The organism is Bacillus sp. MZGC1, assembly GCF_002998605.1.
Lineage (GTDB): Bacteria > Bacillota > Bacilli > Bacillales > Bacillaceae > Bacillus.
Genome location: NZ_PVRE01000002.1, coordinates 1 through 57,671, shown reverse-complemented (window position 1 = coordinate 57,671; position 57,671 = coordinate 1). Strand labels below are relative to the sequence as shown.

Below are 57,671 nucleotides of genomic sequence, written 5' to 3'. Positions count from 1 at the left end.
CGTATCCATAATATGCTGCATTAACTTTGTCGCTAATCCTTTATGGCGGTAGGCTTGATCCGTCATCACCGTGCCAATTTGAACAGCTCGATACGTTTGGCCATCAATGATCAGTGACATGAGGTAGACGGAAGCGTTTGAGATCACTTTCCCGTGATGGACAAAGGAATAAGGAATATATTTTTCATCCCAGTACCCTCTTTTATACCAGTCACTAAAATCCAAATCAAATGTATTGATCGCTAACGCATTAAAGCTTTCTTTCAATTTGTCATCATGGCGATAACCATTCACTAATTCATATGTCTCCACTTTGTTCCCTCCTTTTTTAAATTCACCTTTAGTCAGCCGGTTCATCACCTCCCTCAAAATAAAAAAAGACTTGATGAGCATATACTCATCAAGCCTTTTATCGTTTCATTATTAGAAATTAGACTGGACATGCTTCTCTTTTTACACAAAAGGGCACGTCAAATAAACCAACATCTGTGCTCTTTTTTATTCAATTCATTGAATTGAATGTGCGCTTAAAAGTTTTAGCATAACGACTAAATTCCCTTCTGTCATAGCAGCTCTTTCGGCTGATTTTTTTGATAATCCACTGCATACAGAGCCGCTTGTGTACGATCTGCCAGCTCTAGTTTTGATAATACATGGGATACGTGTGTTTTGACAGTCTTTTCAGAAATAAACAGTGATGAGGCAATTTCTTTATTGCTTTTCCCCTTTGCAATTTCGAATAAGACATCTCGCTCTCTATTGGTCAGCTCTTTCATTAACTTCCATTTTTGCTCTTTTGGCTCAGTCAAATGCTGCACAAGAAAGTTGGTGATATGAGCATCTAATTGATAGGTGCCCTTTTGTACGTCAATCATTGTCGTAAGGAGCTTTTCTGGCGCTACATCCTTGAGCTGATAGGCTTTTGCCCCTGCTTGAATAGCGGGAATAACATAATCTTTATCCGCATAGCTTGTCAGAATCACAATGCGGGTATCGGGCATTTCCAGCATCATTTGTTTCGTAGCTTCAATACCATTCATCACAGGCATCGATAGATCCATTAGAACGATGTCAGGCCGCGTTTGTCTGACAACTTCTAATGCTTCTTCTCCATTATAAGCCTCACCAACGATTTCGACGTCAGGCTGTGTCTGCAAGAAAAACACAAGCCCTTTTCTCACAATATGATGATCATCTGCAATCACGACTCTCATGACGACCCCTTCCTTTCTTGAGAAAATGGCACCTTCACTTGAATGGTGGTTCCTTTACCGAGCTCAGACTCTATACAAAATGTTCCACCAGCTCTTTTGATACGGTCAGACATGCCTTTCAGACCAAGTGAAGGGAGGCTCATTTGCTCGTCATACTGAAACCCTTTTCCGCGGTCGATAATTTTCATCTCAAACGTGTCTTTTGATTGTTCAAGCTGGACCTTGACTTCCTCTACTCCCGCATGTTTTTGACAATTATTCAGCGCTTCTTGGCATACCCGAAACAACGTTTCATGCTGCGAATGATCCATCTCCATACAGCCTGATAACGATAATGTACAGCGTAATCCTAAAAGCTTTGCATACTCTTGAATTCCTGTAGTGAATCCTTTTTCAAGTCCTCTTGGCCTTAGCTGCCAAATGAGTGACCGCATTTCAACCAGTGCATCTTGTGACAAATGCTGAATAAAATCAATCATTTCCCCTAGATTCTGATCATTAGTCATTTGACGGGCAGCTTTAGCAGTCAGACTGACTGAAAATAGCATCTGGTTGACGGAATCATGTAAGTCCTGTGCAAGCCGGTTTCTTTCTTCCAAAAGAGCATGTTGATGTTCGTTTTGCACAAGCTTCATCCGTTGAATGGCGGTACCAATTTGAAGCGCAATGCTTTCAAGCAAGTTCAATTCTTCTTGCGTAAATGTGACTTTTCCTTTTGCCGCCACATTCAATAATCCGAACGTACGCTTACATGCTTTGAGGGGAACCGTCGCATGATGCGTAATTCCTTCAGTATCCCCAAGCTGCTTTTTCATCGCCGTTTCGATGCGTTTACAATTCATAATGTTTGTGGCAGATTGAAGTGAACCTTTTGTGTATCGATTGATGCAATAGCAATCGTTTTGGCACATGAGCTGTTTTTGATGCTTTGCCAGCGCTTCGGGTAAGGAGACCTCTGCCATCAATTCGTACGAACCGTCTTTTTCTATAAAATAAATCCATGCTGAATGAAAGCCTGTGACATCCATCAGCATATGGAGCACTTCATGAAGCGTATCTTTCATTTCCGTGCCTTCATTTAGCTTTTCAGCAATTTCTTTTAACGTTTTTAATGTTTCAACCTTCTCTTGATATTCTCCCATACTGTTTACCCCCGGCATTTGCTGCCTTCTCTTTTCATTACGCTCATTATATCATGAGCATTCTGCCGGTTCTTTCGCTAAAAGGATGATTTTTTCTCATCCTTTTGACTGAGAAAAAGCCATCATGCATTCACACGATGGCCTTGTTTGTTTATTTAGCTGTTTCTTCCACAATCTCATAAACGACTTTCATCACTTCTTCTGACAGATGCTTCAGCTTTTCTTCGCTATCTGTTAAAGATGTACCTTTGACTGCAATATAAAATTTCACTTTAGGCTCAGTGCCGGAAGGTCTTAAGCAGAACCACGAGCCATCCTCAAGGAAATATTTCAGCACGTTTGAAGCTGGCAGGTGAATGGTTTCTTCTTTCTTTTCGGCAACGAGGTGTCTTTGACTTGATTGGTAATCCTCGATGACAGTGATGCGCTGACCCGCGATAGCAGCTGGTGGATTTGTTCTAAAGGTATGAAGGATCGCTGAAATTTGCTCTGCTCCTTCTTTTCCTTTTAAGGTTAACGACTTTAACCCTTCCCGGTAAAATCCAAACTCCTTGAACATATCGACAAGCGCGTCGTACAAGGACTTGCCTTGTTTTTTATAGAAAGCAGCGACTTCGACAGCTAACAGCGCCGCTTGCACCGCATCTTTATCTCGGGCAAAGTCACCGATCAAATAGCCATAGCTTTCTTCGTACCCGAATTGAAACGTGTATTCTCCGCTCTCTTCGAATTGCTTGATTTTTTCTCCAATAAATTTAAAACCAGTAAGCGTGTCAATCGTATGGGCACCAAATGCTGAAGCAACAGCACGCCCAAGCTCACTTGTGACAATCGTTTTCATCACAACGGGACGAGGCGGCAGCTGACCAAGCTTTTGTTTTTCAGACAATAAATAATGGAGCAGCAGGGCTCCTGTTTGGTTGCCTGTTAAGACGGTAAACTCTCCATCATGATCTCTGACCGCAATGCCTAACCTATCCGCATCTGGGTCTGTTGCAATGAGGATATCAGCATTCTGCTTTTCGCCAAGCTTGATGGCATACTCAAATGCTGCATGCTCCTCTGGATTTGGCGATGTCACTGTTGAAAATTGCGGATCTGGTTTTTCCTGTTCAGGCACAACGGTCACATGCTGATAGCCTAAAGCCTGAAGCCCTTTTCGGACAGGCTGGTTGGCCGTACCATGAAGCGGGGTAAAAACGACTTTGACATCGACCTCACCTGCCAGCTCAGGGTGGACACTGATGGTTTTTAATTTTTCAATATACGCATGATCGATTTCTTCTCCGATCATCTTGATCAGCCCTTGTTGTTTTAACGTTTCTTCTGAATCAACTGAAATCGACAGTTCATTTTCTATTGCATCTACTTCTTGAATGACTTGATCTGCTTGAAGTGGAGGCAGCTGTCCGCCGTCTTCTCCATATACTTTATAGCCATTATATTCTGGTGGATTATGACTTGCTGTTACGACAATCCCAGCAAATGCATTCAGCTCTCGAACAGCAAAGGAGAGCTCCGGTGTTGGACGCAGTTCGTCAAATACGTATGTTTGAATGCCCTGTGAAGCAAGAGTTTTGGCTGCTTCCATCGCAAATTCAGGCGATTTATGGCGTGAATCATATGCAATGGCGACGCCTCTTCTTTTTGCATCCTCTCCATGTTTCGCAATATACGCAGCAAGGCCTGCAGATGCTTTACGAACCGTGTACACATTCATTCGGTTCGTGCCGGCACCAATCTCTCCGCGCATTCCTCCAGTGCCGAACTCAAGGTTTTTGTAGAAACAGTCTTCAAGTGCTAATTGATCATCTTGATGTGCCTCCAGCCTTTCCCTTAGCTCAGTATCCAGGTGCTTCTCATTGATCCATCGCTCATAATTCGTCTTCCAACTCATGGTCGTCCTCCCAGCTCTTATCATCAATAAAATACATCTACTGTTATTTTATATGGAATCATCCTTTATGTCATGCTATATCATTGAGAGATGAAGAAAATGCTGAACAAATAAAAAAGCCGATACATGATCGGCTTTTCTTTTATTCAGCATCAAGTGGTACAACTGCTTCATGGAATAGTTGATCTAATTCTGTTTGATGTTTCTGTTTTGCTGCTTCATCCCAGCCAAAACGCTCTGCCATATAGTCAACGACAGGCTGTGCATATTTTTTCGCCCAGTTGATATTAAATAATAGGCTTCCTGTTCTTCTTAAGAAGAAATCAACAGGGGTAACAGCTAATTCTTCTTCGATTGCATAGACAAGCTCTGCCAGTACATACGCTGGAATGTTTCGTTTGTCTGCTTCACCTTGAAGCTGCTCTACACGCTTGAAGAGACTGCTGACGTTTGAGCCATATTTTTCAGCGAGTTTTTGAGCAATCGGTTCTGTTAAACCAACAGATACTCCTTCTGCTGTTTTCGCTTGGACAAAGGATGCCATATTTTTAGACCCGCCTACATGACCGCCTGAAATTGGCATATGCTTTGTTTTACATGGCCCGAAGTCTTTGCCCGTTTCTTCTTTCAGTCCATCACGTACGAGATTCACAATGTGCTCAGCCATTTTGCGGTAGCCTGTTAATTTACCGCCAGCAATGGTAATTAAGCCTGAAGATGATGTCCATACTTCATCCTTACGAGAAATTTCTGAAGGGTCTTTGCCCTCTTCATGAATGAGTGGACGAAGACCAGCCCAGTTAGATTCAACATCTTTTTCTGTAATATTGAGATCAGGGAACATGTATTGAATCGCTTTGATGACATAATCACGATCTGCTTTTGTCATACGCGGATGTTCCAGCTGCTTTTTGTACACTGTATCTGTTGTTCCTACGTACGTTTTGCCTTCTCTTGGAATCGCAAAAACCATACGTTTATCAGGTGTGTCAAAGTAGATCGCTTGTTTTAATGGGAAGACTGATTGGTCGAATACTAAGTGAATACCTTTTGTATGCTGTAAGTGCTTCCCTTCTTTTGAGTGATCTTTGTCTCTTAGCTGATCGACCCATGGACCTGTCGCATTGACGATTTTCTTCGCATACACATCGTAGGTTTTCTGCGTCATGACATCTTCAATGACAACACCGACAACTTTGCCTTTATCATAAATAAATTCTTTTACTTTCGCATAGTTGACTGCTTCTGCCCCGAATTTCACAGCCTCTTTCATGACTTCGATTGTCAGGCGTGCATCATCTGTACGGTATTCAACATAGTAGCCGCCGCCTTTTAAGCCGTCCTTTTTAACAAGCGGTTCTTTTGCAAGTGTTTCCTTCGCACTTAGCATGCTTCTGCGTTCGCTATGCTTTACACCAGCTAAAAAGTCATACACTCTAAGCCCAATGGATGTTGAAAACTTACCGAATGTCCCGCCTTTATGCATCGGAAGAAGCATCCATTCTGGTGTTGTCACATGCGGACCGTTTTCGTATACAATGGCACGCTCTTTACCGACCTCTGCGACCATCTTCACTTCGAATTGTTTTAAATAACGAAGTCCACCGTGCACTAGTTTCGTTGAGCGGCTAGACGTACCTGCTGCGAAATCCTGCATTTCTGCAAGACCAACGCGCATCCCGCGTGAAGACGCATCAAGTGCTGTACCAGCGCCTGTAATACCCCCGCCAATGATAAACACATCATATGGTTTTTTTGTCATTTCCTGCAGCATTTGTTCCCTTTCTAAGCTAGAAAAAGTCATCTCTTGTTCCTCCCATGTTGTACGGTAAAGAAAAAGAGACCGCAAACACCCAAAGCGTATTTCTACACTTCGGTGCCTGCGGTCTCTCCAGTTCTCCAACCGTTCTATTAACTTACTTGAAGTATACCATACTTTTGGTTTATTTGAAAGCTTGAGCTGCTTTTACAGCCTTTTTCCACCCGCTGTATAACGAGTCACGGCTGTCCTCTTCCATCTTAGGGTCAAAGCGCTTGTCAAGGTTCCATTGTTTTGCAATGTCTGAACGGTCGTTCCAGAAGCCAACTGCTATTCCCGCAAGATAGGCCGCACCGAGTGCCGTCGTTTCATTAATTTCTGGACGCTCTACAGGCACATCCAACAGATCACTTTGGAAGCCCATTAAGAAATCATTCTTCACAGCTCCGCCATCAACGCGCAATGTTTTTAATGAAATGTTTGAATCCTTTTCCATCGCATCTAACACATCTTTCGTTTGATAAGCAAGTGATTCTAACGTTGCTCGGACAAAGTGCTCTTTAGAAGTACCGCGTGTTAACCCGAAAACAGCGCCTCTGACATCACTATCCCAGTATGGTGTGCCTAGACCAACGAATGCCGGAACGACATATACGCCCTCTGTTGACTCAACGCGCTCTGCATATGTTTCGCTGTCTTTCGAGTCTTTAAACATTCTCAGTCCGTCACGCAGCCACTGAATCGCTGAGCCAGCAACGAAAATACTTCCTTCTAAAGCATATTCAACTTTGCCGTCAATGCCCCATGCAATCGTCGTTAATAAACCATGATCCGACTTAATGGCTTTTTCCCCTGTATTCATCAACATGAAACATCCTGTACCATATGTGTTCTTCGCCATTCCTTCTTCAAAGCAAGCCTGACCGAATAAAGCAGCCTGCTGATCTCCCGCCGCTCCTGCAATCGGAATATTTCTGCCGAAGAAGTGATAGTCTGTTGTTTCACCATAAATGTGTGAAGATGGTTTCACCTCCGGAAGCATAGATGCAGGTACGCCAAGGATATCAAGTAATTCTTCATCCCATTTCAGATCGTAAATGTTGAACATTAACGTTCTTGACGCATTGGAATAATCTGTGACGTGTGATTTACCGCCTGTCATCTTCCAAATAAGCCAAGTATCGATTGTGCCAAACAGTAAGTCGCCATTTTCTGCTTTCTCACGGGCACCTTCTACATTGTCTAAAATCCATTTGACCTTTGTACCTGAGAAATAAGCATCGATGAGAAGACCTGTTTTATTTCTAAACGTTTCATTGTGTCCTTGCGCTTTTAAATCTTCACAAATGCCAGACGTTTGTCTTGACTGCCAAACAATTGCATTGTAAATAGGTGCGCCTGTATGTTTATCCCAAACAACAGCTGTCTCACGCTGGTTCGTAATTCCGATACCAGCGATTTGGTCTGCTTCAATTCCTGATTCAATTAAAGCTGTTGAAATGACCGATAGAACAGAGCTCCAAATTTCATTTGCATTGTGTTCTACCCAGCCTGGGTTCGGAAAATATTGATTAAATTCCTTCTGAGCTGTATGTGCAATTTTGCCTTCTTGATCAAATAAGATTGCTCTTGAGCTTGTGGTCCCTTGATCTAATGCAAGAATATATTTTTCTTTTGTCATGATGTTTTCCTCCCCTTACATACTTTCATTTACAGCATTTGTTTGGTTTTTCGTAGAGACATAGAGTCCTAACAATACCACAACTAAAATAACGCTTACAATCCAAAAGGCTGGAGTGACGTTCGCTTTAAAAGCTGCATTGTAGAAAACACCGCCAAATGCGCCGCCTAAAATTGGACCAATAACTGGCACCCAAGCATACTTCCAATTCGATGGGCCTTTCCCTGGAATCGGCAGGATCGCATGTGCAATTCTCGGACCTAAATCACGTGCAGGGTTAATTGCATAACCAGTTGTTCCACCTAAAGAAAGACCAATTGCAACAATTAAGAAACCAACAATCAGCGGATTGACTCCGTCTGCAAATTTATTTGCACCAATCGCTAAGATTCCTAGAACCAATACAAATGTACCGATGACTTCACTAAGTACGTTTGCAAAAGTATGCGGAATCGCAGGACCAGTTGAGAATACACCTAGCTTTGCACCTGGATCATCAGTTGCTTTCCAGTGCGGTAAGTAATGTAAAAAGACGATAATAGCCCCTATTAATGCGCCAAGCATTTGACCAATAATATACATTGGAACATCAGCCCAAGGAAAACTTCCTTCTAGCGCAAGCCCAATTGTTAGTGCGGGATTTAAATGCGCTCCGCTGATTCCACCCGTTGCATAAGCTGCAATGGCCACTGCAAATCCCCATCCGAAAGCGATTACAATCCATCCGGATTGATATGCGAGCGATTTCTTTAAATTAACTGCCGCACACACACCGCCTCCAAAAATGATGAGCAGCATTGTACCTACGACTTCTCCCCAAAATGGTGTCATGAAAAATTCCTCCTCTGGTTCAGTTGCCATCCCCTATGAATGTGTAGAAAAGATAAAGAAAAAGATCCACAACAAACATACTTTACATCAGGGTCATTTGTCACCTAGTAAAGCGCTGTTGTGGATCTCCGTTTCTCCATCACATGATATTAACTTAGTGCAATAGTATCAGAGGTTGAAAACGTTGTCAATAAATATTCACATTTTCTCTTTTTCACTTTTGGAACGCTTTCCAAAGGGTGGTATTCGAGGTCGTCACAGCTGTAGCCCCTGCTTCAAGCGCTCTTTCTACATCTTCTTTTGTACGGATAAATCCGCCTGCAAATATTGGGATCCCAGCTCGCTCGCGCACTTCTGTAATTAAATCTGGTACGACTCCCGGCAACACTTCAATAAAATCTGGACGATGTTTCCCGACGAACTCCATGCTTTTTTCCATGGCACTCGTATCAAGTAAAAACATTCGCTGAATGGCATATACCTTTTTTTGCTTAGCTTTTACTATGACAGAAGACCTAGTAGAAATAATTCCTGCTGGCTTCATTTCCTGACAAATAAATTCCGTTCCATACTCATCATGTTTAATCCCGTGAATGAGATCGACATGGACAAACATTTTTTTGTGATGAGCATTTGCCTCATTCATGATGCCCTTTAGCCGGCCTAAGTGAACATCAAGTAAGACACCATATGTAAATGGACTTTTTAAAAATTCCTCAAATTGCTTCATATTGCGAACAGCAGGTAGAATAGGTTGATCATGAAAACTCATATGCCGTCTCCTTCAAAAGTGTATTGGATCAGTCTTCTCCTAACAGTAATAGAAACTCTTCTATTTTTCAATACACCTAGTGTGTCCAATACCGATTTCACCTCACATCATCTTCATAGACCTAGCTCAAAATGCTGAAAAGCATGCTTTTATTCCATAGAAAAAAGCAGAGAAGTCTCTCTGCTATAGCTGTGCCATGCTTTCTTTTAAGGTATTGATGATAAATGAAGCGTCATCATCTGTGATATTAAGCGGCGGTGCAAGCTGGGCAACGTTATTATAGCCGGCAACTGTATCACCATTTTTCCCGATGATCAGCCCGCGTTTTTTACATTCTGCGATCAATTGACCGACAACATGTAGCTCAGCTGGTTTTTTGGACTGCTGATCCTGAACAAGCTCAATGCCAAACAGCAAGCCTTTTCCTCTGACATCTCCGACAAATGGGTGCTCTTTTAACTCTTGCAAACGTTCAAGCATATCTCGCCCGAGCGCATCTGACCGTTCCACTAATTGCTCGTTTTCCATAATCTCTAGGTTGGCAAGTGCCACCGCACAGGAAGCAGGGTGACCGCCAAATGTATTCACATGGCGCAGCCGGTCATACGTATCTTCCCCTGCATAAGCTTCATAGATTTCTCGTTTCACGCACGTTGCAGAAAGCGGTAAATAGCCGCTTGTAATCCCTTTTGCCATGGTGATAATATCCGGTTTTACTTCCTCATGCATAAAACCAAACCGCTTCCCTGTCCGGCCAAAGCCGCAGATGACTTCATCTACGATAAGAAGCGCCCCATGAGCTTCACAGATGTCTTTGACCTTCTTCAAATACCCTTTTGGCGGCATTAAGATACCTCCGCCCGTAATGATCGGCTCCATAATGACCCCAGCAATGGTCTCGCTTAGTTCCCACGTCATAGCCTGATCAATCGCCGCAGCACTCGCCAAATTCTCTTGGTCTTCAGGATGACGATACACATCAGGAGGTGCAACGTGGATAAAGCCCTGGCCTAATGGTTCATATTTATATTTACGCTGCGCTTGACCGGTTGCGGCAAGAGCAGCTGCTGTATTGCCGTGATACGACCGGTACCGGGAGATGAACTTTGTCCTTGTACTCTCTCCTTTTTGCGCATGATATTGTTTGACAATTTTAAATGCGGCTTCATTGGCTTCAGAACCGCTGTTAGAAAAGAAGATGACATAGTCCCCGCCAAGCCACTCATTTAGCTTTTCAGCCAGCTGAATCGCCGGCACGTGGCTTTGTGTAAGTGGATAGTAAGGCATTGTCTTTAATTGCTTATACGCCGCTTCTGCAAGCTCTTTGCGGCCATATCCGGCATTTACACACCAAAGACCTGACATCCCGTCTAAATAGCGATTTCCATGAATATCTGTCACCCATGCGCCTTCTGCCTCGTGAATAACCATACTTTCATTTTCCTTGTTTGTCCCTTTCATATGATGCCAGATCAACTGATCATCTTTCGCCTGAAGATTTTGCGCCTGCTCATGTATTTTCATCTTCCCGCCCCCATGTATCCGTTTTCATCATTAAAGAAGCTTAGACCAGTTCAAGCAGCACATTGCCTCTCCATTCATTATATGGATGAAACGTGAGGCATATGAAACTGGAACTTGACAGTTTCTTTCATTATAAAAAAGGGGGCAGGCCGATTACATTAGACAGATCGTCAACTGATTGAACACCATCATAAGACACTTTTCTTGATGCCTTGGCAAATTGAACACACTCCGCTAACGTCGATTTCCTTGCAGGAATTCATAAGCAAGAATCGCAAATTCAAGTGCCTGGCGTTTCGGCGCTTGCATCATATCCTCACCAAGTAAGGCATGCAGTTTATCCAGTCTATGATAAAGGGTTTGCCTAACAATATAGAGCTGGCTTGCGGTTTCTTTTTTAGAACCGTTTGTCTGTAAAAAGATATTCAGCGTTTGATAGAGTCTCCCGCTATTTTGATTATCGTATACAATCACGGGCTCTAAATACTCTTTCACCATGCATTCAAGCAGACCGCTTTCCTTCATCATAGGCATGAGACGAAGCATATGTAGATCTTGGTAAAATGGACTTTCCACCCGCTGAGGCATCACTTTTTTTAAATGCAGCACTTCTTTGGCTGCTTGAAAGCTTTTTCTCATGTGCTGAAACTGTTCACAATATTGACCGATACCAAAATTGATCTCGGCCCCTCGGGGCTGCTCCCGGTCATACAATTGTTTGATGTCGTTTGCAGCCTTTTCTGCACGCTCTTTCCAGTCCTCTTTCTTTCTCGTGTTTAATAAAATAAACAAGGTTTGTCCTTGATGCTCATATGCAATCAGATAGAAACCCGCACGCTGAAAAATGGAGCGGCAAGATACAAGAAAGTAAAGATTCCCTGCGATTTCTTCGATTTGATGATGTTTTTGAAAGAGCAAGACTACGCAGCCAGTTGGCTTTTTCAACCCTTCTGTTTCTTCAAGGTGCTCTATGATCTCTCGTTCTGTATGCTCTTCTTGGAACCATTTTTGCAGCCATTCATTCTCTTTTGTTTTCTTCAGCTCTTCTGTATAAAGCTCTCTTAATGTTTGCTGGGCAAGAGCATTCGCTCCTTTATCCATCACGAGCAGTTCAAATTCAGAGAGTGTGTCCGCTTGATGAATGAGCACAAGATCTGCAAATGTTTGTTTGAGTGCAAGCACTTGTTTTTGCGTCACTTCGTATCCTTTTGGCACGGAAGCAAACTGTAAATAATTCATGACCAGTTCTTCGGTTGGTTTGGAAGAATCACATAAAATAATCGGCTCGCCCTGAACAGGGAGGAGTAAAAGAATCCCCCTTACGTGCTGATACACTTGATCCAAAATATCCATCTGCGGATGCGGGGTCAGTAAAAGCTCATTCAGCTTTGATGATAGTGCTTCTAAATCTGCCATCATTTGATACTGACGCTCGATCATCATCGTATGAAGATGCTGCGTGATGTTGACGAACTTCACTTCTTTTGTAAACAGAATAAGCGGAAAATCTCTTTCTTCTGCATAGATCAGCAATTCTTCCGGCACATCGAATCTTAACGGCACAAATTCAATACACAAGCCGGCTGCCCCTGAATCAATCAGCTGCCGTAAAAACGCTTGAAACACATCCAGTTGATCATGGAAGCCTGCGGCTGTCGTTAATATAAGCTCGCCTCCATTTAACAAATCCTCTACATCAGGCACTTCTAACACATGGATCCATTTGACCTGCCGAAACAATCCTTTTTCCCCTGCTAACACTTTTGCATGCGCAAAATGCTTCGTTTTCAACACGTCACTCACTTGGAAATGAACATCTACATTCATTCATATGTCCCCCTTTGTTTGCCGCCTATCCCCTATCCCAGAGGGTGCATGGATAAAATCCATAATAAAACTGGTAATGTCACGATACTTAAGATTGTACTGAGAAATGTCGTGCTTGAGACAAACTCAGGCTTCGTTCGAAATTGTACAGCCATCAGCGTGGTATTTGCTGCTGTCGGCATGGCTGCCACTAAGATCATAATTTGTTTCACCATATCATCTACCGGTAAAATAACCGTAAAGCCAAATGCGATGAGTGGGGAGATAAACAGCTTCAGCAATACAGCATAAGAAATATTTCGATAATCCACTTGCTTAAAAGAGATCACGGCAAGCTGCATACCTAAAATAAGCATAATCGTCGGTATGGCAGCATTCCCTACAAGCTGAATACCCGTCATCAGCTCTTTAGGTAATGAAAGGTCAATCAGCTGAAATAATAGACCGATGAGCGCCCCGTAAGCAACCGGCATACGAAGCACTTTTTTCAGCACGACCTTTCCATCTCCCGCATCCTCTCCGCCCTTTGCTGCATAATACATGCCGATTGTACTCATGACAAGCTGCTGCAGCACCATCAACACGATCGCAATATCCAAACCTGCTGCTCCGAAGACAAGCAGCACAACGGGCGTGCCGTAGTTTCCATTGTTCATAAAGGATGACGACAGAATCATGGCACAATACGTTTCATTCGAATAACCATAAATACGAGATAATATAAAGACACATAAAATAAGTGCAAGACAAAGCCCGACAACAAAAATGGATAAATACACATAGTCCATCGACACTTTGTTTTGATAAAAGGTTTCAAACGCAAGAAATGGTGACATTAAATATAAAGACATTGATGAGAGCGTATGTATGTCAAAACCAATCGCCTTCTGTCCGATATACCCAATCAGAAATATGCCGAACACTGGCAGTAAGACAAGTAAAAACTCCATGCTGCACCTACTTTTCTCTAGTTGAATTCCAGATTCCTTCTGCTTCCTCATTATCATACCACTGATAAACAATAAAAAAGAAGCACCCTTATGAAAGGCCGCTTCTTTCCTCATCCATATAAAACACTTCCCACAAATGACCATCAAGATCCTGAAAGCTCCATCCATACATGAACTCATGATCCTGCTTCTCCTTAAACGGTGAACCGCCTGCTGCCATTGCCTGCTCGACAAGCTCATCGACCTCTTCTCGTGAATTGACACGAATAGAGATAATCACCTCTGATGCCTCTTTTGCGTCCACTAATTGTTTCTCTGAGATGGATTGAAAATGCCTAAGAGATAACAGCATGACGGTGATCGTGTCATCAATGACCAAACAGGCCGCCTGATCATTCGTGAACTGCTGCTCAAAGTCAAAACCCAGCTGCTCAAAAAAAGCGATAGATTCCTTCACGTGCTTTACCGGCAAATTGATATACAGATGTTTAGATTGTCGCCCCATATTCCTCTCCTTTTTGAACACATGATCTCCTTTCAGTATATTCTGCTTTTGCTCCAGCATCCCTTTGTCAATCGAAAAAATCTTATCCAATCAGATGTCCCTTTTTTAGCAGTGAAAGCGATCGCTCATTGCGCCACATTGTCTCTTTAAAAAATGTCATCAAAAAGAAGCGCCTCAACAATAGGCGCTTCCTTTCATTATTTCTTATATTCAATATGGTACACGTCTCTTCTTCGGTCTTTCAGCTGACGTACGGTCCCGTCTTGCCTTTGTCTTCTTAAAATTTCTAAATCGACATCACCAACGACAACCATCTCAATGTTTGGATTACACTCTCCTACAATCCCATCTCTTGCAAATTCAAAGTCTGATGGGGCAAATATAGCCGATTGTGCATATTGAACATCCATATTTTCGGTTTGCGGAAGGTTGCCAACTGTTCCCGAGATGACGGTATAAATCTGATTTTCAACCGCTCTCGCCTGTGCACAGTAACGTACTCTTAAATAGCCTTGGCGGTCTTCTGTACAGAACGGAGTGAAAATAATTTTCGCTCCTTTGTCAGCCGCGATCCGTGCAAGCTCAGGAAATTCAATATCGTAGCAAATTTGGATCGCAATTTTGCCGCAGTCTGTATCAAATACCCGGACCTGGTCACCAGCTGAAATCCCCCACCATTTTCTTTCATTCGGCGTGATGTGAAGTTTATATTGCTTTTCAATCGTTCCATCACGTCTAAATAAATAGGCGATATTGTAGATTTTCCCTTCCTCTTCTACAAAGTGGGACCCGCCGATGATATTAATGTTATATTTCACAGAAAGGTCTGTGAACAAATTAATGTAGTCCTCGGTATATTCCGTAATCCGCTGTACGGCAAGACTTGGTGAACGCTCTTCTAAATAAGACATGAGCTGCGTCGTAAAAATTTCTGGGAATACGGCAAAGTCAGCTGATGCATCTGATGCGACATCCACATAATACTCCACCTGATTCATAAATTCCTCAAAGGAATGAATTTGTTTCATCGCATATTGAATCACACAAATTCGAACGGGGAACGCCGATTTATAATATCTTTTCGATTGCGGGCGATAGTCGACATTGTTCCATTCCATTAACGTCGCATATGTGCTGGATGCTTTATCATCCGGCAGGTAATTCGGATTGATCCGCATGAGACTAAATTCATTTAACAGCTGAAAAGATAAAACGGGATCATAGATTTGGTGAAGCATCACCTGCTCCACATACTGGCGAGGCGTCATTTCCTCTTGGTATTTATGATAATTCGGAATGCGTCCGCCAATGATGATGCTTTTTAAATTTAATCTTCTCGCTAAGTCTTTTCTTGCTTCATACAAACGATGCCCAATTTTCATGCGGCGGTACTCAGGACCCACCATGACTTCGATTCCGTACATATTCATCCCATCAGGATTATGGTTTGTGATGTACCCATCATCTGTAATGTCCTGCCACGTGTGGCGATCATCGTATTCATCAAAGTTAATTAATAAACTTGAACAAGAGCCAATGATTTCTCCCTCGAATTCAGCACAAAACTGTCCTTCTGGGAAATGCTCAAGGTGGCTTTCAAGATGCTCTCGTTTCCAAGGGTCCATGCCTGGAAAGCATACCTCTTGCAAGGCAATGATTCGGTCAATATCCTCTTCACGGATATTACGGATCACCATTCTTTTTTCAAACCGCGTTAAGTCTAGTTTTTCTGCCATGATGTTTTTGCCCCCTTACTGATCCTCTTTTTCAAGCTGATGGAATAGCTGGAGCAATTCGATTTCAGCCATGGATTCTAATCTGACATCATATTCTTCAAATTGCAGCGTGCTCGTCACTTTGTTTGGGACGATGACACATTTCATACCTGCCCGTTTGGCAGCTACTGATCCATTCACAGAATCCTCAAATGCCACGCAATCTTTTGGCTCTACCCCTAAGCAGCGTGCGGTTTGCAAATAGAGCTCTGGATTTGGTTTGACTTCTTCCACATCATCTGACGTGCGGATACATTCAAAGTAGTCGAAAAGACCAATCTGCTTTAGGTGATCTGACACCCATTTATAGTCTGAGCTGGAAGCAAGTCCAATCTTGATCCCGAGCTCCTTTGCTGCTTCTAAATAAGCTTCTACGCCAGGTCTTGCTGATTCGTCCTTCATTCTTTTTTGAAAACGAGAACGCCGATCTGCTGTGAGTGTCTCATGATCCAGCGTCTTCCCTAGCTGCTTTTCCAAATATTCAAATGGCTTAAAGCCTGCCTGCGTCCCAATGACATTGCCCCATACGGAAAGAGGCAGCTCTGACTCATGCTCCGCAAACATTTCTTGTAAAACCTCATATTCATGTGTTTCTGTATCTAAAATTAATCCGTCAAAATCAAATATAATCGCCTTTACCAACGAGGCCACTCCTTTTTTTACGAAAGTCTTAAACATTTACTCAATGCTATCATATCGTGAATAAAATTGACTTTCAAAGATGAATGTCTGCTAAAATGATTATGTATAAAAGGAGCCTGCACCGTTTTGTCAGGCTCCTACCCGTGTTCTGTTCATTCTGTAAGAGATCCAAGCGCTCCGATTCGTGGAGAAATAGGCAATGTTGAAAAAGAGCGGGTTTGGTATTACAGATCTTAAAGGTTTCTCCGTTCCCTTAAAAATAGTATGTGCGAGGGCCTTGTAAGTTAACAAGGAAGTTCACACCATCTTTTACGCATTTTGAAGGTGACGGCTGACAAAATCATCTAGATCAAACGGAAAAGAAAAGCCGCAGGCATTGACCTGCTCACGGTTCCGCTCGAATAGCTCACGATCACGTTTGGTGATATGACGTTTCGGTTTTACAATTATGGTAAGTAATAGCTGAAGTCCCGATAAAATACGAAAAGCATCATCCATCGTCCCGTTATATACTCCATCAATAAAGGTAAGGGAGCGGTCTTTTTGACGCATATCCCGCTGCTGTCCATTGACAGCATGAGAAAGAAGATCTTCAACTTCCTTTGATATTTCTTCAATTGCCTGCTCTTGCAGGTCTGTAGCAGCTTTCATTAATCTCACGTGACATCTACCTCTCTGTCGTTATTTCTCCATTCAGAATAGCACAGAAAAAAAGGCGTTCGCCAAGGTAAGTGTTTCCTATATATACCCATAGAGAGGAACGGATATCATGATCATAAAAGGGCACACGCTCTCACTCAAAGTAGACGAGCAGTATCATCACACATCACTCAGTCATTTTTTAAAGACAGCCGTATCTGCATCAAAACCGATTATTCATTTTTGGATGGAGCATCAAAAAGTCCGTTTAAATCAAAAGCCTGCCCATCACGCGGCTAAAGTCAGTAAAGGCGATCAGATCATCATTGATTTATTTGAAACAGAAGAAAGTGATGTGGCACCAGAATACGGTGAATTAGAGGTGCTCTTCGAGGACGAGCATTTATTAATTGTGCAAAAACCTGCCGGACGGCCAACTCATCCGAATGAACAAGGACAAACGGGCACACTGGCTAACCTTGTGGCCTTCCATTTTCAAGCAAATGGAGAAGAAAAGAGGGTGAGACATATCCACAGGCTGGATCAAGACACAAGCGGCACCGTCATTTTTGCAAAGCATAGATTAGCCCATGCGGCTCTTGATCAAATGCTTTCTAAAAAAACAATCAGCCGAACATACATCGCCATCGCAGAGGGGCTTTTCAAAAAAAAGAAAGGCACCATTGATGCAGCGATCGGCCGTGACAAACACCATGCAGTCAGACGAAGAATCTCCCCTACTGGACAAAAAGCTGTGACTCATTTTCAGGTCATGGACATGAATAAACGTCTGCAAATGACAGCCGTTAAACTGCAATTAGAGACGGGTAGAACGCATCAAATTCGTGTCCACCTTAGCAATCTCGGGCATCCACTAGCTGGGGACACTTTATATGAGGGAGTTCGTGATTACATCAACAGGTGTGCTCTTCACGCCAAGCAAGTTGACATGAAACACCCCTTTACAGGTGAGCATCTGATCATCGAAGCACCTCTACCACCTGATATGGACCAGCTCATGAATAAAATCATCCATTAAAATAAAGAGCCTGCATTTGATTAGCAGGATCTCAGATTGTTGACAAAGGGCTAAAATAATCTTATTTTAGCCCTTTCTTCTTTTCAGCGTGATAGAAAACCTTTGCAGTTCTAGGAAGGACGAGCACCGGAACGTAGATCTGACAACGAATGCAAGGGTTTGTCTACACGCTGGGAGCCTGCATATGATCAGCAGGCTCTTTTTCTTTAGACAGACGCTCTTTTTGCATAAATAATGTACCGCTCTGGTGCATTGCCGACAAAATGAAAAGGATAGCATGTGGTTAACACCAGCTCTTCCTTTTCATTCTGCAACGTAATAATGGATGTATCATGCTGATCGACAATTTTCGTATGCGTGATTTCATACACAAACTCACCATACGGCACAGTGATTTTCAGCTGATCTCCAATATCCAGTTCACCTGTCCGGCGAAACACCGTGTCACGGTGGCCAGATAGGACGATTTGTCCATTCTGATCAGGATAATAACTGCCTTTGTAGTGTCCTACTCCCTTTGCAAGGTCATCCGCATCCGTCCCTTCGACAATGGGAAGGTCTGCTTTTAATTTTGGAATCGTCAGGATGCCAGAAGCTTTCCCCACTTCTGGAGCAAACTGCTTTTTGGACATCCCTTGATCGTCCGCCACAGCCTTCTTCGCTTCGTCTAATGATTGGGCTGTTTGAAGATGAGTAGAGGCGATTTGCCAAATCCCCCAGCCGAGCAGAACAATCCCGGCTGTCATTACAGTCAGTGCAAGCCACTTTTTCATGCTTAAACTCCTTTGCCTGTTACATTTCTCTTAGATGATACGCTCTTTAGCTTGCTGCTTTTTCTTCTTGTTTTGCTTTTTGAATTCGCCCCTCTTTTTGATACACAATGGAAGCTCCCTCAAAGCTTTTGACAAAAGCGACAGTGGCTTCTAAGTCTTCTGGGCCTGTTTCAGGGTTTTTCCCAAGTCTGCCTATTGGTGCATATTTACTGCCAGTTGCAGTTGCCATGAAGTTATTCACAGTGAGTGTATACGTTTGATCGAAAGCTACGGCTGAACCATCTGGCAGCTTCAAGTCGACTACTTTATATGTTACCGGATCATAGGAATATGAAAAGCCTGAAATGCTATAATCTGGTCCAAATTGTGGAGAAATTTGAGCTTCTATGATCTCAACTAAGTCTTTTCCCTTGATCTCCAGTTTGACTAAAACGTTGCCGAATGGCTGAATATTAAAGAGATCTCCCCACGTTATCGGCCCTTTTTCAAGGTTTTGCCTAATGCCCCCTCCATTCATCATGGCAAAGTCACTTTTCATTGAATATCTCATACCATCTGCAATCAAATTACCGAGCGGCGTGTCCCCATCATTTGAATAGCCGCCTTCCATTTTAACCCCAGCTTCTCCAACAACCTCACTAATAATCGGCTCCACTTCTTTCCCGTAATGAACCAAGATGTCTGCTGCTTCCTTGTCCTTTTCTATACCAGCTTGATCTACATACTGGATATTTGCACTCTTTTTGACGATATCCTTCGTTTTGCGGTCAAGTGTCACATTGACTTCGCCAATCGCCTTCCCATATTCAAAGGCTTGCACAATTAATTTCCCATTGACCTCTCCATTGACCACTTCGTGATTATGCCCTGCAAAGATGACGTCAATTTCATCATCACCTTCTTTGGCAAGCTTTGCACTCTCTCCAGTGATCGTATCGCCATTTTGAGAGGCTGTCATATGAGCTAAAACTGCAATGGCTTTAACCCCTTTTTGTTTTAGTTCCTTCGTGGCTTCATTCACGGCTTTGACTTCATCTGTAAACTGAATGTCTTTAATCCCTTCTGGCATGACCATTCCTGCGGCTGACTTGGTCACAACACCGATAAATGCGACTGGGATTCCTTCGACATCGATGATTTCATAAGCCGGTAAAAGTGGCTTACCTGTATCCTTGTATTCACAGTTCGCACAAACGAGCGGGAAGTTCTGTCCGTCATACCCCTTTGTGCCTTTAGGATGTTCTCCGCCATTTAAGATACGCAATAGCTCGTCTACCCCTTCATCAAATTCATGGTTGCCGACCGTGCCCACATCAAAGCCAATGTTCTCCATGAGTTCAACGGTTGGTTCATCTTGCAGTAGAGAAGATATTGGAGAGCTCCCGCCAATCATATCTCCAGCATGGACCGTGATCGTATTTTTGTGCGCTGCTTGTTTTTGTTTCATATAGGCGGCGACATAATCCATTCGTCCGTACATGCCTTTACTGCCATCACCTTTGAGATCCAGCTCGTATTCTTGATCAATTTTACCGTGTAAATCATTCATACTTAAAATCGTTAATGGTACTTCGCTTGCATCCTTTGCCGGCTGATAGCCAGCCTGCTCTGCTTCTTCTTTGGAAGCAAAAAAGATCCGTTTTTCCACATCGATTTCTTTCCATTTGTCAGGGGAGACGTAGGTTTTCACAGATGAGTCGCCGACATAGCGTGCCAGTCCTTTTTTCTGCTCACGTGCTCTAAATTCAAATGGCTGTTCCAGCAGAGGGTCCGCTTCGTTCCATATGCCCTGTCCTTTTTCTTTTGCTTCTTTTACTGCTTTTTGAAACGTATGATAGTCCTTTTCATCTCCAACTGGCCAGATGAAGTAAGTAGGGGCATATCCTTTTTTTACAAGCTCTAGATTTGTATTTAGCCCTTTTTTGGTCTTCACTTGAGCTAAAAGACGTCCATAGCTGTCCTTCGCTTCAGGACCAATCTTTAATGTGACTTGGTCACCGCTTGAAAGAAGTGTTTTTAAATAGTCAGTCGCCTGCTGTCCAAAACGCAATTGGTTTTGGTCTAATTCATTTTTTGGCTTATGATACGTTTCCGGCGTGTCCATATTCACAAAACGCACCTTTGTTGTACCAAGAACAGGCTTCTTTAGATGAATCGTATCTCCATCCACCACACGGTCAACTGTTGCTTTGTATTCCTTCTTCATCTTTGGCGGCTTTGGCTGGCGTTTCAGCAGTTTGATATCATCCTTATGTCTTGGAAGCACCTGCAGCGTATCATACCTGCTTAACACCCCTGTAAACTCGTACCATTTCCCTGTCTTTACTTTATCAATAGCATTTGTATCGACCATCACTCTCAGGATGGTGCTGTGGTATTTTTTATCAATGATCACCACATTGTATCCACCGCCAGCCGGCTGCGCTGGTTTTGCCTCAACATAGCCTTTAATCTTCACTAGTCTTCCTTCATGTTTACCGGCTTGATCCGTTTCTAGTTGTTTAACGGACACTCGCTTCGCCTTTGGCAAAGTTTGATTCACAGCATCTATCTTCAGGCGGCCTTGATCTGGCACAATTTCAATCATTCCTTTATAAGACGTGATCTTACCAGTCACTGTCACCTTCATGCCTGCTTTTAGTTCCGGGAAGTGATTGGGCTGCGCTGAATAAATATTGATTCCAGCTGATTTGTCTTGAATGTATGTGGACAATTTCCCATTGCCTACAGCGGATTGATCTGCTGTCACAATTCCGCTCACCGTCACGGTCTCTCCTATTAGCTGACGGGCTTTTTTGATCTGCACGATCTTTTTTTGCTTCCACACCATTTCCTTCTTTTCAGATGCACTGACCTCGCCTCCTGTGATCATGCCAGGCAGTAAGGATTGCAAACTAAAGATCATCAAAACCAAACAACAAATCATTCGAATAGATAGCATTCGTTTCATTAGACCTCTCCCCTTTGCGCTTCATCTCTCATAGTGTACAAAGTAAATATTGATGTTGAATGGATTTCATGTAAAACTTGTCTTTTTAACTCATCGGAAAGGTAATAATCACACGTGTTCCCTCAAAGCTTTTACTTTCAAAACGAATGGTGCCGCCATGGCTTTCAATGATTTTAATGGTCATCATTAAACCAAGGCCTGTCCCCTTTTCTTTTGTAGTATAAAAAGGTTCACCGAGCTTCCCTATTTCGTCCTCTGGTATTCCCTTTCCTTGGTCTTCAAATATCAACATCATTTGATGATCTTTCATGAGAGAGGTCACCTTGATGACACCTGTCACACCATCCATCGCTTCAATTCCGTTTTTAAGGATATTCAGGAAGACTTGTTTTAATTCATTCGGAATGCCTTGAATGTTAGGGAGCGACGGAGACAGATTTTTCTGAATGGACACGCCTTTTAAGACCGCCTGGGATTCAACAACCATGATCACTTCTTCGAGCAGAAGATTGACATGTACCGGTTCAAATTTCACCGATTTGCTTCTAGAAAGAACGAGGAATTCATTAATAATTGACTCGAGCCGATTAAACTCTGACATCATCACATCTGCATAATCTTTCTGATACTTCTTACTTTGAATCATCAGCTGTAAAAATCCTTTTAACGATGTAAGCGGGTTCCGTATCTCATGAGCGATACCTGCTGCAAGCTGCCCTACTGCCGACAGCATCTCTGATTTCATCAGCATCTTCTCTGACTGCTTTTGATTGGTGATATCCTCTGAAATCCGCATCACGGTTGACTGCATTTTGTCAGGATCATCGATTCGATGTAAAGAGACTCTCTCCCATCGTTCGCGCCCAGATAAATCTTGAAAGTACAGCTCACCTGTCCAGCTGCCCTCTTTTAAACAAACCTTCCATTGCTTCTCTAAATCATCACATTGACATAGCGAATGGTAGACAGAAAAAATATCTTTGCCGATCAGGTCATATTCATGCTGCTGGACAAACTGACAGAAACGCTGATTCACGCACTGGATAACCCCTTCCTCCGTTGCAACTACAATATGAATATGGCTGTTATCAAGCGCCGTCACCGCTAGATGAAGCGACTGTTTGATTTTCGTTACTTCGGTCATTTTAATCCAAGTCATCACCGCTCCTTCATGCTCTTGATCGAAGATAGGTGTGATGTGAACGGTGAATTGCTCTCCTTCGTTCGTTTCAATTTCACGTTCGATCGCGCGCCTATCCGATATGACGGATTGGATATCATGATAGAGCGTTTCCTGCGTAAGCTTTTTAGCCATCGACTGAAAGGATTGCTGATGCCTGATTTTCGCTGAAGTAAATAAAGAGGCAGCTGTAGGAGTGTAATAGCGAATATTCATGTCCCTGTCCACAAACAACGTCGCAAGCTCCGGCTTGACAGAGGGTCTGTACAGTTTTTCTCTTGTCACTCTTAAGTTGTTTATGATATTAATAAAATGCTCGTGTTTTTTCTCAAACTCCTCTAATTGCGTGTGTTTCGCTTTTAATTGAGCCCTTGCCTCCTGCTCCTTTTGTTTGACTTCATTGAGTTCATTTTCTAAATCGACAATACGCTGTTGATAGACTGAATTCTGATCTGACATTCCTTTGCCCCTGCCGTTATTTTGATTTTTTCCTCTCTCATTCATTCGAATGAGAATGACGTAAACTCCCTTAAAACGGCGGTCAAAACTTTTCACGGTAAAATCTGCATACTGCTTGCTGCCTTTTTCCGAAATGAGAACATGTTGAGACACAACCTCTGTCTCGTCTGTCCACACCTTTTGAAAGGTTTGACTCAACATCTCTTTCATATAATCAGGTGTTACATATTCACATGCTTGATCTGACACTTCTGTATGGTCTAAAAAAGAATACGCACCATTTGATAATGCCAGGATTTCGTCACTATCGTTGATAATCATACATGCATCATAATCCTCGCTTACTTCTTGCATATATTGTGCGGCTCGCGCTTTCAACTCGATATCACGAGCGTCTGGTGCCCAAGGGACATGTGGTTTAGAAACGTTTGAATGGGTGTAAATGTTCCATTTTTCATTGAACAAATGAAACAAACGAGGGATATTGGGTACAGTTTCATTTGGCCCTAATATCAACATCCCTTGATCTTTTAAAGCATATTGGAATCGGGACAATATTCGTTTTTGCACTTCAGGCTGGAAGTACATCAGAACATTTCGGCAGCTGATAAAATCGAGGTGGATAAAAGGTGAATCGATCAATAAATTGTGAGGTGCAAAGACAATATGTTTTCTAAGCGACTGCTTCACAATAAAAGCGTCACCTTTCCTTTCGAAATATCGCGCCCGCCATTTTTCCGGCATCCTTGCCATAGACTCTACTGAGTAAAGACCTTTACTAGCTGTTTGAATGGCTTTCCGGTTGATATCTGTTGCAAATACTTGAAGTTCAATGGTCACTTGTCTTCGCTTCATTTCTTCTAAAAATAAGATCGTAAAAGAATAGGCCTCCTCTCCTGTCGAACATCCCGCAATCCAAATACGGCATCGAGATTTCCCGTTTTTCACCGCATTTTCAATGATCGACGGAATGATCTGATGTTCACATACACGAAAAGCCTCCATATCCCTAAAAAAAGACGTCATGCCGCTTAAAAGCTGCGCGTGCAGGCGATCAAGCTCATCTGGTTCTCTTTCTAATAAGCAGTCGTACTCTGATAATAATGAAATCCGTTTTTTTGCAATCCTCATTCGTTTTTGAATGACAGATAGCAGCCTTTTCTTTTGATAGGTTGAAAAGGCAATGCCTTTATACATTTCAAGACGTTCAATAATTCTCAGTAAAACAGGATCTGCCTCATCGACATGCGGGACGTTGATGATATTGGCGATATATGCCGCAAGGGTTGAAGGGTCTTTGAATGTTTGTTGATACAAGGTGTCAAAACCGCTTTCTACCTCACTGCACGATAAAGCTGTACCGCCTTGCTCAACCAACTGAAGCAAGCCACTTCCCACACAATGACCTTTTTGAAAGAAAATCGCAAAAGCCTCTTCCTTTTGAACGCTGGCAAGAGACTGAAAAAGCAAGTCCACAGAGCAAGCCATGCACGCCGGCAGCTGCTCTGATAGGTGCAGCCGCTGATCTTCTGTTAACGTCACAACCGCATGCTGTGGACAAAAATAAATCGTCTTCTTCATGACTTTCTCACCATGTTTAATCGTTTTTGCCCGGTAGCCAATCGGTAAAACAAGTGCTTCCAAATCAGTTATACAATCGTCCGTCACATGATTTTGCACAACAATAAAAGAGGCATTTAATTCATGTGGAAATGATTGAAAAAAAGCCTCAAGATGATGCTGTTCAAACGGTGAAACACCGATGCCAATCACTGGTGCCTGCACATGTTCGTCTTCTATCAAACGATTAATGATTTTGTCCTGCATCTGGTACCCCCATGTTCATTCGTCTGATACTTTTTTTCGACAAAAAGGAAGAAAACCCTCTAATTGTAAATAATGTTTTTGCATGAAAGAAGGAAAACATCCTCACATTAAAACAGATTGTATAAACAGAAGGAGGAATCTCAATGCAAAACGATCAGCAACCAATGTTTCAAGGAAGCGCTCCCCAGCCCGAGCTCAATCATGGCGGACATGAGTTATTCGATTTACATGAAATTTTAGCCGGCACGATTAATATTTTGGATCAGTATATGATCCTGCGGCAGTTTATTCAGGATCCTGCATTATCCGACATCTTGGATCGACAATACCAATTCGTTTTATCTCAGTACAATGTCACTGTAGATTGTTTTTCTACCGGCCAAAAGCCTAGTGAAGAAACCGCTACTTATATGATGAAAGAGCACACACAAGTGACGTACGGGATCAAGCCTTCTCAGCCGAAGAAGCCGAATCAGTCATTACAGGATGTAAAAGACTTGGGCATCACAGGGCATATGCTCAGCCTGGTCAAATCACATGCTGGATTACTTTCCATGTCTGCATTAGAAGTAACAAATCCAGTTGTCAGACGTGTGCTTGCTGCGCAAATCCCGAACTTTATTGAAATGGCCTATGAAATTTTCTTGTATCAAAACAAGCATGGCTACTATCAAGTTCCCCAGCTTTCCAGACAAGACATGACAGCCATGACATCAGCTTTCGCACCGCTTCAAGGGCAGGTTCAAATGCCGCCAAGCAAAGCCAATCAGCAAAAACCCCTTCATTAAAAAAACGGCTGACCCTTTTCTCTGGTCAGCCGTTTTTTCTTTGATACATCTTGTTAAACTGATCTTCAAAATCTGCTAGCCGCTGCCCTGTCGCCTGTTCAAAGCCTTTAGCAAATTGACCTGTTTTCGCCGTTTCCTGCATGATCTCATGTATGATATCTCGTCCGTAAAGCTGCACCAGCTCATAGATCATATAATAGCTTTGCAAATAAACATCTGTCTCATACGCCATCCGGGCGTCCTGCCAATCTTGATCGGAATGAAGAGATTGAAAGGGAATGACGTCGAACCGTTCAGACGTGGCATTTAACACGTCATAGGCCGTCCATTCTGCTGTTCCTTCATGGAACCAAAGCGGAAAGATCACTGGAGACACTTCATAAGAATGAACTTTTTCATAGAAAACAAAGTGAGCATATTCATGAATAAATAACGTGTTGAAAAAGTATAAAGGCAGTGTCTCTTTCTTCAATAATGCTTCCCGTTTATCTGGATATAACCCAATCATTTGATCATGATCGGAGTAAAAACCCGTAATATGCTTGATTCCGGCAAATTGCTCGATCGTCTCTTTATCATCAAAATAAATAATGTCTAAAGGTTTGTCAGTTTCAAATTGAAACACTGACGCTGTCCTCTTCTTTGCCTGATCCATGGCCTCGATTGTCAGGTCAACAAAAGCGTCCTCTTCCTCTGCATAGTATATTCTAATATGTTCATAAACTTGCTTATTGAGTCCCTCCGTTAATATGGTTTTAGGAGAAGACTGCTGCTCTAAATATTGTCCTGTCAGCTGAAACGCAACATAAATCAAGTACGCGGTGAAAGCATAAAAAATGAGACCTGCTGCAATCATTCCGCCTACAAGCTTTTTATGAATCAATGACGGCTTGGCTTTCATTTGCTCCCCACCTGAATTCATCCTGCAGCCTCTTTCTCTTTCTATGAAGAAACAAAGATCAACAAGAGGTGATATATTTTTTACTTTATGCAGTCAGGTGCGCAAGGTGCGGTTCCAAACAAAAAAGCCGCATATGACATACGGCTTTTGTCGTAGCTATTTTGATTCAGGGAAGACACGCCGAACCGTTTCAGTAAATTCATCGAAAAATCCTGAAATTGGCTCTCCGCTTCTAATACGTTTTCCGTATCCTTCCATACGATCGATAAAGTCTGGATTCGCAGATACATACACGTTGTCGATTTGTTGATCCGTTGATTTGACTTTGTCTGAAATTTTCTTTTTCAGATCGTCCGTCACATTACCGCTTTTATCGCCTTCAAGCATAACGGCAACAAATGCATTTTTTCCTGTGACAAGCACGTTCGCTGTTTTCACTTCAGACATGTTGGCTACAAGCTCAGACGCTTTATCTGCCACTTTGACCTTCTGAGGTGTTTGAACATTTGGTTCGTCCTGTCTCATATTGTCATTCTTATATGTGACATTTTCATACTGTCGTTTCATTGTTCCTCTTCGCTCATCGCCCTGGTTGTTCATTCCACATCCAGTGGTGATCAATGTTGGAACGAGTAGTAAAGATAGCATCCATTTCTTATTCATCAATTATTCCCTCCTTTTGCTCATAGGTTTTTCATCCAGCCGGCTTTTTATGCACACATTTCTATTTCATAAAATGAATTCATAATTCAGCCTGCTTTGGTCATCCTAAACATGATGAAAAAGTATCATCATGATCAAATGGAGGGATTCGTTTGTTTAAGAAAAGAAAAGGCATGAGCACTGGCGCAATGATTGCAGTATCAACAGCCATCATTGCATTATTTTCTCCGGTTTTACGAAGAAGGCTGAAAAGCATGACGCAAATGAATATGTCTTCAATGATGAAAGGAAAAAGCCATCAGCACCATGACTCATCTCGTCACGAGTCACACGCACAGAATGAATCAAAGGGAACTGCGGAAATCGGACAAATGATGAAGCAGGCATTCACTGCTGTACAGCCAAATCATACGAATCAGCACCAATCGACATCAAGAAACCATCAGCCAAGAGAGTCTTATGCACAGTCTCTCCATATTGATGAAAGTGTCATGAATGTGATGGATGATGAATCAATCCAGCAAGTAATCAATGACATCGAGCACAAATAAGAAAACAGGAGCCTTCATAAATAGAGGCTCCTGTTTATTCTCCTGAAAAATGTTCTTTCACCATCACAGAGAAGAAAGGTAAAAAGGTGATTTCAACTGTTGTGATAAAATCGTCATAAGCTTCTACTATGATTAAGAGCTCTTTCTCGTTTGGCCTGTCCTTTTTTATCTCTACATGCTGCACGGTTTTAAAATCATATATGCCTAAAACAGATGCCTCTTTTTTTCGAACAGCCTTTAACGTAAATTCTTGACTTCCAAGGTACATCGTGACAACGAAGCGCTCGTCTTGATTTTCAAATCGAAATGTCAGGTTTTGATATTCAATAGGCATACCTCTCTCGAACCTTTCATCAGGCTCCGTTTCAAAAAAAGAAAGCCAGTCCGTTTCATCTGGGAAGCGTTTTCCTCGCATGTGTTTCGATCCCCTCATAAGTGAAATTTTTATTAATTATCCTTTTTCCCCTTTTCTTTTGCAACAAATTTTAGTAATTTTAAAAAGGTGATTTTATTTTGCTAAGAGACCTCTTTATTAATTTAACAATTCTTGTCACTTTCCATTATTTATTTATGCTTGTGTTTAAAGAGAATTTTCTGAAGAAAGAAGATACCCTGCTCAGACAGCTATGCAAAGGCATTCTTTCTGGATTACTCGGTGTCCTTTTAATGTTCTTCTCTATCAAAGCAGGTCCAGCCATCATCGATTTAAGACATATCCCCCTTATTTTAACGGCCTTTTATGGAGGCATCGTCCAAACCATCATTGCAGCCTGTGTTGTGATCATTGGCCGATTATTAATTGATGCCAACGTCGGTTCTTTCATCAATATTTTTTCCATGATGATCATTGCAACAGCCTCTTTTTTAATTGCTGAGCGCCATATGAATCAAGTTGCGAAAATGCTTTTGTCCATTACGATCAGCAATGTGATTGCAACTTTTTTGTTTATCACGATTGCACATGAGACCTCTATTGAAGTCCATTCTGCCTATTGGATGTTCTCATATGTTGCAGGACTGTTTAACTTTTACGTCATTGAGCATCAAACAAAAGCATATCAGCTGTTAAATTTGTATAAATTCCAAGCTCATTATGACTTTTTAACAGGTGTTTTAAATAAACGGAAGTTCGATGAGGTCTTAAGTGATGCTTTTTCTATGAAATTTAAGCAGCCTATCCATCAAATGTCCCTTATTTACTTAGACATCGATTACTTCAAATCCATCAATGACCAATATGGACATCATGAGGGAGATATGGTTTTAAAAGAAATCGGAAAAAGGTTGATGAAAAACACAAGAAGCTCTGATTATATTGGCCGGATCGGCGGTGAGGAATTTGCTGTCCTTCTACCAAATTGTACAGTTGAAAAAACATGGCAGATTGCAGAACGCTTACGGAGAAAAATAGCAGATCAGCCGATATATTTACAAAATGGCATGTCCATTCATATCACAGTATCACTTGGGTGTGCTTATTACCCCGGAACAAGTGCAGACATCAAACAATTACCGATTATGGCTGATCAGGAGCTCTATAAAGCGAAGCAGTCTGGCCGAAATCAAGTGAGCTTCTCAGAGAGAAAAAGAGGCCAATTAATATAGGCTTTTTCCTCAATTTGTTAGCGCTAATTATTTTTAAAAAAGTTTTCGTATAACAGTTGTTTTTTCCCGCAAACACTGGTAAAGTAAAGGTAATTATTTTTGTTCGTATCATCTTTAAGAAGAAAGTTTTGAAAGAGTTTTCGTCTTTGAAGTTTGTGTAAGAGCAAGAATAGTGAATTTAAGCGTTAAGATCGCTTTAGGAGGAAATTTCATGTTAGAAGGTAAAGTAAAATGGTTCAACTCTGAAAAAGGTTTCGGATTCATCGAAGTAGAAGGTCAAGACGATGTATTCGTTCACTTCTCTGCTATCCAAGGCGAAGGCTTCAAAACTTTAGAAGAAGGTCAAGCAGTTTCTTTCGAAATCGTTGAAGGTAACCGTGGACCACAAGCTGCTAACGTTAACAAAGCGTAATTTAAGAGCATCTGCTCTTTAGCACTTTATAGAGTGAAGGAAAACCGTCCGGCTTCTGCCGGCGGTTTTTTTGTGCCATAAAAAAAGAGAACCTGCGAGAGGTTCTCTTTTTTATTTGTCCTTCTGCTTTAGCTTCTGTAAAGCAGAACGATACATATCATCATTCATTTTTGTCTCTGGTTCTTCTTCTTTGACAGGTGGTTCTGGCTGCTTAAACTTTTGAAGCGCCTGTCTATAAAAATCATCGCCAGACACTCGTTCATCCGTTTGAGAAGGCTTTGACGCTTCCTCTTCTTCTTCAGGCTCTACAGGTCTCGCCGCAACTTCTGACTCGCTGTGCGGCACGTCAGGCTGATTGGGCACATCTTCTTTGATCTCTTTCTTCTCGACCGAAGCGTGTCTGACATTGAACGCTACTAATCCGATAATGACTAGAACAGCAGCTACTAACGCTACAATAATCGTCGCCAAAAGAACCCTCTCCTTATCGCTTAAATGACGCAGTGACTGATGCTACACGTCTTCCTAATGCTTTGCCGAGTTCAATGCCTTCTGTAGAAATCACTTCATCAGAATCAATCGGACATGTCACACCTGCTCCATAGTAAGAGCCGTATAAAGCATTCTCTGGCACATTTCCAGGAAGGCCAACGACAAGCATCCCTTGATGGAACATTGGTGTAATCAAATTATGCATCGTCATTTCTAAACCGCCGTGCGTTGTAGCAGTTGTACAGAAAACGGCACCGACTTTATCGATCAGTTTTCCCTCTGCCCATAGGTAGCCAAGACGGTCAATCCATGTCTTTAACCCAGAACTAATGGTACCAAAGTGACCAGGGCAGCCCCAAATGATCGCATCCATTTGATCCAGCTTGCGAATATCCGCATCTTTCACGTGATCGACGAATACTTCAGCTTGCTCTGTTTCACCTGCGCCTGCTGCAATTGCTTCTGCCAGTGCTTTTGTATGGTCACCTTCACTATCGTATACGACATAAATTTTCATGTACGGTCCCTCCACACTTATCTTGCATCTTGGTTTGCTTCCTTAGGTGCTGGAAGCAGTGTCATTTCTTGTTTTTTATGCTGCTGATCTTTTCGCTTTTTATCCTTACGTACATCACGCAGGAACAAGCTGAGAATGACACCAGCGGCACAGAATAACGTTACCCACATGTAAGCATCATTGATGCCCATTACGTTTGAATCGACCTGTGCTTTCGTAAAGAGCTGGGTGGATACATATTTTTGAGCAGCTTCAGCTGTCATGCCCATATGATGCATCACATTCGACACAGCCGCCTGGAATGAATTCATAAAGAACGGGTCCGCTGTATTTGTTTGATCCGCCATATTGGAATAATGGAATGTTGTCCGATTCGTATAAATCGTTGTGATCAAACTCGTACCGATCGAACCGCTAATTTGTCTTAATGTATTAGACATCGCTGTACCATGGCTGTTTAAGTGCTGTGGTAATTGGTTCATCCCAGCTGTCATCACCGGCATCATAAGGAGTGACATACCGAATGCACGAACTGCATACATGAGCACAATGTGACTATACGATGTATCAATGGTCAGCCTTGTAAACTCGAATGTGGTGACAACGGTAATGAGCATCCCCACAATCGCAAGCGGACGAGGTCCAAATTTATCAAACAAAATCCCTGAAATCGGGGACATAATCAGCATCGCAAGTGCCCCTGGAAGCATTAATAGCCCGGATTGCAATGCCGTAAACCCAACGAGGTTCTGCAGATAAATCGGAAGTAAGAACATCCCAGTGTATAAGGCAACTGTAATAATAATATTAATGACACTTGATAATGAGAAGATGCTGTATTTAAACACGCGGAAATCAAGCATCGGATTATCAGCTTTCAGCTGTTGGAAAATAAAGAGAATGATCGCAATCGCACCAACAATAATCGTCGATAAGACGATCGGATCTGTCCAGCCATCACTTCCCGCTTCACTCACTCCGTATAGAAGCGAAGCAAAACCAACGATGGAAAGAATCGCACCAAGGCTGTCCAGCTTGATTTTTTTAGGCTCTACAATATTTCTAAACATAAAGAAAGCCGCGATAATGACAATCGCTCCGATTGGTACAAGTCCATAAAACATAATACGCCAAGAATAATGTTCAATAATATAACCAGATAATGTTGGTCCTACCGCAGGAGCAAACATCATCGCAAGACCGAAAATCCCCATTCCTTTCCCTCTGTTTTCCGGAGGGAAAATAAAAAGGATTGTTGTCATCACGAGCGGCTGCAGGATACCGCCGCCGATTGCCTGAATCAAACGACCGATGAGCATCGTTGAAAAGTTCGGCGCAATCCCGCAAATAAAGGTCCCTAGTGTAAACGAGATCATGGCGACTAGAAATAAGCTGCGCTGTCCAAAGCGTGTGATTAAAAACGCAGATAACGGAATCAGCACACCGTTGACAAGCATATAACCTGTTGTAAGCCACTGAATCGTCGTTGCACTCACATTAAATTCAGTCATTAAATGGGGCATGGCTACGTTCAGAAGCGTTTGGTTCAAAATCGCTACGAACAAGCCGGCCATTAAAATGATCAGTAAAGACAAGGAGCCTGCTCCCTGTTTTGTTGCTGCAGGTTGATTTGCCATCTCAGACAACCTCCTTTCATTTTTTGATATCAAACATCATTAAGATGAAATTTTGACAGAAGCATTCATACCAGGAAGTACTTTGTCTGATGGATTTTTAATTGAAATTTTCACTGCTACTTTTTGTGTGACTTTTGTATAGTTACCACTTGAATTTGTTGCTGGCAGCATATTGAATGTTGAGTTTGTCGCATAACCAATTTGTTCAACTGTTCCTTCAAATGTTGTATCAGGATCACCATCTACCACGATGTCGACTTTGTCGCCTTTTTCAATACTTTTAATATCTGTTTCTTTGATATTCGCTGTGATGTAAAGCTTGCTTAAATCAATGGTTTCACCAAGAACTGTACCAGGCTGCACTTGTTGATTGTTTTGTACTTCTTTTTTGACTAATGTGCCATCAGCCACTGATTTAATGTTTGTTTTTGTTTCTCCTTCAACTTTTGCAACTGTGCTGTCTTTTTGCACTTCGTCACCTTCATTGATATCCCAGCCTTTGATTTGTCCAGCTGCTGGTGCTGTGATTTGATACATGTCACCTGTCACTTTCGCCTCGTCAGTTTTGACAAAATTTGTGCTTTCGTAGTAGTAATAAGCACCTCCGGCAATAATGGCAAGAATCACAATAAGGCCAATAATGTTCGTTAGCAATAAACGCCCTCTGTTCATGTTTTGTTTCTCCTTTCATGTATAAAAATATAGTGTCATCTGCTTTAGCAAACTTAGAATGCCCATCATCTGACAGAATATGAAACAAGCTCATAAAGCTGTTATTTCTCCTTCATCTACTCCGCCTGAAAAATGGTGTGCAGCCCATTTATACTTATTGTTCACTCATGAGCAAAGAGTAGAAAAAGAAGAAAAGACGATCGGCATCTTTTTTGAAAAACTTATATTTAACAAGATTAAATATTAATAAATGAAAATTGAAATGTCAAAGAGAAAGTTTTACTTTTTTTCTGGTGATCCCTTCCTTCTCCATACAAAAAACCCTTCAGCCCTTATGCTGAAAGGTTTTTTCAAATGTGCTATTTACGAAAGAACTTCTTCCTGCTGAAAAAATTTTTTTAGTGCGAGAAAAACATCTGATTTTTGCTTCAAAATATAATGCTTAAATTTCTCATCCTGTATATGCTTATATGCTGACATTAATGTAGAATGCCGGTTGTATTGATTCACTTCACCATAACAGAATAAATTGGCTTTTTTCATAATTTCAGAAACAAGCTTCACGCACCGTGCATTGTCTGAGGTCAAATTGTCTCCATCAGAAAAATGAAAAGGATAAATATTATATTGCGACGGCGGGTATCGTTCGTCTATGAGCTCTAGTGCCTTTCGATAGACAGAAGAGCAAATGGTCCCTCCGCTCTCGCCCCGCGAGAAGAAATGCTCTTCATCTACAACCTTCGCCTCCGTATGGTGGGCAATAAATTCAATATCGACCGTCTCATACTTTGTCCGTAAGAAACGTGTCATCCAAAAGAAAAAACTTCTCGCCATATATTTTTCCCAAAGCCCCATACTTCCGCTCGTATCCATCATCGCCAAAACGACGGCTTTCGACTCTGGTTTGGTCACTTCATTCCACGTCTTATATTTGATATCCTCTGGGTAGATTGGATAAAAGGAAGGACTGCCTGTCATCGCATTTCGTTTAAATGCCGACAGCATCGTTCGTTTTTTATGGATATTGCCTGTTAACCCGGTTTTGCGAATATCGTTAAACTCAATTTGCTCGACACTGATGTCGTCAAGCTCCTTTTGTTTAAGGTTTGGCAGCTTTAGCTCCCGAAACAGCGCTTCCTCAAGATCGATTAATGAGACCTCTGCTTCGTAATAATCCTCACCAGCCTGATCTCCAGCGCCCTGCCCCTTTCCTTGCCCTTGCTTACTGTCTGATCCATCGCGCGCGACAATATCTCCAACCTCGCTGTCTCCATCGCCTTGACCCACATGCTTATTTTTGTCGTAATTATACCGAATTTTATATTCATCTAACGAACGAATCGGAATTTTGACAACATCTTTTCCATTAGACATGATGATGCTTTCTTCTGTGACAAGATCCGGCAAATTATTTTTAATCGCTTCTTTGACTTTTTTCTGATGACGCTGCTGGTCGTCATAGCCTTTTCGATGGAGGGACCAGTCTTCCTGAGATACAATAAACTGACTTTTTTCTTGCCGGGACATCCATCCCCCTCCTCACCTGTTTGCACAATTCTTCTAACTACCGATTCCTTTATCCTATGCTGCTCGTCACCCAAGTTGACGATCATTTCTAAAAAAGACATTACCGGTGCAGGTGCGCCAATAATGCCTCCTTCATTTATTAACGATTGAGAAGACTGCCTACATATTTTAAAAGTTCATTTGCACTTGTTGAATTATAGCCATGTTCATCAATCAATCTAGCCACTACTTCATTGACCTTCTTCAGCTGCTGTTCATCCGGTGTCTTCGTTGACGTCGTAATTTTCACCACATCTTTTAGATCAGCAAACAGCTTCTTCTGAATCGCCTCTCGCAATCTCTCATGAGAATTATAATCAAAGCGTTTGCCCTTTCTCGCATAAGCCGAAATACGAATCAGAATTTCTTCTCTGAATGCCTTTTTGGCATTTTCAGAAATACCGATCTGCTCCTCAATTGAACGCATAAGCTTTTCATCAGGATTCATTTCTTCACCAGTTAACGGATCACGCAGCTTGTTTTTATTACAGTACGCCTCGACATTATCTAAGTAATTATCCATCAATGTTTTCGCAGACTCCTCATAGGAATACACAAATGCCTTTTGAACTTCCTTCTTCGCAATATCGTCGTACTCTTTTCGCGCAACAGAAATAAAATTCAAATAGCGCTCCCGGTCCTCGCTGGAGATAGACGGATGCTGATCGAGTCCTTCTTTTAACGAACGAAGGACATCCAGCGCATTGATCGATTCCATATTCTTTCGAATAATAGTGGAGGAAATTCGGTTAATCACATACCGCGGATCAATTCCGCTCATCCCTTCATCATGAAATTCCTTTTTCATCTCATCAATATCAGCAGATTGGAAGCCTTCGACACTCTCTCCATCATACAGACGCATTTTTTTCACCAAATCAATATCAGAACGCTTCGGCTCTTTGAGTCTTGTCAAAATGGAGAACATCGCTGCCACCTTCAGCGTATGCGGGGCAATATGCACATCAGAAACATCACTTTCTGAAATCATTTTATGATAAATGCGTTCCTCCTCTGTCACCTTCAAGTTATAAGGAATCGGCATCACAATAATTCTTGAGTGCAAGGCCTCGTTCTTTTTATTTGAAATAAACGACCGGTACTCGGTTTCATTCGTATGAGCGACAATCAATTCATCTGCACTAATCAAGGCAAAACGGCCTGCTTTAAAATTTCCTTCCTGCGTTAATGACAGAAGGTGCCATAGAAATTTCTCATCACACTTTAACATCTCCTGAAACTCCATCATCCCTCGGTTTGCTTTATTGAGTTCTCCATCAAAGCGGTAGGCCCTTGGATCTGACTCTGATCCAAATTCAGCAATGGTTGAAAAATCGATGCTTCCTGTTAAATCAGCAATGTCCTGAGATTTCGGATCAGATGGACTAAAGGTACCAATACCAGTTCGTTTATCCTCTGAGAAAAAGATCCGTTCAACCCTTACATCCTCAATTCGTCCGCCATATTCCTCTTCTAGCCTCATCATATTCAGAGGGGACAAATTCCCCTGCACACGAATGCCATATTCTCTATAGAAATCCTCCCGCAGATTTTGCGGAATAAGATGAAGCGGGTCTTCATGCATCGGGCAGCCTTTGATCGCATAGACTGCGCCATGATCTGTCAGTGAATATTCTTCTAGTCCTCTTTTCAGCCTAGTAACAAGCGTAGATTTCCCGCCGCTTACTGGTCCCATCAATAACAAAATACGCTTCCTCACATCGAGCCGCTTGGCAGCAGGGTGAAAATATTCCTCTACTAATCTTTCCAATGATTCCTCTAACCCAAAAAGTTCCTGATCAAAAAATTTGTACGTTCTGACCCCATTCTCCTCTTCAATCCCGCTGTCTTTAATCATATGATAAACGCGAGAATGAGCAGATTGAGCGACAAGTGGATTTTCCTTTATAATGTCTAAATAATCGCTGAATGTGCCTTCCCATTTGAGACGCTGCTCTTCTTCTCTGTGCTGTTCGATTTTCTTTAAAATATCCATATGAACCTCCTCTTTCAAGATTGAAGCAAGTAATCAGATACTGTTTTACAATCTATGCGGAGGCGTCCTATTACATGCTTTCGTTCTTCAAAATGACGAATTGGCAAACTGAATTGACAACCATCCGCAAGACCCTTCATAATAAAGGAAAAACAGGAGAAAAATGATCTTCTTCTCTTGCTTTTCAAGGCGAACTTCACACCATATGAAACAGGCAGCGATAGAAACAAAGGGATAAGGGGGAAGCTTATATGAGAACGGTCATTATGATGGGCGTCATCATTACGTTTTTAGTATCCATTTTCACAGCTGGCTACGAAGGCAAGCCTGGTAAATGAAAAAAAGGATGTTCCATTAGCGGAACATCCTTTTTTCATTTAATTCGTTGTTTTTAGCACCTGCATATTCACTGTATTCCCTGATACATGAATGGACGTAAAGTCTTGCGTATCAATCACAGGTGTGACGGCACGACTGTCTAATGTGATGTCAGTAAAACGAGTAGAGAAGTTTGCCCGAATATCTTTCCGGTAGATATCGTCAGTCACTGCTACTGTCGACAGTAATTTCCACTTAGTCACAGAGCCAATGTTTGAGTTTTGAATTTCTGTGATGATACGCCCGGTATAACCAACATTATTTGTCCCCCAGAACGTCGCTCTTGTATGTCCATTCAAGTTTTTATAAATGGTCATTTGCACAGTACTTCCAGGCTTAAATCCATTTGTATACGTAAAATCATTTTTTCCTTCGATATATGTCTCTTGATTATTTGTTCCTACTTTCATCGTAGGTTTCCACACATTATAGGTTGGACTGTATTGAAGACCGATGTCTGCTTCTTTTAAACCTGTGAATCCAGAATAAATATAAGCTGTCCCATTTGACACACTCATTGCGGGAGGGAGTTGAATCTTTGTGACCAATATTGATCCATTGCTATTGATATAAGTACGCCCGCCGATACCTTTCGATAATTGCGCTGCTTCTATTTCCTGCGTCTGAGAGAGACCTGGGATACTGACTGGAATCGTCCCCATTAAAATAGCAGAGCTAATGGCACTAGTGATCAGTAGCTTTTTCATCTCATTTAATGGATTCATTATTTTTTGAAAACGCGATTACAATCTATCATACTACCTATTTTTTTACATGTGAAAAAAGTATAAAAAAAGTCGTATTTTCCTTCTTTATATTTCTTATCTCATATAAAAAAAGCCAAGATAGGTATCCCGGCTTTCATTATGACCTTAAATCAGATCTCGGTATTGCTGCTGGCGAAGTGCCTCATACACAAGAATTGCTGCCGTATTCGATAGATTCAGAGAACGAACATGCTCTGTCATCGGTAAACGAAGGCAGCGGTCCATATTCTGTTCGATCAAATCTTTCGGCAATCCACTTGTCTCTCTGCCAAAAACGAAGAAGTAGTCTTCATCTAACTGAGAGTAATCAAATGTCGTATGCGGCTTTTGGCCAAATTTTGTGATATAGAAGAATTGTCCCTTCGGATGAGCCTCAAACAATTCATCAAGCGAGTCATGATAGACCACATTGGCATATTTCCAATAATCGAGTCCTGCACGCTTCAGCATTTTGTCATCTGTCGAAAAACCAAGCGGACGAATCAGATGAAGAGTTGTATTTGTTGCTGCACATGTACGCGCAATATTTCCAGTATTAGCTGGAATCTCTGGTTGATATAAAACGACATGAAGTCCCAAAAAAGTTCACCTCTAATTTTCTTTTCCGCTCAACATTATACCATTAACTATCCTTCGCGGCATCGTCCAAAATGTGAAAAAACGTATAACGAATAGCAGGTGTATAGGCGGTCGAATCCTCATACGACCAATAACGCATACGGCTGTCATATGTCTGTGCATTCACAAGAGGCATTCCGCCTTTATCATGATCGACGACAATGGTTGTATGATTATACCTGCCATCTCCCTCAAAATCGTAGCAAATGACATCACCAATTTGAAGCTCCTGCGCTTCTTTGAGTTTCTTTGCTCTTAAACCCGCTTTTGAATTCGCTAAATAATTTTTCATCGAATGAGCCACCGTCCAGCTATAGCTCCACGTATGAGGACGCACCCACCAGCCAGATCCGCGGTTCGGATACCCTCTCGTTGGTGCATTCCCTGCTTTCAAGCATTGTGAAATAAAATTTGTGCAGTTATCTTCAAAATTTTTATAGGCGGGATTTCGTTTATTCCAGTACGTCTCCGCATATTGCACAGCTGCCCGCCGGTCATAGTGAAAGGCTCTCCCAAACTGTTCTTCGGTGTGAAAGCGCTCATCCACCTGCTCTTCCATTTGCCGTTTTTCTAGCATCATCCGATCTTTGACAAGCATGTCGTTGTAAAGGAACGCTTCTCTTTTTTCTACCTGCTCCTCTAAATAAAAAGAGTCGTCTGCATCCTTGCATACATAAGTGAGATGAGCGAGATACTGCACATGCTGAGCCCCGTCATCCTGAATCGATGAATCAAGAAGTTTTGCTTTGGCTTTCGCCTTGACAATCTCCACCTGTCTTCTAGCAAAAAGCTCTTTTTTCCGTTCAACTGCTTCCACATCAGACATGAGCTGCGGCTGTTTAATTGCACTCCCATTTAATAAATAACCAAGCCTGTCTTCTAATGTTTGCTCTAATAATTGTTTCACACAGACACCACCAAACTTTTTTTAAAATCTCTGTTTGGTTCATTCTATGTTCATAGGGATGTTATTTAGTATTTAAAGGTGTCTGTAAAAACTCAATCCCTTTGACAATTTCTTGTTTCGCTTCCTCATCACTTTCCCGCTCAAGAGCTTTTTCCAACTCTGGGAGCAGCTGCTCGTCGCCAATTTTCCCTATTGCCCAAGCAGCCGTGCCTCGAATAACAGGCCGTGGATCCTTGTGCATCAAATCAATCAACACTGGTAAGGCAGATGTATCTTTAAAGTGAGCAAGTGCCAAAATCGCATTTCGCTGAATCGGCTTTTTCCCCCGCCATGAACCTGAAACATGACCGTATTTTTCCTTAAACTCACGATTACTGATCGTAAGAAGCGGCTTTAAGAGCGGCTTCGCAATTTCAGGGTCCGGCTCCATTTCAGGATGCAAATGAAAGTCTTTTCCTTTATTGATCGGGCAGACGATTTGGCACGTATCACACCCATACAATCGATTTCCTATTTTCGAACGAAATTCGTCAGGCAAAAATCCTTTTGTCTGCGTTAAAAATGAAATACATCGTTGAGAATTCAGCTGTCCTGGATTCACAAGTGCACCAGTTGGGCACGAATCTACACATTTATTGCACGTTCCGCACTGGTCTTCAATTTTTTCATCCGGTTCAAATGGGACATTTGTGATCATTTCAGCCAAATACACATAAGATCCAAACTCCGGCGTGATAATCATACAGTTCTTTGCACTAAAACCTATGCCAGCGCGTTCCGCTACTGCACGATCAGACAGTTCCCCTGTATCCACCATTGATTTTGTCCGTATATCGATATGTTTGCTTCGCAAGAATTCCTCGAGCATATCGAGCTTTTTTTTCAGCACAACATGATAGTCCGTTCCCCAAGAAGCCCGGCAAAAGATCCCTCTTCTTGCATCCTTTGTACTTCGAGGAGCATCTTTCATTTTGGAAGGATACGCGAGCGCTATCGCAACAATTGATTTGGCCTTCGGAAGCAGCAAAGAAGGGTTTGTTCGTTTTTCGATGTCAGGCTCTTCAAAGCCTGACAAATACCCTAACGATTCATGTAAGATGAGGCGGTCCTTTAATGAATCAAATGTATCAGCACTTGCAAATCGGATTTTATCGACACCAATTTCTTTCGCATATTGAATCAATTCTTCTTTTAATTCTCCAACATGAATCACCTTGCAAACCTCCTTTCTTTGTTTCTTCTGTTGTTTTCAGTATAATACGAGTGTATCATGACCGATTGGAGTGAGTCACTGTGAAGATACATATGGAAATTTCTCATCCTGACAACCCGTCTATCCATGTTGGACAGATTGAATATTCGCATATTGAAGTTGATACATCCCCTCAAATGTTAAAAGGCCGACTACGCCTGTTTCAAGAATCTTTATTCTTTGAATACGAAGATAAAGTCTTAGAAGAAGTACCAGCAATCAAAGAATGGACGGATCTTTTAAAAGACGTTCCTTTCCTGCCAATTCTTGCTGATATCCAAAAGGAACAATTTATTGACTCGACCAATTCCGTACAGGATTTGTCGATATTTTTCTCTTTAAAATATTTCTTGCCCATCCTGACATTCGATGCTGATCGCATAGAAGAGCCGCTTTCACTAGCAAAACATGAGACTGGCCACATTGAATGGCAGGACGACGCGGGACTTAAGGGATTATTTTCTCATGCAAGTAAAGCACAAATTTCTCAAGACACAAAAAACATTCTGCAAATCATCCTCTTTCCGCCATCTATTTCCCGGGAAAAGAGTGAAGCTCTAATCCAATCCTTGACGAAGATGTTTGTACAAATACATGGTGGAGAAAGTAAATATGAACTTATTGAAAAAGCACTGTAGCTTGACAGTGCTTTTTCACATTATACTGACATAATAAAAAACGCAACACTTCGTTTATCTATGAAACGAAATACTGCGTTATAAACAAAATTATGTATTGGAGCGGGTGATGAGAATCGAACTCACGACATCAGCTTGGAAGGCTGAGGTTTTACCACTAAACTACACCCGCATCAATTTTTAAAAAGCAACGTCATCGCGTTGACTTTTATTATGTTACAACTTTCTTAACAATTCGTCAAGAGAATATGAAGATTTTTCGTCAAAAAACTTCATATTCTCCGTATATATTACGATAGTTATTTATCTAGCTGGATATAAAATAAGTATGCTTGTGACTTATTCTTCAGCGCTTGCTTTGGATTCTTCTCAATCACTTCAAGCATAGGTGAATTCCCGTCTTTCCCCATTGCCGCTGTATATGCAATCAATGCCTTTCCTCCAGAAGAGACTTTGACAGTTTCAGATTGTGCAGAAAAAACATAGTCACTTACTTTGAACGGGAAGCTTGATGTCGCTTTCGTCATTCCCTCATTCTTTTTGTCTGACCAAATACTAAATTGTGATTCATATGTATCTTTCTCATGCTTTAATTGCAAGAGCACATTCATCGTTTGGTCGGTTCCATTCTGATGTAAAGTAAAGGTGGCAGATGATGCTTCCTGATTAGCTAATCGACCATTTTTGTAATGACTCCCGATAAACGTAATACTCTTATCCTTCTTCGTTAATCCTTTTAGTGTCAAAGCCACCATTTCATTAGGGGTTGATGCTTCTAGTAAGTTTTTTTCTTTTTTTGTCAGTTTCATTTGTTCGATGGTTACTTGCTTCTTAGTAGCAGACTCCGTGTTTATTGTAGATACCGTCTTCTCGGTTGTCGTGGTTTCTTCGGCCTTCTCGCCGCATCCTGCTAATAGAAAAACAGTGAATATAAGAACACTCCATTTTTTTAACATTGAGATCCCCTTTGATGTTTTTTCTATTATACTAAAATTTGGTTGATTATACAAAAAAAAGATTAGGAGGATTCTCCTAATCTTTTGCTTTTTTCTGCTTCATTGCTGATAAGAAAGCCACAATGAGAAAACTCGCGGCAAAAATCACAATCATATAAATAAAAAAGTTTGGCTTGATCTGAAAAGTAAATGCGGATGAACCTTCCATCTCAAAAGCGAGACTGTTAAATAATAAGGCATCATTCGTTTTTGATTGAAATAAATGATAGAACAATACACCAATTGTCAGCATCGGAAAGCCTAAAAATCCTAGAAAGCCACCAACAATAGCGCCTTGTTTCATCGCCTGTACGTTCATGATCGTTGTCCTCCCATTCCCCCAAGCAATAGCTGCTTCATAATGGATTTACCATCCCCCATAAATGGAAGAAGATAGAGTAATTGAATAAAATACGTGATTGAAAAAATAAAGAAACCTGTCGAAATTGGATTTTCTTTCAGAAATAATACGGTCACAATGATCCCTGCTGCCCCGATCACACCCGGGACAAGCGGCCCAAGCAGAGTAATCCATACTTGCTTTTTCTGAAACGGATCTAATACAGGTCTCACAAATTTCACAGACATCATATCACTCGCAAAAAAGCCTTGAGGACCATCCCGTCCCGCAAATTTCCGATGCGCATAGCCGTGTGCTGCCTCATGTAAGGCGGTCCCGGTAATTAATCCAAAATAAATAATAGTAAAATAAATCGCAATGGCTGCAATCGACTGGTCAGGAATGAATAAAAAAGCGATCCCTGCCATGACCATAAAAAGCATCCAGAAAAAGATGATTTTACGCGTCACCATGAGCAAAGCCGTCCCCAAAATGTGCAGGAACGAGTGACCAGTGCAATCAAATCGTTCCTTCATTTTCACTTGATACTGTTTGAAAAATTGACAACAGGCTGTCACAATCCGATATGGTGATTGATAATGAATAGACAGCAAGTGATGCTGATTTAACCCCATTATCAGTTGATAAAAGTCACGAGAAATCACAGATTCATCGACCTGAAACAAATCGGCGAGCTCTGCGGTAATACTTGCTTCTGTCCTTTTGCCATCTACTTTCGTTAACATATGATAGGCACTTTCATTAATCGGGAGTGTGCTTCCATACTGCGTATCAGTGAGATGCCTCTTTTGTAAGGTCACATACGGCGCGAGTGCCGGTACCCGCTCAATCTTTAGCTTATTGTTAAGAAGTTGAATCATGTGAATACCTCCATGAAAAACCTTTGTATATGGCAAAGATGAGCAGACCTTCAAATGCAGCTACAAGCAGCCACTGAAGTGTTTGACTCGACTCCCCTATGACATAGTTTCCAATAAAAACAATCGGAATCATGAGTAAAATAAGTGCTCCAAATGAAAAAATACCTGTGTAGGGATTGTTTCGGTCAAGCGGAAGTAAAATACCTACCACATAAAAAAGCGCAGTGGCATTGCATAAAACAGCAGCCCCAATCAATACGTTCCAAATCTGATCAGGAAGCGTCAGCGTTGTCAGCATGAATAACGCAATTTGCAGTATACCAACAAGCAAAAGCCCGATAAACTTATACAGAGCCACTTCCCACGATCTTAGGCCAAATGTTTTGTACATCCCCAGCATTCGTTTATCATTGCCAAATGAATTGAAGGCGGTTAATCCAGCAAGAGCGCAGAGAACAAAAAACGCTTCTTCTTCAAAGCGGAATCCAAACTGATAACGGACGAATAAGATCACAATGAGGAGAATGAGAAAGTTTAAAATGTTTTCTTCATTTCGCACCTGTGATTTCATTTCCTTTACAATAAGTGACCATTTTTTTGAAGAAGAGAACGGCAGTTTGTTTAAAAAGGTTAACGCTTTTTTCTCTGCCATAATTGGCATCATCGCAAGAGAAAGAAATGCGCCGCCCGCCGATAAAAGGATGAACAGGATCAAGATTGCATAATTTACCCCTTCAGGAGACATTCCTTGAGCCGCTAAGAAAAACGGTGCTGTAAAATACATCAAATGATAATCAAACTGTATATATGATTGCTGAATTTGACTGATATCAAAATGCGTCATTCCATACGCCACAACCAGTGCTAATAAAACAAAGATCGCTGCAAATTTTTGTAACGGTAATTTTAATTTCAGAACGACCAAATAGGTAATATTATAAATGAGTTGCAGAAGCATTAAGACAAAAAGCGATTGCAAAATCACCATTAAAAAGAACGTAAAGATAAAGAAAATACCTATTCCCTGGGCAATAAAGTTAGGTAAAAGCAGGATACCGATAAAAAATAACACAAGTCCTGCCACCACTGTCACCATCGGAATAAAGTATCCAAGGCTTTTCTGAAAGGTAGAAAGCGGGAACCAGCTGAGCTGCATAGAAAAACGGTCTTGCTCAGGCGTTCTGACCTTGATCAAAATGAATAACAAGCTTGTAAATATGGATGCATTGATCGCCATTGACACAACGAGTAATCCAAGTGAACGTTCATCTCCATTTAAGAAAGCCTTCATAAAGACACCTGTAAAACTGTATCCGATGATGGCGCCCATTGTGACGGCAAACAAAAAGAATAAGATCACAATGATCCGCTTCGTCTGAGTATCAAAGAGCTTATACATCTCCTGCTGCCACATTTTAAGCATCATTCTAGAAATGATTAATGATTTCATCAAAATGTGCACCCCTATCACTTAACATTGAAGCTTTCAGAAACACCTGTTCCAATGTGCTTGATTGATACCTCTCCTTTAAGGCTGAGACCGTTCCTTCATCCATTTTATTTCCCTTAGAAATAATGGCGATTTTGTGGCACAGCTCTTCCGCTGAAAGCATATCATGCGTTGAAAGCAAGATCGCACCATGGTGCTCGGCATAACGCTTCATCAGTTTCTTTGTGTTTATAACCGCTTCAATATCAAGTCCTCTAAAGGGCTCATCCATGATCACCAATTGACTATCAAGCATAAAGGCGGCAATCAGCTGTGTCTTTTTTTTCATACCATGTGAATAGGTTTCGATCGGTCTTGATAAAGCCGAGTCCATATCAAACAGTTCAATTAGTTGATTTCTTCTATGAATTGTTTTACATTCATACATAGAAGAAACAAAATCTAAATATTCAGCACCAGTCAAAGCTTCAGGGAGTAGCAGATCATCTGGAACATAGGCTACTTGTTTTTTAAAGGATGGTTCGTCATTTGTGACGTCCTGCAAGAGAATCGTTCCTTCTGTATGCTTAATGATGCCGAGTATACAGTTAATCATCGTTGTTTTACCGGAACCATTCGGTCCAGCAACAGCAACGATTTGATGAGGGTCGATCTGTAGATGAAAATCATTGACAGCAGTCACGTTATTTTTATACGTCTTAGTTAAATTCTCGATCGTAAACATATAACCTCCAAGTGTCTGCATATTCTTTAAAAACAGATCAGGCTAAACCGCCCGCCACAGACGGTTTAGCCCTGGTGTCATTTCATAGAAGTAAAAAGATGAATCCTAAGTATAGCTACTTACATTCAATTTGGACTTTTAAGCCACTTTCCCACTGAACGGCTCCTGTAAAGCTACCCTTGCCGTTTGCTAAACACCAAACTGCTGCTCCTAGAACAACTGTTGCTCCCAGTCCAAGAAGGACAGCAACAAATACTAAGAACCAAGCTTGGTCCATAATAGCAGGTTCCATAGTGGAATAGTCAACTTGCGGCGCTGCATAAGTCATACTTTTCACCTCCCAGCTTATGATGATCGTATCATAGGCGTCACTCTCCAAACATCAACAGAAGATCCCATTTTTGACCGAACATACTTTTGGGTAAAATGTGACTTTTTATTCAATTATTCACTTTTAAGTGTATAACCCCTCTCTTATTAACTAGGTTTTTTCACTCCATAAGAACCACCAAACCCATATAATGGCAATTGAACCATCTTTTTTCTTCTTTTTTTGAAATAGGCCATTTTTATCATCTCCTTTATATATTCTTTCTTTTTTGTGAGATAGAAAGAATTCCCCCGATATATCAGATATAAAAGTCCTGATTATATGTCGTTATAACTCCATTTATGAAATATTTACTGATAATTCCGACAAAAAAGTGAGCATATTTTCCTTCTTCTCTTGTCACTTAAAATATGTATATACAAGAGAGATCATTGGGAAAAAAGCCCTTGCCTTCTTGAGTAACATCCAACATATGACACGCTCCTTTCTATGAAAAAGCAACCTACAGCATAGGCTTTACCCATGATTCCACCAGCTGGCATTCTTTGTGCTTCAAATTAGATTAATCGCTTATAGAATTCATCTAAAACGATGGCGAGCATGATCTTTTCAAACAACACTTGAATGATTTGCTGCTTTCTAAAAAAACTGATCCGCACTCTCTAAGGAAACAATCTCTCTTTTCACCAACATATACACCCTTCCAATTGAAATAAAAAAGTTCATCAACTTTATTGATTATTTTTTCAGATTTATCTAAAAAATGATTGACCAGGCATGAAACAAGATTTATAGTCTTATTAAATATTTCTTATCAAAGTAGTTGGTTTTATCTAACAAAAGGAGGATACACACATGTCAGAAGAACGTCCATTCCGTTTAGAAACAAAAGCCATTCACGCAGGTCAGGAGCTTGATTCAGCAACCTATTCAAGAGCCGTGCCTATTTACCAAACAAGCTCTTTCGGTTTTAGAGATAGTGAGCATGCGGCGAATTTATTTGGACTGCAGGAACCCGGAAATATTTATTCTCGCATTATGAACCCTACAAATGACGTCTTTGAAAAACGGATCGCTGAGCTTGAGGGCGGCATTGGTGCACTTGCTGTCTCTTCTGGACAAGCAGCGACAACTTATTCTATTTTAAACATTGCAGGAGCTGGTGACGAAATTGTATCCTCCAGCAGCCTTTATGGAGGCACGTACAATTTATTTGCCCATACACTCAAAAAGCTCGGCATTACAGTGAAATTTGTTGATTCATCCAACTTGGAAGAACTCGAAGCAGCGATTACAGACAAAACGAAGGCAGTGTATGCAGAAAGCATTGGGAATCCTAAAGGCGACATTCTACATATTGAAGCCGTCTCAGCCATTGCACACAAGCACCATATTCCGCTTATTGTGGACAATACGCTCGCAAGCCCCTATTTATTAAGACCGATCGAGTTTGGTGCAGACATTGTCGTCCATTCCGCTACGAAATTCATTGGCGGTCATGGTACATCAATCGGCGGTGTCATTGTCGATAGCGGCCAGTTTCCTTGGGCTGACAGTGATAAGTTCAAAGGGCTGACTGAACCAGATCCAAGTTACCACGGCCTGACGTATACCGAAGCAATTGGAGAAGCCGCTTATATCACAAAAGCACGTGTACAGCTCTTGCGGGATTTAGGGGCTGCCCTGTCTCCATTTAACTCATTTTTACTTCTGCAAGGCCTAGAAACTTTGCATCTGCGTCTCGAGCGTCATAGTGAAAATGCATTAAAAACAGCGCAATTTTTACAAGATCACCCTCTTGTAGATTGGGTAAGCTACCCAGGTCTTGAAAGCCATGAATCTTATGAGCTTGCTCAAACGTATTTGCCAAAAGGACAAGGCGCCATTCTCACATTCGGTATTAAAGGTGGACGAGCAGCTGGTAAAAAGCTCATTGATTCTGTTAAGCTTTTCTCACACCTTGCCAATGTGGGCGATTCCAAATCACTGATTATTCATCCTGCCAGCACAACGCATCAACAATTAAGTGAAGCAGAACAAAAAGCGACAGGCGTCACACCAGAACTCATTCGTTTATCTGTTGGAACAGAAGCGATTGAAGACATCCTTGCAGATCTTGAACAGGCGATCACAAAAAGCCATGCTGAATGAAATAGAAAAAGCACACCTCTGTGTGCTTTTTTTTATGAGTCATTAATCATTGAGTAGTCGAATGTCTTGGAAAGGATAAAACACAAATGAAGTCGTTCCTTGAATATCACTTTTTGTAAAAAGACCTAAGCCATTGCGGCTGTCCATTGAGTTTTGACGATTGTCACCCATGACAAAATACTTTCCTTTTGGAACGGTAAGAGGACCAAAATCAGGTGTCAGCAAGGTCCCATCTGCGGCTGCTTTCTTTTTCTTTGACGCTAAGTAAGGCTCCGCCACTTTTTGACCATTGACATATAGCTGGTCATTTTTCATTTCAATTTTATCACCGGGTAAACCAATTAATCGTTTTACATAATGAGTGCTGCGGTCTTCCCCATCAAGAACAATGATCTGTCCCCGTTTGTAATCGCCGAAGTAATCAACCGTTTTATTCACAAAAACCCGCTCTGTATCATGCAATGTCGGGTACATGGAAGACCCTTTGACAATGTAAGGGGCGAATAAAAAGTTACGAATGATAAAAACAGCAATGAATGCGATTAAGATGGCTTTGATCCAGCCCCATAATTCTGATTTCTTTTTTTGTGTTTTTGTATTTGTTGTCATAAGCTCCTCCTGAAATCCCCTAGGACGAAATGAGTTCCGCCAGCTGCACGCCAGCCTCACGCTTGTATCACCCTAAATATAAACATATTTTGCCAACAAATCAAGCGGTGAGAGAGAAAAAGGCAAGCACCCTTCTGTGCTTGCCCAAAACTCAGTTACTTAGCAGAAGAATCCTCTTCTTTTTCTTTTGATTTACCATAGAAATAATCAGATGGATTCACTGGTTTAAAGTCAGACAGCTTATGGAATCGAAGAAGATCCCTATAAAGCACTTTATCTGAAAGGCTTAACTGATTATCGACACGGGCTTTAATCGCCTCTGTCTTTTTATTTTGTTTCACAACTTTACCTGTTTTTGTATCGTAGACAGTGTTATCTACGAGTGTATATTTTGGTGTCACATAGTTTCCGTTACGGAATGCAACAGTTTGATCATGCTTCTTAGAGAATAGATCTGTTCCAAAATTCACATACTCATTTGAATCAATACCTTGTAAGTGAAGAAGCGTAGGCATCACGTCTACTTCACCACCATACGTATGGTTCACGCCGCCCTGTTTGCCAGGAATACGAATCATGAGTGGTACACGCTGGTTTTGTGCATTTTGATAAGGTGTAATTTCTTTCCCTTGAATTTCGCTCATTGCACGGTTATGGTTTTCAGAAATACCGTTGTGATCACCATATAATAAAATGACCGAGTCTTTATACATACCTGATTTTTTCAAGTCTTTAAAGAATTGCTCTAATGACTCATCTAGATATCTTGCTGTTTGGAAGTAGTTATCTACTGTTTTGTCACCAGTTGTTGCCTTAGCAATTGTCGCATCTTTTTCATCTAAATTAAATGGATAGTGATTAGTCAATGTCATTAAATGTGCATAAAATGGCTTTTTCATTGATTCTAGCATCGGGATTGATTCTTTGAAGAATGGTTTATCCTTCAGACCCATATTCACAAGATTTTCTTCATCCATGTTGTAATATGAAGCATCGAAGAATTGATCATATCCCATATGCTTATAAATCGTGTCACGGTTCCAGAAAGATTTATAGTCCCCGTGAAGCACTGCGCTCGTATAGTCTGCTTTTTGATCTAGGATGGCAGGGAGTGATTGGTAAGTATTTTCACCTTTTGTCACAAACGCTGCTCCCTCTGGCAAGCCGAACATACTATTATCCATCATTAGCTCAGCATCAGCTGTCTTTCCTTGACCTGTCTGATGGAAGAAGTTGTCGAAATACGTAAAATCCTCTTTACCATGAGCTAGTTTGTTTAAAAACGGCGTCACTTCTTCTCCATTTAGTTTGTAGTCAATTAAGAAAGACTGGAAGCTTTCTAAATGGATTTTAATGATGTTTTTCCCTTTTGCTTTACCAAAATACTCTGCGTTTGGCTTCGCATAGTGAGAAGCCGTATAGTTTACAACATCCGTTAAATCTTCACTGCTCGCATTTGCTACCTGTGTTGCATTTTGTGCTGATTGTACTCCGTCATAAATCGTATAATTATAAACACCTAAGTATTTGACAACATACTTGTGATCAAATGTTCTTGTTAATAATTCTGGACGGTCCTTTTCAGCTAAATGAAGGTTTACAAAAAACAGTCCTACACCTGCAGCCACAATCAGCAGTGCAAATGTCTTTTTCATTTGGAATTTTTTCACTTCTGGTCTCCAAATCACAATCGCAATCAAGATAATGATATCAAGGAAATACAAAAGGTCATGCGGCTTAATACTAGATAATACACCGCCAGTCATGCCTCCTCCAAGATTGCCTGCTTGCTTCATTGTGGAGAAAGTCAAAAAGTCATCAAAGAAACGGTAGTACGCTACATTCGCATATAAAAGTGCGGTCATAATAAAGTCAATAACAATTAAAACAATGGCAGATTTACGACCCTTCAAAAAGAGAGCCAGTCCCAAAAACACAATGGCTGAACTAAATGGATTTAATAAGAGAAGCCCCTCTTGAAAAGAACCTTTCACTCCTAAATTAAAGTCCATTTTGTAGGCAGCGTACGATTTCGCCCAAAATAAAAGGACAGCCAATACAAAAAAGCTATATTTGTTCGCAAATATTTTTTTCATAAAACCTCTTCTTTCTTAGTTATCGTTCTGATATAAATGAAATCATAAAAAATTTACATTGATTTTGCAAATGTAAATCTTCTTCACCAAGCATTCCGATGCTCTGTTTCCGCCGGACATATGTGCTCCTTTAATATAACGTATGAGAAGCTTCAAAGGTTTCAAAAAAAATACGAGTAAATAAAAGGAAAAATATCCATTTACACTTCATTTACACACACTTCATGTTTTAGTGGATGAAGAAGGGTTTGTAAGTCACTCAGTACTACTTTACTTTTTTCATCTATTCGTGTCAAAGTAATTATAAAGAAAAGGAAGAATCACCTAGGCCTTTCGACTCTTTCACCTAAATTTATACAAAATTCGATACATAATCCATTTGTTTTTTATTGTGACTCACCCTCCAGCAATCCATGTATTTTCTCTCCCTCTGTCAATCTAAAAAAGTTTTAAGCAAAAAAAAGCTTGATTTCTCCTTCTGATGTGCGGTGTGATAAAGATATAGATTTTCAAAAAGCAGGCTGGAGGACATCACATGAAGAATAACAAACAAATAAGCGCATTTAAAGAAAGATTTTCAGCAGAAATAGATCACATCATTGCTGTCACAGGACCTTCAGGAGTAGGCGCAGGAAAAACCGGACAGGAATCTCTTTGGACCGCTTCTATTCCACTGATTGCATGGAAGGAAAAAGACCTCATCACAACCGAAAACATAAGGCTCTGCTGGTTAACAGATGAAGAGGGCTTGCGGGAAAAGCAGGCACAATTACATAAAGAATCAATCGTGACACTTCAGGTCCGAAAAGGTGAAGGTGAGTTCATGCTTGTATCACTCATCGATACAGATACACAGGATCAAGAGCTTCAAGAGATACGAGAAGAAGCTCAAAAACCTGTCTTTTACCATGATGACATGCTGGGCACCTTTGAATTAGTGAAAGGACTAGACTTATTTGAAACAACGATCCAATGGAGCAATCAAGAGTGCCTGCTCTACTTCAACCTCGAAGAAGATGAAAAAGTAAACGACTCTCTTCGAACCGCTAGACAACTCATGGAAGAGCAGACCACATGGAACTCTTCCATTAAATCATTTGCAGCAAATCAACTGATTGAACTAGCTAAAGACTGGCAGGCACAAGATGACTCCGCTGAAAAACAAGAAGAGCTCACACTGGATCAATTTATGAGCCGCATCTCACTCGAAAGCCTTCATGCTTACCCAGATGGAGAGTTTGAAGTGTACTGTCATGACGGTGATTTATTTTGGGGACATGTCATCATTGTCTCAGGCAATATCAATGGCACGTTTCAAGATGCCCACATTGCAGGCTAAAGATTGAGGGATAAGTAATGGAGATAAAGGCTTTTCACGAATTAGAACAACTGGGAAAAACACCCATCGTGGCTAAGATTGGCGGTTTTCGTCCTGATCCAGCAGCACACAGCTGGTTTGCCAGTCATTTCTTCATCCACCCCGATCAAGGCTGGCCAGCAGATCAAGATGGTGTCATGATTCCGATCTTACAAATTTATTTACCTGAAGTGCCAGGAGGAATGAACGGATTCAATGAATGTAAGATGATTCAAATCTTTCTTAATCAGAAAGCACTTCCGATTGATATCACCATAAACGGCGAAGGCTGGAAGCTTATTGAATACGCAACTATGGAAGGATTCGAAGTAGTTGAGACTCCAGAAGAAGTGAGAGGACTCAAACCCTTTCAAATTCAATGGAATGAAAATGAGCAAAAGGACTTCCCTTGCTGGGAAAAAGCGTGGTCATATGTTGATTTATCAGAAGTAAATGAAAGTGAGGAAGCGACAGAACACTTCTTTAAGCAATACACAAATTATTCATTCACAAAAATCGATGGATATGGCGCATATATTCAATCCCCACCCCGTCATCAACCAGGAGAATTCATGCTGCAAATCGCCCCAGAAGAAAAACCTCGGTTTATGATTGGTGATAACGGCACGATGTATTTCTATTACGACAAAGACAAAAAAGAATGGTTGATGCACTGGGATTGTTTTTAAAGGTTTATTGAATGAAACCTTTCCTTCTTCTAAGCGTAGGAAATAATATGGGGGGAGGAACCAAAATGGGATTCATTTTCGATATCTTTTCACTTGCTGTGTATATCCCTTTTCTACAGGTAGATGAAGAGGATATCTCTAGAAATGCAGCGCATCTCAAAAAATTCAGCTGGTTTCACACGTTATTAAATGATCCAACTTTCAGGAATCTCATCATTTATCATCCAGATGTCAGACAAGTCATTGGCAGATGTAACACGGATAAACTCCATCACAAGCGATATAACTTAAAATGCGAACGTAAAGTGCTGAAAGCATTACGTCGTGCTATGTAAATGTACAAAAAGAGCTGCACTTTCCTGTGGCTCTTTTCATCGTTCTCTAAGAAAACATTTGACGCCTGGACAACTCTCCCCGTATATTATGTATAAATCCATCTTTTTCATAGAAAAGGGGGCTTTACATGCGCTTGTTTAAGTACTGGAGAAAAAAGCAGCCTAAACAGCAGGTCACTTCAGAAAAGCAAGAAGACAGCATCCCAATCAACTTCTCCACACTTCCCTTTGGCACAGACACCGTAGACGATTTTTTGTTCAACTTAGACCTAACCTCGAAGCTAACAGATCCCTATAAAGAAACAGATCCGAACAAATGAACCTAGACCTTCATGAATCCTCATCCAATCCTGGATGATTTTTTTATACTCGATGAGAGGTGTGCCCCATGAAAACATATTATATCGTCAGACATTGCCAAGCAAATGGACAATCCGAGGATGCGTCTTTAACGCCTCAAGGCATCGCACAATCTCACGAACTAGCACAGTTCTTTTCCGGTATCCACCTCAATCAGATCATCTCAAGTCCTTATAAACGAGCGATCCAAACCACTGAGCCCCTTGCTCATGTGAAACAGCTCGAGGTACAAATTGATCAGCGTCTTTCTGAACGTGTGTTAAGCAGCAAACCAATGGACGATTGGTATGAGAAACTAAAGCTCAGTTTTTCGGACTTACATATGACCTGTGAAGGCGGAGAATCGAGCCAAGAAGCGATGAACCGTATTGTAGAGGCACTCTATGAACAAATAAAATTAGGAAAAGATCATACCTTATTCGCCACACATGGCAATATTATGAGCCTGCTTCTAAAACACGCCGATCCCACGATTGGATTCAAGGAGTGGGATCAGCTAAGCAATCCAGATGTCTATGTTCTGCAATATTTTAGACCAGATCATGTAGAAATAGAGCGAATATGGCATAAGTAAAAAAACGGCAGAATGAATTCTGCCGTTTCCTCATCTATTGATGATAATAAAATGCCTCTACCCACTCATAGGGCTTCTTACGCTCCGCACACCATTTCATAAAGCCTCTTGTCTCCGTCTGCTGAAATTCCTTCCAATCCGATAAAAGCTGGTTATAGTAGACCGAATGTTTTTCAACATTGGTACGAATCCTCTTATCTTCAATCAGTGTCATGACATCTTCAATGCCCTGAATTCGCTCTTCATCTTTCTCATAGGTGCTTAAATAAAGATCTTCATGTATATGATGAAACGAATACCATAAGGCCGATAGATAGGTTTCACAAATTTGAACTATCACACGCTGCTCCTTGCTGCCTCCAAGCTCTAGTGCCTTCAATAAGTAAGGCAGCCCTTCTCCCTGATGCACGAACAAGCCTTGCCAGCGATATGGTCTCACATCCATTGGATCAACATTCTCCCACTCTTGCAGAACGGGCTGAATCACCTCATTTACCAATGGAAACACAAGCAAATGATGACCATCCTCAAACCGTTCAATCCACTCAAACAGCCAAGCAACAAATACACGCTTTGCTTCAACCTCGTTCTCCTTCATCTCCGCTATAAAGGACTGAAGAACTTTAAGCGCATCTTTACGCAGACCCTGCTCTTTTCTCTCACAGTACTGTCTAAAAAGCGGATAATCTCGTGATCCCTCGTCTTCAATGATGGTCTGTAATATCGTCTTCGTTTGCAAGATAACAACTCCGCCCCTCTAAATTCATTCTATTTATCTCCTATAGCCAATTGTAACGTCCACATGAAACAGTACAAAGATGAGAAGCTCTTATTTATTGAAACAAAACTAGATTCCTTAACGTTGATTCACCCAATCTATATAACGCTTTTGAATCACTTTTTTGATTTTATCGTAGTTCTCCCAACGATCTTCAACATAATACACGCTTTCAGCTGCTGAGAATGTCTCCCCGTAGTCATCTAAACACAAGCCATGTTCAAAATCGAGATAATCCTAGGCGAATTCATTTCCTTCAGCATTTAGCATATTCTATTGGTCCTTCTTATTTCAAGGGAGGCAGCTACACGATCTGCTTGATAAGAGTGGTATAACGCCTAACTGCTGTTGCAAAATTTTCTAATAAGTTTATATTTTCATCTAAATAACTCGTTTTAACCACAAAAAAACGTTTCACCATTGTGGTGAAACGTTAGGTTGACGGTAAAAACCGATCATGAAACTTTTAATAGATACCGGTGGCCGGGGTCGAACCGGCACTCCGTGAGGAACACGATTTTGAGTCGTGCGCGTCTGCCAATTCCGCCACACCGGCATGATCATTAAAGAGCGCAACTTATGATAAAAAATAATGGTGCCGAGGGCCGGACTTGAACCGGCACGGTAGTCACCTACCGCAGGATTTTAAGTCCTGTGTGTCTGCCAATTCCACCACCCCGGCAGTCTTTTCAAAAAAGGCGACACCCGGATTTGAACCGGGGATAAAGGTTTTGCAGACCTCTGCCTTACCACTTGGCTATGCCGCCATTATTGGAGCGGAAGACGGGATTCGAACCCGCGACCCCCACCTTGGCAAGGTGGTGTTCTACCACTGAACTACTTCCGCAAATCAACTGGGCTAGCTGGATTCGAACCAACGCATGACGGAGTCAAAGTCCGTTGCCTTACCGCTTGGCTATAGCCCAATAATAAAATGGGGCGATTGATGGGAATCGAACCCACGAGTGCCAGAGCCACAATCTGGTGCGTTAACCACTTCGCCACAACCGCCATAGATGTTATGAATCATATTAAGAAAATTGGCAGGGGCAGTAGGAATCGAACCCACACCGGAGGTTTTGGAGACCTCTGTTCTACCTTTAAACTATGCCCCTATGAAAACAAAAATGGTGGAGGGGGGCGGATTCGAACCGCCGAACCCGGAGGGAGCGGATTTACAGTCCGCCGCGTTTAGCCACTTCGCTACCCCTCCACATTTGAAAAACAGTGCCGGCAAGAGGACTTGAACCCCCAACCTACTGATTACAAGTCAGTTGCTCTACCAATTGAGCTACACCGGCAAATAGTGGTGGCTCGGGACGGAATCGAACCGCCGACACACGGATTTTCAGTCCGTTGCTCTACCAACTGAGCTACCGAGCCAAGTATTCTTTTTAAAAATGGCGGTCCGGACGGGACTCGAACCCGCGACCTCCTGCGTGACAGGCAGGCATTCTAACCAACTGAACTACCGGACCATTTTGGTTGCGGGGGCAGGATTTGAACCTGCGACCTTCGGGTTATGAGCCCGACGAGCTACCGAACTGCTCCACCCCGCGACGATATAAAAGATATGGTGGAGGATGACGGGCTCGAACCGCCGACCCTCTGCTTGTAAGGCAGATGCTCTCCCAGCTGAGCTAATCCTCCGAATAAAAATACTGGTGTATATTCTATAAAATGGTGACCCGTACGGGATTCGAACCCGTGTTACCGCCGTGAAAGGGCGGTGTCTTAACCGCTTGACCAACGGGCCCTTTATTATGTAAATTGTGGCGGAGAGCAAGGGATTCGAACCCTTGAGACGGGGTTACCGCCTACACGATTTCCAATCGTGCTCCTTCGGCCACTCGGACAGCTCTCCAAATTGGCTCCGCAGGTAGGATTCGAACCTACGACCGATCGGTTAACAGCCGATAGCTCTACCACTGAGCTACTGCGGAATGAAGAAAGCCTGGCGATGTCCTACTCTCACAGGGGGAGACCCCCAACTACCATCGGCGCTGAAGAGCTTAACTTCCGTGTTCGGCATGGGAACGGGTGTGACCTCTTCGCCATCATCACCAGACAATTTAGTGACAAAAGATATTATACTATGTATTGAAAATAAATCAAGAGATATTTTAAAAATGTTCTCTCAAAACTAGATAACAATGTTCATGCTTCACATTAGAATATAGGTTAAGTCCTCGATCTATTAGTATCTGTCAGCTCCACGTGTCACCACGCTTCCACCTCAGACCTATCAACCTGAT

At 41.6% G+C, this 57,671-nt stretch carries 52 protein-coding genes, 17 tRNA genes and 1 rRNA gene (1 of these 70 running past the window's edge); 12 read left to right on the top strand and 58 right to left on the bottom strand.

Annotated features, from left to right (window positions below):
* From C6Y06_RS05325 to C6Y06_RS05250, 15 genes are all read right to left on the bottom strand, one after another.
* On the bottom strand, positions 1-312 hold the beginning of the coding sequence (locus C6Y06_RS05325) for a GNAT family N-acetyltransferase (protein WP_060595855.1). Its footprint begins 573 nt before the window's first position; the window shows 312 of its 885 coding nt (coding positions 1-312); the start codon lies at positions 310-312; its stop codon lies beyond the left edge, outside the window.
* A 251-nt stretch (positions 313-563) separates the two neighbouring features.
* On the bottom strand, positions 564-1,214 hold the full coding sequence (locus C6Y06_RS05315; protein WP_060595854.1) for a response regulator: 651 nt from the start codon (positions 1,212-1,214) through the stop codon (positions 564-566).
* Positions 1,211-2,356 carry a GAF domain-containing sensor histidine kinase gene (locus C6Y06_RS05310; RefSeq protein WP_060595853.1) on the bottom strand — a complete coding sequence of 382 codons (1,146 nt, stop codon included), beginning with the start codon at positions 2,354-2,356 and terminating at the stop codon, positions 1,211-1,213. The genes C6Y06_RS05315 and C6Y06_RS05310 overlap by 4 nt, the downstream gene beginning before the upstream one ends.
* A 151-nt stretch (positions 2,357-2,507) precedes the next feature.
* Positions 2,508-4,253, bottom strand: a complete 1,746-nt coding sequence (locus tag C6Y06_RS05305) for a phospho-sugar mutase (RefSeq protein WP_060595852.1) — start codon at positions 4,251-4,253, stop codon at positions 2,508-2,510.
* Between the two features lie 142 nt (positions 4,254-4,395).
* Positions 4,396-6,057: a glycerol-3-phosphate dehydrogenase gene (gene glpD / locus C6Y06_RS05300; RefSeq protein WP_106036600.1), complete on the bottom strand. Its 1,662-nt coding sequence runs from the start codon at positions 6,055-6,057 to the stop codon at positions 4,396-4,398.
* Positions 6,058-6,196: 139 nt separating this feature from the next.
* A complete protein-coding gene (gene glpK, locus C6Y06_RS05295; protein ID WP_106036599.1) occupies positions 6,197-7,693 on the bottom strand; it encodes a glycerol kinase GlpK in 1,497 nt (498 codons plus the stop codon).
* A 15-nt stretch (positions 7,694-7,708) separates the two neighbouring features.
* Positions 7,709-8,524, bottom strand: a complete 816-nt coding sequence (locus tag C6Y06_RS05290) for an MIP/aquaporin family protein (RefSeq protein ID WP_060595849.1) — start codon at positions 8,522-8,524, stop codon at positions 7,709-7,711.
* Between the two features lie 214 nt (positions 8,525-8,738).
* A complete protein-coding gene (locus tag C6Y06_RS05285) occupies positions 8,739-9,296 on the bottom strand; it encodes a glycerol-3-phosphate responsive antiterminator (protein ID WP_034663739.1) in 558 nt (185 codons plus the stop codon).
* Between the two features lie 183 nt (positions 9,297-9,479).
* Positions 9,480-10,820 (bottom strand): aspartate aminotransferase family protein, encoded by a 1,341-nt coding sequence (locus C6Y06_RS05280; RefSeq protein WP_066031110.1) that lies wholly within the window; start codon positions 10,818-10,820, stop codon positions 9,480-9,482.
* A gap of 234 nt (positions 10,821-11,054) precedes the next feature.
* Positions 11,055-12,647, bottom strand: a complete 1,593-nt coding sequence (locus tag C6Y06_RS05275; protein WP_095284947.1) for a PucR family transcriptional regulator — start codon at positions 12,645-12,647, stop codon at positions 11,055-11,057.
* Between the two features lie 32 nt (positions 12,648-12,679).
* Positions 12,680-13,597 carry an AEC family transporter gene (locus C6Y06_RS05270; RefSeq protein ID WP_066031771.1) on the bottom strand — a complete coding sequence of 306 codons (918 nt, stop codon included), beginning with the start codon at positions 13,595-13,597 and terminating at the stop codon, positions 12,680-12,682.
* An 88-nt stretch (positions 13,598-13,685) separates the two neighbouring features.
* The gene (locus C6Y06_RS05265) at positions 13,686-14,102 is read right to left on the bottom strand and encodes a VOC family protein (protein WP_066031112.1); all 417 of its coding nucleotides are present in this window, start codon (positions 14,100-14,102) and stop codon (positions 13,686-13,688) included.
* Between the two features lie 197 nt (positions 14,103-14,299).
* Complete coding sequence (locus tag C6Y06_RS05260; RefSeq protein WP_066031113.1) at positions 14,300-15,838, bottom strand: bifunctional GNAT family N-acetyltransferase/carbon-nitrogen hydrolase family protein; 1,539 nt, start codon at positions 15,836-15,838, stop codon at positions 14,300-14,302.
* A 15-nt stretch (positions 15,839-15,853) separates the two neighbouring features.
* Positions 15,854-16,519 (bottom strand): HAD family hydrolase, encoded by a 666-nt coding sequence (locus C6Y06_RS05255; RefSeq protein ID WP_106036598.1) that lies wholly within the window; start codon positions 16,517-16,519, stop codon positions 15,854-15,856.
* Between the two features lie 309 nt (positions 16,520-16,828).
* Positions 16,829-17,179: a DUF5365 family protein gene (locus tag C6Y06_RS05250; RefSeq protein WP_106036597.1), complete on the bottom strand. Its 351-nt coding sequence runs from the start codon at positions 17,177-17,179 to the stop codon at positions 16,829-16,831.
* A gap of 109 nt (positions 17,180-17,288) precedes the next feature.
* Here C6Y06_RS05250 and C6Y06_RS05245 point away from each other — a divergent pair, with 109 nt between their 5' ends.
* A complete protein-coding gene (locus tag C6Y06_RS05245) occupies positions 17,289-18,197 on the top strand; it encodes an RluA family pseudouridine synthase (RefSeq protein ID WP_106036596.1) in 909 nt (302 codons plus the stop codon).
* A 206-nt stretch (positions 18,198-18,403) separates the two neighbouring features.
* On the opposite strand, the gene C6Y06_RS05240 is transcribed toward C6Y06_RS05245, so the two are convergent.
* From C6Y06_RS05240 to C6Y06_RS05230, 3 genes are all read right to left on the bottom strand, one after another.
* Positions 18,404-18,970 carry a class D sortase gene (locus C6Y06_RS05240; protein ID WP_106036595.1) on the bottom strand — a complete coding sequence of 189 codons (567 nt, stop codon included), beginning with the start codon at positions 18,968-18,970 and terminating at the stop codon, positions 18,404-18,406.
* Positions 18,971-19,016: 46 nt separating this feature from the next.
* The gene (locus C6Y06_RS05235) at positions 19,017-21,920 is read right to left on the bottom strand and encodes a 5'-nucleotidase C-terminal domain-containing protein (protein WP_106036594.1); all 2,904 of its coding nucleotides are present in this window, start codon (positions 21,918-21,920) and stop codon (positions 19,017-19,019) included.
* 85 nt (positions 21,921-22,005) lie between these two features.
* Positions 22,006-25,386 carry a CheR family methyltransferase gene (locus C6Y06_RS05230; protein WP_106036593.1) on the bottom strand — a complete coding sequence of 1,127 codons (3,381 nt, stop codon included), beginning with the start codon at positions 25,384-25,386 and terminating at the stop codon, positions 22,006-22,008.
* Positions 25,387-25,529: 143 nt separating this feature from the next.
* On the opposite strand from C6Y06_RS05230, the gene C6Y06_RS05225 reads away from it, so the two are divergent.
* On the top strand, positions 25,530-26,174 hold the full coding sequence (locus tag C6Y06_RS05225) for a spore coat protein (RefSeq protein WP_012009386.1): 645 nt from the start codon (positions 25,530-25,532) through the stop codon (positions 26,172-26,174).
* A gap of 25 nt (positions 26,175-26,199) precedes the next feature.
* On the opposite strand, the gene C6Y06_RS05220 is transcribed toward C6Y06_RS05225, so the two are convergent.
* Together C6Y06_RS05220 and C6Y06_RS05215 are read right to left on the bottom strand one after the other, a co-directional pair.
* Positions 26,200-27,075: a hypothetical protein gene (locus tag C6Y06_RS05220; RefSeq protein WP_106036807.1), complete on the bottom strand. Its 876-nt coding sequence runs from the start codon at positions 27,073-27,075 to the stop codon at positions 26,200-26,202.
* Positions 27,076-27,231: 156 nt separating this feature from the next.
* Positions 27,232-27,738, bottom strand: coding sequence for a YhcN/YlaJ family sporulation lipoprotein (locus tag C6Y06_RS05215; RefSeq protein WP_034663773.1), 507 nt, complete (start codon positions 27,736-27,738; stop codon positions 27,232-27,234).
* A gap of 152 nt (positions 27,739-27,890) precedes the next feature.
* Between C6Y06_RS05215 and C6Y06_RS05210 the strand changes: the two genes are divergently transcribed.
* Complete coding sequence (locus C6Y06_RS05210; RefSeq protein ID WP_034663775.1) at positions 27,891-28,289, top strand: hypothetical protein; 399 nt, start codon at positions 27,891-27,893, stop codon at positions 28,287-28,289.
* A gap of 34 nt (positions 28,290-28,323) precedes the next feature.
* Here C6Y06_RS05210 and C6Y06_RS05205 read toward each other — a convergent pair whose 3' ends face one another.
* Positions 28,324-28,704, bottom strand: coding sequence for a hypothetical protein (locus C6Y06_RS05205; protein ID WP_060595841.1), 381 nt, complete (start codon positions 28,702-28,704; stop codon positions 28,324-28,326).
* Positions 28,705-28,802: 98 nt separating this feature from the next.
* On the opposite strand from C6Y06_RS05205, the gene C6Y06_RS05200 reads away from it, so the two are divergent.
* Positions 28,803-29,894 (top strand): diguanylate cyclase, encoded by a 1,092-nt coding sequence (locus tag C6Y06_RS05200; RefSeq protein ID WP_034663781.1) that lies wholly within the window; start codon positions 28,803-28,805, stop codon positions 29,892-29,894.
* A gap of 211 nt (positions 29,895-30,105) precedes the next feature.
* Positions 30,106-30,306 carry a cold shock-like protein CspB gene (gene cspB / locus C6Y06_RS05190; protein WP_003212277.1) on the top strand — a complete coding sequence of 67 codons (201 nt, stop codon included), beginning with the start codon at positions 30,106-30,108 and terminating at the stop codon, positions 30,304-30,306.
* 111 nt (positions 30,307-30,417) lie between these two features.
* Here the strand turns inward: cspB and C6Y06_RS05185 are convergent, their stop codons facing one another.
* The 10 genes from C6Y06_RS05185 to queG form a co-directional block, all read right to left on the bottom strand.
* A complete protein-coding gene (locus C6Y06_RS05185; RefSeq protein ID WP_060595840.1) occupies positions 30,418-30,777 on the bottom strand; it encodes a hypothetical protein in 360 nt (119 codons plus the stop codon).
* Between the two features lie 13 nt (positions 30,778-30,790).
* On the bottom strand, positions 30,791-31,315 hold the full coding sequence (locus C6Y06_RS05180; protein WP_034663787.1) for a flavodoxin family protein: 525 nt from the start codon (positions 31,313-31,315) through the stop codon (positions 30,791-30,793).
* A 17-nt stretch (positions 31,316-31,332) separates the two neighbouring features.
* Positions 31,333-32,952, bottom strand: coding sequence for a DHA2 family efflux MFS transporter permease subunit (locus tag C6Y06_RS05175; RefSeq protein ID WP_034663790.1), 1,620 nt, complete (start codon positions 32,950-32,952; stop codon positions 31,333-31,335).
* Between the two features lie 39 nt (positions 32,953-32,991).
* Positions 32,992-33,624: a biotin/lipoyl-containing protein gene (locus tag C6Y06_RS05170; protein ID WP_034663794.1), complete on the bottom strand. Its 633-nt coding sequence runs from the start codon at positions 33,622-33,624 to the stop codon at positions 32,992-32,994.
* Positions 33,625-33,987: 363 nt separating this feature from the next.
* Complete coding sequence (gene yhbH / locus C6Y06_RS05165; protein WP_106036592.1) at positions 33,988-35,151, bottom strand: sporulation protein YhbH; 1,164 nt, start codon at positions 35,149-35,151, stop codon at positions 33,988-33,990.
* 139 nt (positions 35,152-35,290) lie between these two features.
* On the bottom strand, positions 35,291-37,186 hold the full coding sequence (locus C6Y06_RS05160) for a PrkA family serine protein kinase (RefSeq protein ID WP_034663803.1): 1,896 nt from the start codon (positions 37,184-37,186) through the stop codon (positions 35,291-35,293).
* A gap of 377 nt (positions 37,187-37,563) precedes the next feature.
* Positions 37,564-38,271, bottom strand: coding sequence for a YrpD family protein (locus C6Y06_RS05155; RefSeq protein WP_106031644.1), 708 nt, complete (start codon positions 38,269-38,271; stop codon positions 37,564-37,566).
* A 165-nt stretch (positions 38,272-38,436) separates the two neighbouring features.
* Complete coding sequence (gene trmL / locus C6Y06_RS05150; protein ID WP_034282301.1) at positions 38,437-38,910, bottom strand: tRNA (uridine(34)/cytosine(34)/5-carboxymethylaminomethyluridine(34)-2'-O)-methyltransferase TrmL; 474 nt, start codon at positions 38,908-38,910, stop codon at positions 38,437-38,439.
* Between the two features lie 43 nt (positions 38,911-38,953).
* On the bottom strand, positions 38,954-39,856 hold the full coding sequence (locus tag C6Y06_RS05145; protein WP_106031608.1) for an amidase domain-containing protein: 903 nt from the start codon (positions 39,854-39,856) through the stop codon (positions 38,954-38,956).
* Between the two features lie 61 nt (positions 39,857-39,917).
* On the bottom strand, positions 39,918-41,066 hold the full coding sequence (gene queG / locus C6Y06_RS05140; protein ID WP_060596035.1) for a tRNA epoxyqueuosine(34) reductase QueG: 1,149 nt from the start codon (positions 41,064-41,066) through the stop codon (positions 39,918-39,920).
* Between the two features lie 83 nt (positions 41,067-41,149).
* On the opposite strand from queG, the gene C6Y06_RS05135 reads away from it, so the two are divergent.
* Positions 41,150-41,746, top strand: a complete 597-nt coding sequence (locus C6Y06_RS05135; protein ID WP_223250500.1) for a hypothetical protein — start codon at positions 41,150-41,152, stop codon at positions 41,744-41,746.
* A gap of 98 nt (positions 41,747-41,844) precedes the next feature.
* On the opposite strand, the gene C6Y06_RS05130 is transcribed toward C6Y06_RS05135, so the two are convergent.
* The 7 genes from C6Y06_RS05130 to C6Y06_RS05100 form a co-directional block, all read right to left on the bottom strand.
* Positions 41,845-41,918, bottom strand: a tRNA-Gly gene (locus tag C6Y06_RS05130).
* A gap of 127 nt (positions 41,919-42,045) precedes the next feature.
* The gene (locus C6Y06_RS05125) at positions 42,046-42,702 is read right to left on the bottom strand and encodes a hypothetical protein (protein ID WP_106036591.1); all 657 of its coding nucleotides are present in this window, start codon (positions 42,700-42,702) and stop codon (positions 42,046-42,048) included.
* Between the two features lie 76 nt (positions 42,703-42,778).
* On the bottom strand, positions 42,779-43,060 hold the full coding sequence (locus C6Y06_RS05120; protein WP_060595836.1) for a hypothetical protein: 282 nt from the start codon (positions 43,058-43,060) through the stop codon (positions 42,779-42,781).
* Positions 43,057-43,962: a PqqD family protein gene (locus C6Y06_RS05115; RefSeq protein WP_060595835.1), complete on the bottom strand. Its 906-nt coding sequence runs from the start codon at positions 43,960-43,962 to the stop codon at positions 43,057-43,059. Before C6Y06_RS05115 ends, C6Y06_RS05120 begins: the two co-directional genes overlap by 4 nt.
* Positions 43,946-45,412 carry a hypothetical protein gene (locus tag C6Y06_RS05110; RefSeq protein ID WP_060595834.1) on the bottom strand — a complete coding sequence of 489 codons (1,467 nt, stop codon included), beginning with the start codon at positions 45,410-45,412 and terminating at the stop codon, positions 43,946-43,948. Before C6Y06_RS05110 ends, C6Y06_RS05115 begins: the two co-directional genes overlap by 17 nt.
* Positions 45,390-46,136 (bottom strand): ABC transporter ATP-binding protein, encoded by a 747-nt coding sequence (locus C6Y06_RS05105; protein ID WP_106036590.1) that lies wholly within the window; start codon positions 46,134-46,136, stop codon positions 45,390-45,392. The genes C6Y06_RS05110 and C6Y06_RS05105 overlap by 23 nt, the downstream gene beginning before the upstream one ends.
* A 115-nt stretch (positions 46,137-46,251) precedes the next feature.
* The gene (locus C6Y06_RS05100; RefSeq protein ID WP_003211695.1) at positions 46,252-46,464 is read right to left on the bottom strand and encodes a hypothetical protein; all 213 of its coding nucleotides are present in this window, start codon (positions 46,462-46,464) and stop codon (positions 46,252-46,254) included.
* 858 nt (positions 46,465-47,322) lie between these two features.
* On the opposite strand from C6Y06_RS05100, the gene C6Y06_RS05095 reads away from it, so the two are divergent.
* Positions 47,323-48,618, top strand: coding sequence for a homocysteine synthase (locus C6Y06_RS05095; RefSeq protein ID WP_060595833.1), 1,296 nt, complete (start codon positions 47,323-47,325; stop codon positions 48,616-48,618).
* A gap of 42 nt (positions 48,619-48,660) precedes the next feature.
* Here C6Y06_RS05095 and lepB read toward each other — a convergent pair whose 3' ends face one another.
* Together lepB and ltaS are read right to left on the bottom strand one after the other, a co-directional pair.
* Entirely contained in the window at positions 48,661-49,227 is a 567-nt protein-coding gene (lepB, locus tag C6Y06_RS05090) for a signal peptidase I (RefSeq protein ID WP_106036589.1), read from the bottom strand.
* A gap of 155 nt (positions 49,228-49,382) precedes the next feature.
* Positions 49,383-51,323: a lipoteichoic acid synthase gene (gene ltaS / locus C6Y06_RS05085; RefSeq protein ID WP_106036588.1), complete on the bottom strand. Its 1,941-nt coding sequence runs from the start codon at positions 51,321-51,323 to the stop codon at positions 49,383-49,385.
* Between the two features lie 535 nt (positions 51,324-51,858).
* Here ltaS and C6Y06_RS05080 point away from each other — a divergent pair.
* From C6Y06_RS05080 to C6Y06_RS05060, 5 genes are all read left to right on the top strand, one after another.
* The gene (locus tag C6Y06_RS05080) at positions 51,859-52,662 is read left to right on the top strand and encodes a DUF2262 domain-containing protein (protein WP_060595830.1); all 804 of its coding nucleotides are present in this window, start codon (positions 51,859-51,861) and stop codon (positions 52,660-52,662) included.
* Between the two features lie 17 nt (positions 52,663-52,679).
* On the top strand, positions 52,680-53,369 hold the full coding sequence (locus C6Y06_RS05075; RefSeq protein WP_106036587.1) for a DUF1963 domain-containing protein: 690 nt from the start codon (positions 52,680-52,682) through the stop codon (positions 53,367-53,369).
* A 65-nt stretch (positions 53,370-53,434) separates the two neighbouring features.
* Positions 53,435-53,704 (top strand): hypothetical protein, encoded by a 270-nt coding sequence (locus C6Y06_RS05070; protein WP_034663836.1) that lies wholly within the window; start codon positions 53,435-53,437, stop codon positions 53,702-53,704.
* Between the two features lie 128 nt (positions 53,705-53,832).
* Complete coding sequence (locus tag C6Y06_RS05065; RefSeq protein ID WP_034663839.1) at positions 53,833-54,024, top strand: hypothetical protein; 192 nt, start codon at positions 53,833-53,835, stop codon at positions 54,022-54,024.
* Positions 54,025-54,092: 68 nt separating this feature from the next.
* Positions 54,093-54,638 (top strand): histidine phosphatase family protein, encoded by a 546-nt coding sequence (locus tag C6Y06_RS05060; RefSeq protein ID WP_106031602.1) that lies wholly within the window; start codon positions 54,093-54,095, stop codon positions 54,636-54,638.
* A gap of 34 nt (positions 54,639-54,672) precedes the next feature.
* On the opposite strand, the gene C6Y06_RS05055 is transcribed toward C6Y06_RS05060, so the two are convergent.
* From C6Y06_RS05055 to rrf, 18 genes are all read right to left on the bottom strand, one after another.
* Positions 54,673-55,377, bottom strand: a complete 705-nt coding sequence (locus tag C6Y06_RS05055; protein WP_106031601.1) for a hypothetical protein — start codon at positions 55,375-55,377, stop codon at positions 54,673-54,675.
* A gap of 513 nt (positions 55,378-55,890) precedes the next feature.
* Positions 55,891-55,972, bottom strand: a tRNA-Leu gene (locus tag C6Y06_RS05050).
* Positions 55,973-56,009: 37 nt separating this feature from the next.
* Positions 56,010-56,098 (bottom strand) — tRNA-Leu (locus C6Y06_RS05045).
* A 14-nt stretch (positions 56,099-56,112) separates the two neighbouring features.
* A tRNA-Cys gene (locus tag C6Y06_RS05040) sits at positions 56,113-56,183 on the bottom strand.
* Between the two features lie 5 nt (positions 56,184-56,188).
* Positions 56,189-56,263: transfer RNA gene (locus C6Y06_RS05035), tRNA-Gly, on the bottom strand.
* A gap of 7 nt (positions 56,264-56,270) precedes the next feature.
* Positions 56,271-56,342: transfer RNA gene (locus C6Y06_RS05030), tRNA-Gln, on the bottom strand.
* Positions 56,343-56,351: 9 nt separating this feature from the next.
* Positions 56,352-56,427: transfer RNA gene (locus C6Y06_RS05025), tRNA-His, on the bottom strand.
* Positions 56,428-56,457: 30 nt separating this feature from the next.
* Positions 56,458-56,531: transfer RNA gene (locus C6Y06_RS05020), tRNA-Trp, on the bottom strand.
* Positions 56,532-56,544: 13 nt separating this feature from the next.
* Positions 56,545-56,629 (bottom strand) — tRNA-Tyr (locus tag C6Y06_RS05015).
* Between the two features lie 15 nt (positions 56,630-56,644).
* Positions 56,645-56,717 (bottom strand) — tRNA-Thr (locus tag C6Y06_RS05010).
* Positions 56,718-56,723: 6 nt separating this feature from the next.
* A tRNA-Phe gene (locus C6Y06_RS05005) sits at positions 56,724-56,799 on the bottom strand.
* An 18-nt stretch (positions 56,800-56,817) separates the two neighbouring features.
* Positions 56,818-56,894 (bottom strand) — tRNA-Asp (locus C6Y06_RS05000).
* Positions 56,895-56,898: 4 nt separating this feature from the next.
* Positions 56,899-56,975, bottom strand: a tRNA-Met gene (locus C6Y06_RS04995).
* Positions 56,976-56,990: 15 nt separating this feature from the next.
* Positions 56,991-57,066: transfer RNA gene (locus tag C6Y06_RS04990), tRNA-Val, on the bottom strand.
* A gap of 31 nt (positions 57,067-57,097) precedes the next feature.
* Positions 57,098-57,172 (bottom strand) — tRNA-Glu (locus C6Y06_RS04985).
* Between the two features lie 17 nt (positions 57,173-57,189).
* Positions 57,190-57,280, bottom strand: a tRNA-Ser gene (locus tag C6Y06_RS04980).
* 4 nt (positions 57,281-57,284) lie between these two features.
* Positions 57,285-57,359, bottom strand: a tRNA-Asn gene (locus C6Y06_RS04975).
* Positions 57,360-57,368: 9 nt separating this feature from the next.
* Positions 57,369-57,484: ribosomal RNA gene (gene rrf / locus C6Y06_RS04970) — 5S ribosomal RNA — on the bottom strand.
* Between the last annotated feature and the right edge of the window lie 187 nt (positions 57,485-57,671).

Excerpts from the sequence above, each read along its gene's own strand:
- C6Y06_RS05315 (WP_060595854.1), bottom strand. The coding sequence starts at position 1,214 with ATGAGAGTCGTGATTGCAGATGATCATCATATTGTGAGAAAAGGGCTT.
- C6Y06_RS05310 (WP_060595853.1), bottom strand. The coding sequence starts at position 2,356 with ATGGGAGAATATCAAGAGAAGGTTGAAACATTAAAAACGTTAAAAGAA.
- C6Y06_RS05305 (WP_060595852.1), bottom strand. The coding sequence starts at position 4,253 with ATGAGTTGGAAGACGAATTATGAGCGATGGATCAATGAGAAGCACCTG.
- glpD (WP_106036600.1), bottom strand. The coding sequence starts at position 6,057 with ATGACTTTTTCTAGCTTAGAAAGGGAACAAATGCTGCAGGAAATGACA.
- glpK (WP_106036599.1), bottom strand. The coding sequence starts at position 7,693 with ATGACAAAAGAAAAATATATTCTTGCATTAGATCAAGGGACCACAAGC.
- C6Y06_RS05290 (WP_060595849.1), bottom strand. The coding sequence starts at position 8,524 with ATGACACCATTTTGGGGAGAAGTCGTAGGTACAATGCTGCTCATCATT.
- C6Y06_RS05285 (WP_034663739.1), bottom strand. The coding sequence starts at position 9,296 with ATGAGTTTTCATGATCAACCTATTCTACCTGCTGTTCGCAATATGAAG.
- C6Y06_RS05280 (WP_066031110.1), bottom strand. The coding sequence starts at position 10,820 with ATGAAAATACATGAGCAGGCGCAAAATCTTCAGGCGAAAGATGATCAG.
- C6Y06_RS05275 (WP_095284947.1), bottom strand. The coding sequence starts at position 12,647 with ATGAATGTAGATGTTCATTTCCAAGTGAGTGACGTGTTGAAAACGAAG.
- C6Y06_RS05270 (WP_066031771.1), bottom strand. The coding sequence starts at position 13,597 with ATGGAGTTTTTACTTGTCTTACTGCCAGTGTTCGGCATATTTCTGATT.
- C6Y06_RS05265 (WP_066031112.1), bottom strand. The coding sequence starts at position 14,102 with ATGGGGCGACAATCTAAACATCTGTATATCAATTTGCCGGTAAAGCAC.
- C6Y06_RS05260 (WP_066031113.1), bottom strand. The coding sequence starts at position 15,838 with ATGGCAGAAAAACTAGACTTAACGCGGTTTGAAAAAAGAATGGTGATC.
- C6Y06_RS05245 (WP_106036596.1), top strand. The coding sequence starts at position 17,289 with ATGATCATAAAAGGGCACACGCTCTCACTCAAAGTAGACGAGCAGTAT.
- C6Y06_RS05240 (WP_106036595.1), bottom strand. The coding sequence starts at position 18,970 with ATGAAAAAGTGGCTTGCACTGACTGTAATGACAGCCGGGATTGTTCTG.
- C6Y06_RS05235 (WP_106036594.1), bottom strand. The coding sequence starts at position 21,920 with ATGAAACGAATGCTATCTATTCGAATGATTTGTTGTTTGGTTTTGATG.
- C6Y06_RS05230 (WP_106036593.1), bottom strand. The coding sequence starts at position 25,386 with ATGCAGGACAAAATCATTAATCGTTTGATAGAAGACGAACATGTGCAG.
- C6Y06_RS05225 (WP_012009386.1), top strand. The coding sequence starts at position 25,530 with ATGCAAAACGATCAGCAACCAATGTTTCAAGGAAGCGCTCCCCAGCCC.
- C6Y06_RS05220 (WP_106036807.1), bottom strand. The coding sequence starts at position 27,075 with ATGAAAGCCAAGCCGTCATTGATTCATAAAAAGCTTGTAGGCGGAATG.
- C6Y06_RS05215 (WP_034663773.1), bottom strand. The coding sequence starts at position 27,738 with ATGAATAAGAAATGGATGCTATCTTTACTACTCGTTCCAACATTGATC.
- C6Y06_RS05205 (WP_060595841.1), bottom strand. The coding sequence starts at position 28,704 with ATGCGAGGAAAACGCTTCCCAGATGAAACGGACTGGCTTTCTTTTTTT.
- cspB (WP_003212277.1), top strand. The coding sequence starts at position 30,106 with ATGTTAGAAGGTAAAGTAAAATGGTTCAACTCTGAAAAAGGTTTCGGA.
- C6Y06_RS05180 (WP_034663787.1), bottom strand. The coding sequence starts at position 31,315 with ATGAAAATTTATGTCGTATACGATAGTGAAGGTGACCATACAAAAGCA.
- C6Y06_RS05175 (WP_034663790.1), bottom strand. The coding sequence starts at position 32,952 with ATGGCAAATCAACCTGCAGCAACAAAACAGGGAGCAGGCTCCTTGTCT.
- C6Y06_RS05170 (WP_034663794.1), bottom strand. The coding sequence starts at position 33,624 with ATGAACAGAGGGCGTTTATTGCTAACGAACATTATTGGCCTTATTGTG.
- yhbH (WP_106036592.1), bottom strand. The coding sequence starts at position 35,151 with ATGTCCCGGCAAGAAAAAAGTCAGTTTATTGTATCTCAGGAAGACTGG.
- C6Y06_RS05160 (WP_034663803.1), bottom strand. The coding sequence starts at position 37,186 with ATGGATATTTTAAAGAAAATCGAACAGCACAGAGAAGAAGAGCAGCGT.
- C6Y06_RS05155 (WP_106031644.1), bottom strand. The coding sequence starts at position 38,271 with ATGAAAAAGCTACTGATCACTAGTGCCATTAGCTCTGCTATTTTAATG.
- C6Y06_RS05125 (WP_106036591.1), bottom strand. The coding sequence starts at position 42,702 with ATGTTAAAAAAATGGAGTGTTCTTATATTCACTGTTTTTCTATTAGCA.
- C6Y06_RS05120 (WP_060595836.1), bottom strand. The coding sequence starts at position 43,060 with ATGAACGTACAGGCGATGAAACAAGGCGCTATTGTTGGTGGCTTTCTA.
- C6Y06_RS05115 (WP_060595835.1), bottom strand. The coding sequence starts at position 43,962 with ATGATTCAACTTCTTAACAATAAGCTAAAGATTGAGCGGGTACCGGCA.
- C6Y06_RS05110 (WP_060595834.1), bottom strand. The coding sequence starts at position 45,412 with ATGAAATCATTAATCATTTCTAGAATGATGCTTAAAATGTGGCAGCAG.
- C6Y06_RS05105 (WP_106036590.1), bottom strand. The coding sequence starts at position 46,136 with ATGTTTACGATCGAGAATTTAACTAAGACGTATAAAAATAACGTGACT.
- C6Y06_RS05100 (WP_003211695.1), bottom strand. The coding sequence starts at position 46,464 with ATGACTTATGCAGCGCCGCAAGTTGACTATTCCACTATGGAACCTGCT.
- C6Y06_RS05095 (WP_060595833.1), top strand. The coding sequence starts at position 47,323 with ATGTCAGAAGAACGTCCATTCCGTTTAGAAACAAAAGCCATTCACGCA.
- lepB (WP_106036589.1), bottom strand. The coding sequence starts at position 49,227 with ATGACAACAAATACAAAAACACAAAAAAAGAAATCAGAATTATGGGGC.
- ltaS (WP_106036588.1), bottom strand. The coding sequence starts at position 51,323 with ATGAAAAAAATATTTGCGAACAAATATAGCTTTTTTGTATTGGCTGTC.
- C6Y06_RS05080 (WP_060595830.1), top strand. The coding sequence starts at position 51,859 with ATGAAGAATAACAAACAAATAAGCGCATTTAAAGAAAGATTTTCAGCA.
- C6Y06_RS05075 (WP_106036587.1), top strand. The coding sequence starts at position 52,680 with ATGGAGATAAAGGCTTTTCACGAATTAGAACAACTGGGAAAAACACCC.
- C6Y06_RS05070 (WP_034663836.1), top strand. The coding sequence starts at position 53,435 with ATGGGATTCATTTTCGATATCTTTTCACTTGCTGTGTATATCCCTTTT.
- C6Y06_RS05065 (WP_034663839.1), top strand. The coding sequence starts at position 53,833 with ATGCGCTTGTTTAAGTACTGGAGAAAAAAGCAGCCTAAACAGCAGGTC.
- C6Y06_RS05060 (WP_106031602.1), top strand. The coding sequence starts at position 54,093 with ATGAAAACATATTATATCGTCAGACATTGCCAAGCAAATGGACAATCC.